General features: G+C 57.5%; 45 protein-coding genes and 1 tRNA gene (2 of these 46 cut by a window edge). 21 read left to right on the top strand and 25 right to left on the bottom strand.

Going from position 1 to position 57,671, the window contains the following annotated elements; translation table 11 throughout:
• Positions 1–383: the 3' end of a polysaccharide deacetylase family protein gene (locus ACR0MO_RS11530; protein ID WP_480891342.1), read on the top strand. It extends 562 nt beyond the left edge of the window; 383 of the gene's 945 nt are visible here — the last part of the coding sequence; its start codon lies beyond the left edge, outside the window; it ends in the stop codon at positions 381–383.
• An 88-nt stretch (positions 384–471) separates the two neighbouring features.
• A complete protein-coding gene (locus tag ACR0MO_RS11535; RefSeq protein ID WP_480584574.1) occupies positions 472–1,650 on the top strand; it encodes a glycosyltransferase family 4 protein in 1,179 nt (392 codons plus the stop codon).
• Between the two features lie 95 nt (positions 1,651–1,745).
• Here the strand turns inward: ACR0MO_RS11535 and ACR0MO_RS11540 are convergent.
• Positions 1,746–1,830 (bottom strand) — tRNA-Leu (locus ACR0MO_RS11540).
• A gap of 752 nt (positions 1,831–2,582) precedes the next feature.
• Between ACR0MO_RS11540 and ACR0MO_RS11545 the strand changes: the two genes are divergently transcribed.
• From ACR0MO_RS11545 to ACR0MO_RS11610, 14 genes are all read left to right on the top strand, one after another.
• On the top strand, positions 2,583–3,005 hold the full coding sequence (locus tag ACR0MO_RS11545) for a hypothetical protein (protein WP_170453747.1): 423 nt from the start codon (positions 2,583–2,585) through the stop codon (positions 3,003–3,005).
• Between the two features lie 3 nt (positions 3,006–3,008).
• Complete coding sequence (locus tag ACR0MO_RS11550; RefSeq protein ID WP_170453748.1) at positions 3,009–5,018, top strand: dynamin family protein; 2,010 nt, start codon at positions 3,009–3,011, stop codon at positions 5,016–5,018.
• Positions 5,019–5,026: 8 nt separating this feature from the next.
• On the top strand, positions 5,027–6,733 hold the full coding sequence (locus tag ACR0MO_RS11555; RefSeq protein ID WP_480891346.1) for a dynamin family protein: 1,707 nt from the start codon (positions 5,027–5,029) through the stop codon (positions 6,731–6,733).
• A gap of 52 nt (positions 6,734–6,785) precedes the next feature.
• Positions 6,786–7,187, top strand: coding sequence for a hypothetical protein (locus tag ACR0MO_RS11560; RefSeq protein WP_480626721.1), 402 nt, complete (start codon positions 6,786–6,788; stop codon positions 7,185–7,187).
• A gap of 23 nt (positions 7,188–7,210) precedes the next feature.
• The gene (locus tag ACR0MO_RS11565; RefSeq protein ID WP_480626720.1) at positions 7,211–8,071 is read left to right on the top strand and encodes a hypothetical protein; all 861 of its coding nucleotides are present in this window, start codon (positions 7,211–7,213) and stop codon (positions 8,069–8,071) included.
• A 64-nt stretch (positions 8,072–8,135) separates the two neighbouring features.
• Entirely contained in the window at positions 8,136–10,175 is a 2,040-nt protein-coding gene (locus ACR0MO_RS11570) for a dynamin family protein (protein ID WP_480891349.1), read from the top strand.
• Positions 10,172–11,458, top strand: a complete 1,287-nt coding sequence (locus tag ACR0MO_RS11575) for a dynamin family protein (RefSeq protein ID WP_480891352.1) — start codon at positions 10,172–10,174, stop codon at positions 11,456–11,458. Before ACR0MO_RS11570 ends, ACR0MO_RS11575 begins: the two co-directional genes overlap by 4 nt.
• A gap of 339 nt (positions 11,459–11,797) precedes the next feature.
• A complete protein-coding gene (locus tag ACR0MO_RS11580; protein ID WP_480891355.1) occupies positions 11,798–13,951 on the top strand; it encodes a serine/threonine-protein kinase in 2,154 nt (717 codons plus the stop codon).
• Positions 13,952–14,159: 208 nt separating this feature from the next.
• A complete protein-coding gene (locus ACR0MO_RS11585) occupies positions 14,160–15,200 on the top strand; it encodes an FHA domain-containing protein (RefSeq protein ID WP_480891358.1) in 1,041 nt (346 codons plus the stop codon).
• Between the two features lie 3 nt (positions 15,201–15,203).
• Positions 15,204–15,989: a PP2C family protein-serine/threonine phosphatase gene (locus ACR0MO_RS11590; protein WP_480891361.1), complete on the top strand. Its 786-nt coding sequence runs from the start codon at positions 15,204–15,206 to the stop codon at positions 15,987–15,989.
• 20 nt (positions 15,990–16,009) lie between these two features.
• The gene (locus ACR0MO_RS11595; protein WP_170522887.1) at positions 16,010–17,272 is read left to right on the top strand and encodes a transporter substrate-binding domain-containing protein; all 1,263 of its coding nucleotides are present in this window, start codon (positions 16,010–16,012) and stop codon (positions 17,270–17,272) included.
• 44 nt (positions 17,273–17,316) lie between these two features.
• Positions 17,317–18,423 carry a transporter substrate-binding domain-containing protein gene (locus tag ACR0MO_RS11600; RefSeq protein WP_170453758.1) on the top strand — a complete coding sequence of 369 codons (1,107 nt, stop codon included), beginning with the start codon at positions 17,317–17,319 and terminating at the stop codon, positions 18,421–18,423.
• Between the two features lie 594 nt (positions 18,424–19,017).
• Complete coding sequence (locus ACR0MO_RS11605; RefSeq protein ID WP_480891365.1) at positions 19,018–19,989, top strand: ATP-grasp domain-containing protein; 972 nt, start codon at positions 19,018–19,020, stop codon at positions 19,987–19,989.
• The gene (locus tag ACR0MO_RS11610) at positions 19,989–20,645 is read left to right on the top strand and encodes an HAD family hydrolase (RefSeq protein WP_170453760.1); all 657 of its coding nucleotides are present in this window, start codon (positions 19,989–19,991) and stop codon (positions 20,643–20,645) included. Before ACR0MO_RS11605 ends, ACR0MO_RS11610 begins: the two co-directional genes overlap by 1 nt.
• Here the strand turns inward: ACR0MO_RS11610 and ACR0MO_RS11615 are convergent.
• The 11 genes from ACR0MO_RS11615 to ACR0MO_RS11665 form a co-directional block, all read right to left on the bottom strand.
• Complete coding sequence (locus tag ACR0MO_RS11615; RefSeq protein ID WP_480891368.1) at positions 20,615–21,727, bottom strand: glycosyltransferase family 4 protein; 1,113 nt, start codon at positions 21,725–21,727, stop codon at positions 20,615–20,617. The genes ACR0MO_RS11610 and ACR0MO_RS11615 overlap by 31 nt on opposite strands.
• Positions 21,728–21,732: 5 nt before the next feature.
• Complete coding sequence (locus tag ACR0MO_RS11620) at positions 21,733–22,755, bottom strand: glycosyltransferase family 2 protein (RefSeq protein WP_170522875.1); 1,023 nt, start codon at positions 22,753–22,755, stop codon at positions 21,733–21,735.
• Positions 22,752–23,714 (bottom strand): NAD-dependent epimerase/dehydratase family protein, encoded by a 963-nt coding sequence (locus ACR0MO_RS11625; protein ID WP_480891370.1) that lies wholly within the window; start codon positions 23,712–23,714, stop codon positions 22,752–22,754. The genes ACR0MO_RS11620 and ACR0MO_RS11625 overlap by 4 nt, the downstream gene beginning before the upstream one ends.
• A 10-nt stretch (positions 23,715–23,724) precedes the next feature.
• A complete protein-coding gene (locus ACR0MO_RS11630) occupies positions 23,725–24,969 on the bottom strand; it encodes a class I SAM-dependent methyltransferase (RefSeq protein ID WP_170453764.1) in 1,245 nt (414 codons plus the stop codon).
• A gap of 233 nt (positions 24,970–25,202) precedes the next feature.
• Positions 25,203–26,321, bottom strand: a complete 1,119-nt coding sequence (locus tag ACR0MO_RS11635; protein WP_170453765.1) for an acyltransferase family protein — start codon at positions 26,319–26,321, stop codon at positions 25,203–25,205.
• Positions 26,318–27,526, bottom strand: coding sequence for a DegT/DnrJ/EryC1/StrS family aminotransferase (locus ACR0MO_RS11640; protein WP_170453766.1), 1,209 nt, complete (start codon positions 27,524–27,526; stop codon positions 26,318–26,320). The genes ACR0MO_RS11635 and ACR0MO_RS11640 overlap by 4 nt, the downstream gene beginning before the upstream one ends.
• 24 nt (positions 27,527–27,550) lie before the next feature.
• Positions 27,551–28,675, bottom strand: coding sequence for a CDP-glucose 4,6-dehydratase (gene rfbG, locus ACR0MO_RS11645; protein WP_480891372.1), 1,125 nt, complete (start codon positions 28,673–28,675; stop codon positions 27,551–27,553).
• Between the two features lie 9 nt (positions 28,676–28,684).
• On the bottom strand, positions 28,685–29,494 hold the full coding sequence (gene rfbF, locus ACR0MO_RS11650; protein ID WP_170453768.1) for a glucose-1-phosphate cytidylyltransferase: 810 nt from the start codon (positions 29,492–29,494) through the stop codon (positions 28,685–28,687).
• A gap of 112 nt (positions 29,495–29,606) precedes the next feature.
• Positions 29,607–31,244, bottom strand: coding sequence for a hypothetical protein (locus ACR0MO_RS11655; protein WP_480891375.1), 1,638 nt, complete (start codon positions 31,242–31,244; stop codon positions 29,607–29,609).
• Positions 31,241–31,621 carry a GtrA family protein gene (locus tag ACR0MO_RS11660; RefSeq protein WP_480584606.1) on the bottom strand — a complete coding sequence of 127 codons (381 nt, stop codon included), beginning with the start codon at positions 31,619–31,621 and terminating at the stop codon, positions 31,241–31,243. Before ACR0MO_RS11660 ends, ACR0MO_RS11655 begins: the two co-directional genes overlap by 4 nt.
• Positions 31,622–31,749: 128 nt before the next feature.
• Positions 31,750–33,861 (bottom strand): polysaccharide biosynthesis protein, encoded by a 2,112-nt coding sequence (locus ACR0MO_RS11665; RefSeq protein ID WP_480584608.1) that lies wholly within the window; start codon positions 33,859–33,861, stop codon positions 31,750–31,752.
• 832 nt (positions 33,862–34,693) lie between these two features.
• On the opposite strand from ACR0MO_RS11665, the gene ACR0MO_RS11670 reads away from it, so the two are divergent.
• From ACR0MO_RS11670 to ACR0MO_RS11680, 3 genes are read left to right on the top strand one after another with little or no spacing between them, the layout of a single operon-like run.
• On the top strand, positions 34,694–35,314 hold the full coding sequence (locus ACR0MO_RS11670) for a sugar transferase (protein ID WP_480584610.1): 621 nt from the start codon (positions 34,694–34,696) through the stop codon (positions 35,312–35,314).
• The gene (locus ACR0MO_RS11675; protein ID WP_170522855.1) at positions 35,311–36,225 is read left to right on the top strand and encodes a formyltransferase family protein; all 915 of its coding nucleotides are present in this window, start codon (positions 35,311–35,313) and stop codon (positions 36,223–36,225) included. The genes ACR0MO_RS11670 and ACR0MO_RS11675 overlap by 4 nt, the downstream gene beginning before the upstream one ends.
• Positions 36,222–36,917: a PIG-L deacetylase family protein gene (locus tag ACR0MO_RS11680; RefSeq protein ID WP_170522852.1), complete on the top strand. Its 696-nt coding sequence runs from the start codon at positions 36,222–36,224 to the stop codon at positions 36,915–36,917. Before ACR0MO_RS11675 ends, ACR0MO_RS11680 begins: the two co-directional genes overlap by 4 nt.
• Here ACR0MO_RS11680 and ACR0MO_RS11685 read toward each other — a convergent pair.
• Positions 36,914–38,095, bottom strand: a complete 1,182-nt coding sequence (locus tag ACR0MO_RS11685; RefSeq protein ID WP_480891379.1) for a DegT/DnrJ/EryC1/StrS family aminotransferase — start codon at positions 38,093–38,095, stop codon at positions 36,914–36,916. The two genes, ACR0MO_RS11680 and ACR0MO_RS11685, sit on opposite strands and share 4 nt — an antisense overlap.
• A gap of 476 nt (positions 38,096–38,571) precedes the next feature.
• Between ACR0MO_RS11685 and ACR0MO_RS11690 the strand changes: the two genes are divergently transcribed.
• Positions 38,572–39,828, top strand: coding sequence for a glycosyltransferase family 4 protein (locus tag ACR0MO_RS11690; RefSeq protein WP_480891381.1), 1,257 nt, complete (start codon positions 38,572–38,574; stop codon positions 39,826–39,828).
• 6 nt (positions 39,829–39,834) lie between these two features.
• Here ACR0MO_RS11690 and ACR0MO_RS11695 read toward each other — a convergent pair whose 3' ends face one another.
• From ACR0MO_RS11695 to ACR0MO_RS11750, 12 genes are all read right to left on the bottom strand, one after another.
• On the bottom strand, positions 39,835–40,704 hold the full coding sequence (locus tag ACR0MO_RS11695; RefSeq protein WP_480626704.1) for a sulfotransferase family protein: 870 nt from the start codon (positions 40,702–40,704) through the stop codon (positions 39,835–39,837).
• A 7-nt stretch (positions 40,705–40,711) separates the two neighbouring features.
• Positions 40,712–41,902 carry a glycosyltransferase family 4 protein gene (locus tag ACR0MO_RS11700; RefSeq protein ID WP_480891383.1) on the bottom strand — a complete coding sequence of 397 codons (1,191 nt, stop codon included), beginning with the start codon at positions 41,900–41,902 and terminating at the stop codon, positions 40,712–40,714.
• A 14-nt stretch (positions 41,903–41,916) separates the two neighbouring features.
• On the bottom strand, positions 41,917–43,131 hold the full coding sequence (locus tag ACR0MO_RS11705; protein WP_480891386.1) for a polysaccharide biosynthesis/export family protein: 1,215 nt from the start codon (positions 43,129–43,131) through the stop codon (positions 41,917–41,919).
• A complete protein-coding gene (locus ACR0MO_RS11710) occupies positions 43,128–44,459 on the bottom strand; it encodes an O-antigen ligase family protein (RefSeq protein ID WP_170453779.1) in 1,332 nt (443 codons plus the stop codon). The genes ACR0MO_RS11705 and ACR0MO_RS11710 overlap by 4 nt, the downstream gene beginning before the upstream one ends.
• Positions 44,449–45,792, bottom strand: a complete 1,344-nt coding sequence (locus ACR0MO_RS11715) for a lipopolysaccharide biosynthesis protein (protein ID WP_170453780.1) — start codon at positions 45,790–45,792, stop codon at positions 44,449–44,451. The genes ACR0MO_RS11710 and ACR0MO_RS11715 overlap by 11 nt, the downstream gene beginning before the upstream one ends.
• Complete coding sequence (locus tag ACR0MO_RS11720; protein WP_480781189.1) at positions 45,789–47,219, bottom strand: pectate lyase family protein; 1,431 nt, start codon at positions 47,217–47,219, stop codon at positions 45,789–45,791. The genes ACR0MO_RS11715 and ACR0MO_RS11720 overlap by 4 nt, the downstream gene beginning before the upstream one ends.
• On the bottom strand, positions 47,170–48,936 hold the full coding sequence (locus ACR0MO_RS11725; RefSeq protein ID WP_170622159.1) for a polysaccharide biosynthesis tyrosine autokinase: 1,767 nt from the start codon (positions 48,934–48,936) through the stop codon (positions 47,170–47,172). Before ACR0MO_RS11725 ends, ACR0MO_RS11720 begins: the two co-directional genes overlap by 50 nt.
• A 206-nt stretch (positions 48,937–49,142) precedes the next feature.
• The gene (locus ACR0MO_RS11730) at positions 49,143–50,309 is read right to left on the bottom strand and encodes a glycosyltransferase (RefSeq protein ID WP_480891391.1); all 1,167 of its coding nucleotides are present in this window, start codon (positions 50,307–50,309) and stop codon (positions 49,143–49,145) included.
• A gap of 266 nt (positions 50,310–50,575) precedes the next feature.
• On the bottom strand, positions 50,576–51,916 hold the full coding sequence (locus ACR0MO_RS11735) for an SGNH/GDSL hydrolase family protein (protein ID WP_480891393.1): 1,341 nt from the start codon (positions 51,914–51,916) through the stop codon (positions 50,576–50,578).
• A 270-nt stretch (positions 51,917–52,186) separates the two neighbouring features.
• Complete coding sequence (locus tag ACR0MO_RS11740; RefSeq protein WP_480891394.1) at positions 52,187–54,400, bottom strand: NADP-dependent isocitrate dehydrogenase; 2,214 nt, start codon at positions 54,398–54,400, stop codon at positions 52,187–52,189.
• Positions 54,401–54,631: 231 nt separating this feature from the next.
• Positions 54,632–55,690: a sn-glycerol-3-phosphate ABC transporter ATP-binding protein UgpC gene (locus ACR0MO_RS11745; RefSeq protein WP_170453786.1), complete on the bottom strand. Its 1,059-nt coding sequence runs from the start codon at positions 55,688–55,690 to the stop codon at positions 54,632–54,634.
• On the bottom strand, positions 55,687–56,493 hold the full coding sequence (locus tag ACR0MO_RS11750) for an IclR family transcriptional regulator (RefSeq protein WP_170632351.1): 807 nt from the start codon (positions 56,491–56,493) through the stop codon (positions 55,687–55,689). The genes ACR0MO_RS11745 and ACR0MO_RS11750 overlap by 4 nt, the downstream gene beginning before the upstream one ends.
• Positions 56,494–56,635: 142 nt before the next feature.
• Here ACR0MO_RS11750 and ACR0MO_RS11755 point away from each other — a divergent pair, with 142 nt between their 5' ends.
• Positions 56,636–57,671 carry the 5' portion of an ABC transporter substrate-binding protein gene (locus ACR0MO_RS11755; protein WP_480626697.1) on the top strand. It continues 224 nt past the right edge of the window, so only the first 1,036 of its 1,260 coding nucleotides appear in the window; its start codon is at positions 56,636–56,638; its stop codon lies beyond the right edge, outside the window.

Genomic DNA, 57,671 nt, shown 5'->3' on the forward strand with positions numbered 1-57,671 from the left:
GTTTGATGCGCCGCGCATCAAGGTTGGCCAACAGCTATGTCCCCAGACCGCACACAACCTCGGTCGATGCAAAGCGCGAGGCTGGTTTGTGCAACGTTCCGGCCAGCCGGTTTTTAAGACCCTATTCAAACAGATTTCCCAGTGCCGCGCGGCTGCAAACCAGCGCAATCCGGCGCGAAATGCGCAGCGCGGCCAAGGGTGGGCAACTGTTCCATCTTTGGTTTCACCCCCACAATTTTGGTGTGAACACCGAAGACAACATCTTAATGCTCAGTCGTATTCTGAGCGAATATGAAGTACTGAAATCCGAGTATGACTGGCCATCTTTGAGGATGGCGGACGCGGCCAATCTTGCCCGGAGAACAGAACCGGTTGCGGGTTGATGGGGCGACAGGAATGCCGGATTTGACACGGAAAATAAGTCAATCATCTGCGATATCCCAGCAGTCCGGGGTCGCGGTTTCGGATCTGATGGATCCGTCCAACGGTCAGAGCCAGTGCCGCAGCGGAAGGCTGCCCAAAGTGATGGTGATTGCCAGCCTGACATCTTCACTGGTCAATTTCCGCTTTGATCTTTTGAAGGAAATGGCCAAGCGTGCGGACGTTCTGGCCTGCGCGCCTGATGATGATCCAGAAACTCAGGCCCGCCTTTCCGAGATTGGGGTCGAGTTTCTGCGCGTTCCGATGGATCGAACGGGCACAAGCCCCGCAAAAGATGTGCAGACATTGCTTGGATTGGTGCGGGCGATGCGCTCGTATTCTCCGGACACTGTGTTTGCCTATACAATGAAGCCGATCATCTACGGTGGTTTGGCCGCGCGCATGGCGGGCGTGAAACAGTTTCTGCCGATGTGTACGGGGTTGGGCTATGTGTTTGTGGATCTGGAACACAAGCTGCACAAGCGGGTTCTGAAAGCCGGGGCCGTGCGTCTGTACCGACATGCGCTGAAACGCGTGCCAGAGGTTCTTGTTTACAACCAGGATGACGCGGCCGAGTTCAGATCCAAACGCTTGGTTGGGCCTGAGACCAAAGTGACCATTGTTCACGGATCCGGCGTCAACCTTTCAAACTTTCCCAGCTCACCTCCGCCGAAAGGACCTCCTGTATTTCTGATGGTCGCAAGGTTGCTTCGCGACAAAGGCGTTTTCGACTATGTCGAGGCCGCCAGACAGCTGCGCGCCATCCATCCAGAAATCCGGTGTCAATTGCTGGGACCCCTTGATGCGAACCCCGCCTCGGTTCAGCCGCAGGATCTTGAGATGTGGCGGTCGGAAGGCATCGTGGAATACCTTGGTGAAACAAACGATGTGAGCCCGTATCTGGCTGCTTGCTCAGTATTTGTGCTGCCCTCCTACCGCGAAGGATTGTCCCGGACGGTGCTGGAAGCCATGGCTACCGGGCGAGCCATCGTAACCTCTGACGCGCCGGGATGCCCCGATCCGGTTGTCGAAGGCGTCACGGGATTTGTCACTCCGGTACGTTCCCCGGATGATCTGGCGCAGGCGATGCTTCGGTTTGTCGAAGATGAAAGCCTTGTCCCCGAGATGGGCGCTGCATCGCGGGCCCGCGTTGAAGACAAATACGACGTGGTCGGTATCGTCAAAATTCTGCTGGGCAAGCTTGGGTTGTCCGAGATTGCCCTGCGCTAGGGCTGCGGCGTCTTGCAGATCCCGTGATGACCCGGCGATTGCATGCACGAAGGCAATTCAGGACGGCCGTATCGGATTGTTGTTTCGGTTTTTGATGGTGCGGGTGGAGGGACTTGAACCCCCACGCCTTGCGGCGCCAGAACCTAAATCTGGTGCGTCTACCAATTTCGCCACACCCGCAACCGGGCACCTGCGTGCCGGACTGAGGCGCTGCATAACAAAGCTTGTGGCCGAGTGCGAGGGGTAAATTTGATCCGATGGCAAGTTTGTCACAAGCGGACTAAACCCCGTTAATCGGCAGGGGTTTTTGCCGCGAAAGACACTGCTTGGCGTTCGATCCCAGCGACGGTTGAGTAAGTTACTCTGGCAGAAAGTCCACGAGTTGGAACGTATCTTGATGTCGATGAGCCGACGGAATTCGGGTGCCACAATTGTTCTGATCGGCGATACAATGGCTCGTCAGTGTTCGCCTTGGGAAAACGCGTTTACGTTGTGTCGGTCAACACTTAGGGTGCAAAACGGAACGTCTTTTCACCCTAAGTCGCGGACAGCCTTCAGCCCAGAGCGGTGTTGCCTGTCAGGGTTTTGGGCGAAGAAAATTCGACATGGCGGAAAATAATATAAGCAAAACAATATTTTAAGGTGGTTGAAACTCCAATCGCATCTTTTCCACCTCACCTTGCGTCAGGTTTGAAAGCAGCGTTCTACTCGGCCGAAAAAATCTTCGGAACCCCGTAATACACTCAAAGGTTGAGGCATTCCTGCGCAAGCCGCATCACATTTGCGCCACATTTCAAGCACCAAAAAATCTTATTCGCGTCAAATTAACACCGCCTTGGCCGGGCTTGTTGAGCGCAGGAGTTAATGAGTCTTTTTCGCCGCCTTGGCACCGTACGAGTTTTCCGCTCAACTCCAGTACAAGGTTCTTTGCCGTGACCAATCTGAACAACTCCGCTGCCGCCGAGCAAGATGCGATCTTTTTTGCTCGTGAAAGTTTTTTGGGTGAACTCAAGACCCTGAACCGCGATCATCCCGATACAGGCTTTGGCATTTCCCTGCGCACCCATTCGGGCGAGCATTACCTGCTGGCCAACGCGCGTATGCCCCTGCCCGCTGCCAAGTCCGACGGGTTCCCGACGGGCCGGCGCGTGGCCTGTCTGGAAAATGGCGACCGCTTTAGCTCCATCGAAGTTCTGGCCGATTCCGTGGCTTATGAAACAATTTCCCCTCGCGCCGAGGCCGAGATTCTGGGGAACGCGCTGGACTTGATCGCCCGTATCGACACCCTGACCAGCCTTCCTGCAGGCCGCATGTCGCATGAGCCGCAGATTGCTGCCACCGGAACCGGAGGCTGACCCATGGCGCGCAATGACCACCTTTTGTCTGTCGGAAACGAAGCCCTTGCGCCGATGACCTCGGCAATGTCGTCTTTGACGGCACAGATCGACCAATTGACAGAGGTGGCCGATGCGCGGTCTTCGGCCCGGCTGGCCACGCTCAAGACGCGGATGGAGAATTTCACCGCCAGCATCACCATGGTTGGGCAGGTCAAGGCGGGTAAGTCCTCGATCGTGAATATTCTGGCAGGCCGCCCTGCGCTGTTGCCTTCGGACGTGAACCCGTGGACCTCGGTGGTGACGACGCTGAATATCAACACGCGCCCCCCCGGTGATACGAAATCCAAGTTCACGTTCTTCGAGCAGGAAGAATGGGACAATCTGATGGTCGGTGGTGGCCGTCTGGGCGAGCTGGCGAACCGGGCCGGTGCCGATGACGAGATGGACGATATCCGCCGTCAGATCGCCGAGATGAAGGCCAAGTCCGAAGATCGTCTGGGCAAGCATTTCGACCTGATTCTGGGTCAAAGCCACCAATACGACTATTTCGACGAAGAACTGATCCAGCGCTATGTCTGTCTGGGCGACGAGGACGATCCGGATATTGACCCGAAAACGGGTCGTTTTGCCGATGTGACAAAATCGGCCGAGCTTTTCATGGATATCCCGCAATATCCGATCTCGCTGAAGCTGTGCGACACGCCCGGTGTGAACGATACCTTCATGGTGCGCGAACAGATCACGCTGCGCAGCCTGCGCGGGTCCGAGGTCTGTGTTGTGGTTCTGGCCGCCAGTCAGGCGCTGACCACAATGGATATGGCGTTGATGCGGATCATCGCGCAGTTCGAGAACCGTCAGATCATTCTGTTCGTCAACCGCATTGATGAACTGTCGGACCCGGTCAGTCAGGTTCCTGAAATCCGGGATCGCATTCAGGACACGCTGAAACAGAACAGCATCGACGCCAATACCAGCGTTGTGTTCGGCAGCGCCCTGTGGGCCGAGGCTGCTTTGACCGGCAACCCGGACATTCTGACCGAAGAATCCCGGCAGACGCTGAACACGTTCTATCTGGCTGCTGGGTTTGGCGATCAGGCTCCCTCGCTGGACAAGATCTGGGCGCTGTCTGGCTTGCCCGACCTGCTGCTGGCGATGAATGAACGCATCGCCGAAGGCGCAGGTGCGCGTTTGCTGGACCGGGTACGCCACCGCGCGCGCAACATCGCCAGCCAGATCCGCGCAACGGCTGTTGCCAAGACCCTGTCGGGCGGCGAAGGCGTTGTTCGCGATTTGGACGGGGCCTCGCCCGAGGACGCCATTGCCACTGTTGCCTCGGAATATGAAAAGAAAGTCGCCGACCTGACCGCCTCGTTGCGCGACAAGGTGCTGGAACGTCTGAACGCGGCTGAGGCCAATTTTGTCAAACGCGCCACCGACTCGTTGATTGCGCATCTTGAGGAGAATGGCGAACAAGGCACCTGGCAGTACGATCCGGCGGGTCTGCGAACGCTGCAAAAGGCGGCCTATTTCAGCTTTGCCCGGTCCATGAAGAAAGAGGCCGGGGCGCTTTATTCCGCGGCCACAGCGGATGTCGAGGCGCTGTATCACAAGCTGCTGGGCAACCATCTGGGCGAGTTCAGTATCGAAGCGCCCATCGTACCCCGCGTGCCGCCCCCATTGGGCATCGGGCGCACCATCGCGCTGGACTTGCAAAGCACCTGGTGGCGCAGGTGGTGGCAACGCCGAAAAGGGTTCGAGGCCTATGCCGCCGACTATACCCGTCTGATCGCGTCCGAGGCGAACTCGATCACCAAGGATATCGAGGAAAACCAGATCGCAGCGGTTCTGGAAAACGTCCGCGCCGGGCTGGCTGATTTCATGCGCGAGCAGAAAGAGACTCTGCTGAATATCTCGGCCTCGGCTGAAAAAGGCGGGCAGACTCCGGCTCTGATGGCGAATCTGCAATTGCAGAAATCGCGGGACGAGATTCTGGGCGACATCCTGAAAGACCTTAGCAACGAAGCGGCATAAGTAGAAAAATGGCAAAAGACACACATAACCGTTTCGTTTCCCCCAAGGCATGGGAGCGTATCGAGCATTGGTCGCGCCGGAAGCCGGTTTTCGCCTTAATGGGCGAATTCAGCGCCGGGAAATCCACCCTGATGAACTTTTTGCTGCGCACGCACACCCTGCCGACGCAGGTGACGGCAACGCAGTTGCCTCCGGTGTGGTTTAGCTGGGGCAATCGTCCGGCCTATGTCAAACGGCATGATGGCAGCACCGAGCAGATCGAACTGGATCAGCTTGAAACCGTCGGCGTCAACGATGCGCAGTTCATTCGCATCTTTCTTGAGGCGGACATTCTTGAGGCGGTCGATCTGATCGACACGCCGGGTATATCAGACCCCAAGATCTCGACCGATGTATGGCAACGTGCGGTGGGTCAGGCCAATGGGGTTTTGTGGTGCACCCATGCCACGCAGGCCTGGCGCGAGACCGAGCGGGCGACCTGGGTGTCCTTGCCTGAACGGTTGCAACATAACTCGCTGCTGCTGGTGACACGGGCAGATGCGCTGAGCGCGAAGGACCGGCAAAAGGTTCTGCGCCGCGTGAACCGCGAGGCCGGGCATCTGTTCAACCGCTCGATTCTGTTTTCCGCACGTGATGCGATTGAAGCGCGCGACAAGACGGGGGATGCCGAGATGTGGTCGCGCAGCGGCGGCGGCAAGATGATCGACAGCTTTCTGGAGATCACCGAGCAGATCATGGACAACCGCGCCGATCAACTGGCGCGCTATCAGATCGACAAAAGCCTGTCCGACGCGCCCAAGGTGCAGCCGCTGCGCCCGTCGAAGACCACCGAAACGGCAGCGCCCGATGCTTCGGCCCCGCTCAAACTTGTGAACCCGTTGACGGATGCGGGCGAAGATGCCTCGGTCGTGACCAGCTTTCCGGTTCGTCCCGCGCGGGTGGAACGTCGCCCCGAAGATGCGGATCGCACACGTATCGACGCAGCCGAGGCCGAGCGTTTGCGCGCCGAAATGGTGCCCGAGTCGACGCCCGAGATTGACGAAAGCAATGAGGACGAGCTGCGCGCCTATTTCCGGGACACGGCCAATGATCCGCTGGACATCGAAGCTGTTCCCGATCCCGAGGCCGATTTGGAAGACTATGATCTTCTGGATGACGCGGAACTGGATGATGAAGTTGAAAACATCCTGGCAGACGACGCATCGGATGGGTCAGCGGATGAGTCCGAGGATCTGCTGTCATCACTGACGAATACGTTGAAGGAAACACCCGAAGCGATTGCAGGCCCTGCGCAAGATCAGGCGCAACCTGATGAGCGCAGCATCGAGGTCTCGGTATCCTCGATCACGGCACTGATGGCCGAACAGCAGGACCAGGGCGCAGAGGAATACGAGCCCGAGCCCGAAACCAGCGGTCTGGTCGAGATCAAGGCATCAGCCGATTTGGTCAATGGTCCCGAAGCCCATGTGGTCGATCTGAATGATCTGACCGAAGTGGCGGTTGGCGCGCCCTTGAGCGCCGCAGCCATGTGGGAGGAAGTGACCAAAAACGAGGATCTGCCCACGGACGCAGAAGTCTTGATCAAGGTCTTTCAGTCCTTTCTGTCCGAGTTCGATCAGATCGCCGTCGAGCATACCGCTAAGCAAGCCAGGGAAACGCTGCGCTCGATCCCGAAAACCAGCGAAAACAGCGGGGCGGAATGGCATGTCTTGTAATCGAAATCGGATTGGGATAACCGCCTATTAGTGAGGTAAAACAGTTAGTTAAATGTCAATTCAGGCTGCCTTGAACACCGCGATCGAAACCATACCCGACTGCATTGCAGCCGGGTATATCGACATGGAAACGGGGATGCTGCTGGGCACCAGCACGCCCGATCCGGACGGCGCGGTTGATCTGGATTCGCTGGCAATCGCCGTGGCGAACCTGTTTCAGGGGCGCGGGGTGGCAGGTTTTGAGGCGCTTTTGCGTCAGGCCGGAACAGAAGACGAGGACAATCCGGGATTTGGGGAAATCGCGGTGTTCTCGAAAGCCCGGCTGAACATCTTTCTGCGGACCCGGGAATATCCCGATCATGTGGTCTGCTACATCTGTCGCAACAGCGCGAATGTCGGGCTGGCGTTGACGAAATCGCATCTAAGCCTGGGGCCGGTTGCGGCCGCAGTATGAACGGGACCAGAGGGGGTCACGGCATGATGGACACGGACATACTCGACATGCTCGAAGATATCGGGCGGTCGTCTGTTGCCCGATTGTCCCCGGCGGTGGTGATCGCGGGGGACACGGCTGCTGCGCGCCGGGCCGAGGTCTTGCGGGTGATCCGTGGCACGATTCTGCCACGCCGTCTGGAGTTCACGGCCGCCAATGGCGACTGTCTGGCAATCGAGGTGAACAGCTCGCGCGTGACCGATGTATTCCGCGTTGTCTCGGGCCCTGTGCCCCATTTTGATACAGCGGCGCGTGACGAATTGATTGAAAACATGGCGCGGCTGGTGACGGATATTGCATCTGCCCCTGCCCCGCTGGAGTTGTTGTCTCTGCAACCCGACAGGGCGCTGGAGGCTGACGATGTCGGCGTCACACTGCGGGAAATCGAAAACGCCTGTGCCAAGATCGATCTTCCGGCGGAACCGATTGTTTCGGTGGTACCCGATGACGCAGAACCTGTTGCCGAACTGCCCGAGCCGCAATCAACCGGCACACTTGCCCAGACGTTTTTTGCGGGCGCAGAACGCTTTGCGTTTGGGTCCGTTCTGGCCTCGGCGCAGGACGGCGATATCTCTCACATGGCCGAAGAGTGCGCCCCCGGCGGGCCGTTGTCTCCGGATCAGGCGCTGCTGGCGCAGTTTGCGGCCGATTTGGCCGGTTGGGACAAGGACACTCAGCCCGCGCTGGATCATCCCCAACTGATCGTCATGCGCCCGTCCGGCGGCAAGGGTGCTGGTTTGGCCGTTGTGAATGACGGTCAGCAGATCGCAATCGCCGTGCATGAAGCCCGAAAACTCGGGGCGGTTGTCAATCTTTGGACTGCGTTGCAGGAGGCGAACGGATGATCGCCTCCAAAACATTCAAATTTTCTAATAATTCAAGTCGTGTAGTTTTATCAGGGTAACGAGTATGAGTGAATCCAATCGTCGCGAGTTAATCCGCATAGCCGAGGACATGAATGAGACGAGCCATGACGAGACCCGTCAGTTCATCTCGCGCATTGTCGGCGATCTGTCCAATCTGAAACCGTCGATTGCCTTTGTCGGGCAGATCAAGGCGGGCAAATCCCGTTTGATCAACGGGTTCACCGGGCAGGCCGAATACCTGCCCTCGGATGTGAACCCGTGGACCACGGTGATCACGGATATGCACTTTGGCCACCCCTCGGGCCGGACCGAAGGGGCCGAGTTTCATTTCTTCGACAATCACCAGTGGCAGTCGCTGATCGCCGAGGGTGAAGAATTGCGCAACATGTTCCCCGATGACGAGGACAGCTATAAGCGCGAGATGATCGAAGAGCAGGTCGAGGCGATGAAAACCCGCGCGCAGCGGCGTCTTGGCGACAGCTACGAACAGCTTTTGGGCCAGCATCACGATCTGGAAGAGCTGACCTCGGACGATCTGGCGCGCTATGTCTGCGCCGGAGATGACCCGACCGAGGATGGCCCGTTGGATCCCGGCAGCGACCGGGGTCTTTACAGCGACATCACCCGCAAGGCCGAGGTTTATTTTGATATCGGTCACTTTCCTTTCCCACTCACGGTGACGGACACGCCGGGGGTCAACGACCCGCTGTTGATCCGCGAAGAAATCTCGCGCCAGTACCTCAAGGAATCCGATTTCTTTGTGGTGGTTCTGTCGGCGCATCAGGCCCTGTCGCGTGCCGATCTGAAACTGTTCCGCCTGATGCAGGCCTTGGAGCTTGGGCAGATCGTGGTCTTTATCAACCGCGTGGATGAACTGAGTGGGGGTGCCGGGGATGCCACCAAGGTCCGTGCCGACGTTCTGGACGGGTTGGAACAGGCGCTTGGAAATTCGAATATCGATGTGCTGATGGGCAGCGCACAATGGGCACACTACGCGCTGACGGGCGATGAAACCGGCGTCAACCATGATGACGTTCTGGCCTGGCTGCGCGCGCACCCCGAGCAGATGCGGCAGTATCTGGACGGGGTAGAAGAGATCAAGCAAGGCCCCGGCCCGATCAGCCGCGAGGCTGTCTTGCGCTTTGCGGCCATGATCGCATCGGGCCTGCCGGACCTGCGCCGTCACGTGACGCAGGCGTTGATTGACGGGCCGCGGGATGAGCAATTGCGCATGGCGTGGCAGCACCTGAACAGCTTTGCGCAGGGTGAGTTTGAACGTTCGCAGGCGCATCTGCGCGCGCTTGAGGACGAAACCGGCGAAGCGACGGCCAGCGCGGATGAAAACGACAAAACTCTTGGCGAACTGCGCGGCCTCATCGCAGAAAAAACACAAGACATTACCCGCGACATGGACGACATCCTGTCGAACTTGCGCGGCGTGATGGATGACACCGTGGCCGAGGCGGTCTCGGTCGTTGTGCGTGGTCCCGAGGGGAAGTCACCCTTGCTGGCCAAAGGCGATACCGAGCTGAACTTTACGCCCCTGCGCGACCGGATGCGGGAACTGGTTCAGGGGGCCTCGCAAGTGGTGCGTCAACGGATGCTCAGCGAGCTTTATGCCATCGACATGCGGTGCAATGCGGCGCTGCGCGCCCTGCCCGGTTGGCAGGAACCGGTCGACAATCGCATGAACACCAGTGCCGTGCGTTGGTTCCGCCCGAACACGACCGCGCTGACCCGTGGCATCACGGTAGAGTTGCGTGTAAACTGGCTGTCGCGCCTGATCTCGCGCAACAGCGTGGTGTCACGGGCCGAGCGGATGATTGTGCAGGAGTTCGAACTGATCGGCGACGATCTGATCGACACCACGCGGGATGATTTGCTGGAACGGCTGAACACCGTTCTGGATCACTACCTGGCCCTGTTGGCCGGGCATCTTGAACACAGAAGCGGCGCAGGCGAAACCAATGCCGTTGCCGAGGCGCAAACAGCCTTTGACCGGGCGCGGCGCATCAGGGATGAGCTGGAGACCATCTTTGGACCCGGCCATGCGGAAGAAAGACAGGCAGAGGCTGCGGAATGATCGACTTTCCCGGAACCGAACAGGAAGTGCGCCAGCTTGGGCGCTTTCTGACCGCGACAGAAAACATGGAGCCCGACGCCGCGCTGGAAGATATGCGCGCGCGCGCCCTAGCCCATGCAGAACGTCTGTCGAACGCGGTCAATATCGGTTTCGCGGGGGAGTTCGGGGCCGGTAAATCCAGCCTTGCCAATATGCTGGCCGGGGCAGATATCCTGCCCACGGGTCCGCAGCACCTGAAGTTGCCACTGGTAATCGTTGCCTATGCGGACGCGCCCGAGACAACCGTTGGATGGTGGGACAGGCAGCCCAAGATCTACTCCGGCATCGCGCTGGAAAAGGCGGCGGCGGATGAGCCTGATTTCATCTCGGTTGGGCTGAACACCCCTGCCTTAAAGGAAATCTCGCTATTTGATCTGCCCGGATCGGGCGCGTTGGACGATACGTACAAGCAGACGCTCGAATTGCTGAAATTCGTGGACTGCGCGATCTGGTGCACCAACGGAACCAACGCCTGGCGCGAGACCGAGCGCCATTTGTGGGCACAGGTTCCCGCCGAGCTGCGCGACAACAGCCTGCTTGCCGTGACCCATGCCGACCTGCCGCCCGTGCGCGACGCGCTGGACCGGGTTTTGGCGCGGTTGAACAAGGACAAGGACGGCCTGTTCCGCGCGGTTGTTCCGATTGGCACCCCGGTCGCGGTCCGCGCCTTGGCGCAGGAGCCCGAGCCGGACTTTGACCTGTGGGAAACCTGTGGTGGTCAGAATCTGGCCGAACAGGTTCTCGAGGCTGCCTCGGACCGACGCAAACACGACCTGAACGCTGCGCGCGACGATCTGAAACGGGACTTCCTGCCTTATCTCGAAGCCCTGCAAGGCCCTGATGCCGAGCCTGAACAGTCAGACGCGCCATCGATGCAAGCGACGCTGGGCTCTGCCCTGCCGCCCTTGAACAATCCGATTCTTGAAGATTGGCTGGCGGCAATTGCCAGCATTTATGAAGACCTGCGCGATTCCTCATCAATCGAACCTGCGGCCTTTCTGCAAAGCTGTCAGGAAATCGTCGAAGATTTCGCCGAACGGTTGGAGCAAGGCGGTGAAATCGACCCCGAGGCTGACTGGATTCCGGCCGAGTTCGAAAAGGCCACGGACCTGCTGCTGTTGCTGCAATTCGAAAGCGGCGATGCGCCGTTGAAAGATGCGATCAGCATTCTGGTGCAGCTGGGCGATAACCTCGCCTGGGCTGGCAGCACGGTTGCTGCGGCGCAGCCAAAAACCGGAACCTGAGCCGTTCTCGCATAGATTGAGCTGCATTGCGGCGATTCGAAAACAGCAAAAACCGATTCTTAATTGTTTCGAAATCGTAGACCAAGCGTCTCAAATCGGGGCGTCAGTTTTCAAGTTTCTTAGCTATAGAGACAACATATTGTGTTAGTGGATGGTGTGGTATCTAAATATAGATATCGCACAAAAACGATCCATAGTGAAGCCATCAGGCGGCCCCAATAAAGTCAAATTTGAAACGTCTAACCGTTCTCAAGTGTCCTGCGGTTGTTTTTGGTTGTGAGTTCGTGGGCGATTTGCCCGGTTATTGTACCGCAAAACGAGTAGAACGGGCGGAATGAAATGAGCCACAACCAGGCGGTCGGTGCATCGCACGACGAACCTCAGATCGAAGGACTTCAACCCGGCGCAAAGCTTTTGCGCGGGCAGTATGAAATCCTGAAATATCTCAGCAATGGTGGATTTGGAATCACCTATCTGGCGCGCGACAGCCTGGAGCGTGACGTGGTGATCAAAGAGTGTTTTCCCGGTGCCCTGTGCCGTCGCGATGGCGATCTGGTTGCACCGAATGACCCGGCGTACAAAGACGACCTGCGCGCCATCATCGACCTGTTCATTCAGGAAGCCCGCAACCACGCGCGGCTTGTGCACCCCAATATCGTCGATGTGCATCAGGTGTTCGAAGACAACGACACCGCCTATATCGCGATGGACCTGATCCGGGGGTGTGACCTGCTGGATTACGTCGAGAACCCCGAAAACGAAAGCGGCCCGGACTTTATCGTTCAGGTGACCGAAAAGATGCTGTCGGCGGTGTCGTTCATTCACCAAAGCGGGATGCTGCACCGGGATATTTCGCCGGACAACATACTGATTGACGAAAATGGCGACCCGGTTCTGATCGACTTTGGCGCTGCACGGGAACAGGCGGCCAACAAGTCCGCGGCGCTGCTGACCTTGCGGGTGATCAAGGACGGATACTCTCCGCACGAGTTCTACGTGCGCGGGGCCGAGCAAGGCCCAAGCAGCGACCTCTATGTTCTGGCCGCGACCTTGTATCACGCGATCAGCGGAGAGCGCCCGATTGATGGCCAATCCCGCCTGAACGCCTTCAACAATGGGCAGGATGATCCCTACGCGCCGCTGGCCGGTCGGTTTGACGGCTACCCCGAAGGGTTCCTTGAGGCCATCGACAAGGCGATGGAGGTTCACGCTACCGACCGCCTGCAAAGCGCGCTGGACTGGTTGCGGATGTTCCGTGGCCCCGGCGTGATGTTCGATACGTTTGCCTACCGCCCGGTTTCGGTCATCGTCGGGATGGATCGCACGGATAAAGAGGCGGAAAAAGCCCGGATCAAGGCCGAGACCGAAAATGCCGAAGCGGTCGTGACGGCGCTGCTGGCTGGAAACGCCGATATTGCGCTGGGGAACGAAGACAAAAAAGACGATGAACGGGCCAAGTTCGCCGCAAAAGAAGACACTCCGGTCGCGGTGGACACCGTGGTTCAGAGCGGGTCTGGCGGCAGCGGCAAGCTGTTGGCCGGTGTGGCTGTGGTTGCATTGGCAGTTGCCGCGGGTGGCTTCTTTGTCTTGTCGGGTGGCGACAAAGCGGATGACACGCAAACTGCGTCGGTGGTTGCCACAGATGCACAGCCAGCAGTGGTTGAGTCTGAACCCGCCGAGGAAACGGTTGTAGAAACACCCGAAGCCGCCTCCGAAACGGTGGCCACACCTGCACCAGAAGAAATTTCAGAGCCGCCTGTCGAGCAGGCAAGTTCCGACGCTGCGGAAGCGGCTGCCACAGAAGCAGCCGCCGCAGAACCGGACGCGGCGGTCAATGATCCGGCCCCCGCCGAGACCGCTGTTGCGGAACCGGCTGGTCCGGTGGATCTGGCCGAGAACCAGATCGCATTCTCGCATTGGGATGTGGATATTCCTTTCTCGATCTCGCGCCGCCGCGCGTCGACCGGGCATACGTTTTCGATAACCGGCGTTGATCAGAATCAGGACATGTCGGTCATCGGTGATTGGGTTCAGCGCGGTTCGACGATCTTTACGCTCAATGGCAGCCCGGTTCGGGGTGATGCGTCCTTTGCAACGCATGTTCTCGACAACCTCAATGTTGACCCGGACGGCTATATCCGTGTTGCGGCCCGGTATCGCCCCTTGGGTGAAACACGGGCGCAGAACGGTTTGTTGGCCCTGCCCGCCATCCGCTCGGTCGGATTGGAGAACGGCTATATGTTCACAATCCGCAGCACGGGTGACGAGAGTTGGCAGACCGTTGTGTCAGACGTTCCGGCCGAGACTGCGGGCGACCTGCAGAAAGGCGATGTTCTGCTGAGCGAGGCGCAGGGTGGTGTCGCACTCAACGGCGCAGAGAGCCTGGACGAGTTGCTGGCCGCGCTTGTTGCCGAAGAAAAATCCCAGGCCCGTTTCACAGTGACACGAAACGGAAGTGAGACGGCCGCTGTGATGCCGCTATCGCAGGAGTGATCTGACCGGTTCGAATGTGATCTGCCAGTGTGTATTTGCTGAGGATGGCCGCCTTTCAGGCCATCCTGACGGGGACCGGCCCGCCGCAGAATGTAAGAGTTTTCCTGGTTTTTCAATATGATGAAAGCCGCTGTGCTGTCTTGCACAGAGGTATGTTGCAGCCCCCGGCACACATGTTGCGTGCCAAAAGATTGAAGGTGTCGACGCCATGTTCAAATACAAAAGCCCTCTTAGCCGGCTTCTCGAAGGCGCCGGCAAAGCCAAAGAAGACGAAGCCTCGGAAACCACGTCGGCAGCGGCCAGCGAAGATCCCATCGAGGAAAAGCAGGAACAGCCCATCGCTGATTTCAACGCCCTGCGCGCGGCGCTGGCAGGCGGGAATATGTCATCCGAATCCTATGAGGAAACGGATGAATTGATGCCGGAAGAAAAGATGCCGGACTTTTCTGAGGAAGATGCCGCAGAGGTTGAGGAGCCGGTTGAGCAGTCGATCTTCGTGGAAGACGAGGCCGAAACAGCTGACATGGGTGCAGAGGAAGAAACGCCCGCACCGGTCGCGGATGAGCAGATCGTGACCCTGCGCCTGACCACCGAAGACGCGGTTGAGCCAATCGAAGAAACACCCTCTGAGCCGGAAGCGATTGCTGAGGAACCGGTGCAGACCCCCGTTGAGGAACCGGTCGCGGAAGAACCAGTGGCAGAGGTCGTTGAAACCCCCGCCCCGGTGGCTGAAGCCGCGCCTGAAGTGACGCAGGAAGTTGAGGCAGCGCCACAGCCCGCCCCCGCGCAGGACCGCCGTTCGCGCGTCAAGACCACGTTCCTTGGGTTCGAGCGTGCCGACACGCATGTTCAGGACCTGATGGAAACCGCTGAGCCGGTCGCTAAAACCGAGGCCGTGCAAGAGACCTTCCCTGTCGGGTGGCTGGTTGTCACCTCGGGGCCCGGACGTGGGGCCAGCATCACCCTGACAGAAGGTCTGATGCAGATTGGCCGCAACGACGATCAGGCGATCCAGCTGGACTTTGGCGATACGGGGATTTCCCGCTCGAACCACGCGGTGATTGCTTATGATCCGGAAGATCGCAAATGCTATCTGGGCCATGGCGGCAAGGCCAATCTTGTGCGCCTGAACGGCAAGCCGGTGCTGAGCACTGTGGCGCTGTCCAGCGGCGACCTGATCCGCATCAGCGAAACCTCGATCCGGTTTGCAGCCTTCTGCGACGACGGCTTTGACTGGCGGGATTCGTAATAGATGCTGGCGACTCCGGCATATGATATTGCGCTGATCCTGAACCAGGGTCAGCGAGACACGCAGGAAGATGCCGTGGCTGCACGGATGTTCGATGCGATCGACGCGGGTTACATCGTGATCGCTGACGGCATGGGCGGTCATGAAGCGGGCGAGGTCGCCTCGGAGCTGGTAATCGCATCCTGGCGCGAGTCGCTGGATGCGGAGCTGAGCGGTGACACCCTGGCCGAACCCGCTGCGGTTGATGCCTTGCCCCTGGCTGCGATGCTGGCCAACACGGCGATTGCAAACCACAACGAAGAAAAAGGCGGCGGCTTCAATATGGGGTCAACGCTTCTGGGCGCGCTTTTCCTCGACCAGCGGATGTACTGGATTTCAATCGGTGACAGCCCGCTCTATCTGTTTCGGGAAGGTGTTCTGACACAGGTCAACGAAGACCATTCGATGGCCCCCGTGATCGATGCGCAAGTGGCCGAAGGCAAACTGACCGAAGCGCAGGCGCAGTCCCATCCGGATCGCAATCAGCTGACCTCGGTTGTCATGGGTGGTGCGATCCCCAAGGTTGACTGCCCTGAAACGCCGCTGACGCTGAGCTCGGGTGATGTTGTGATCCTTGGCAGCGACGGGTTGCAGACCCTCTCGGACAGCGAAATCGAAGCTGTTTTGCGCGAACACAAAACCGCTTTGGCACAGGAAATCGCGGACGCCTTGCTGCGGGCCGTTCTGGCCAAGGCCAATCCAGATCAGGACAACCTGACAATCGCAATCGCGAAACCGACACGACCCTAACAGGCAAAGCAACAGGACCCATGAGAAAGCACCTAATCATATCAAGCCTTGCCCTTGCCGCCGCCACCGGCGCGGCCTCGGCGCAAGAGGCATGTTCGACCTACGAGATTCAGCGCGGCGACAGCCTGCGAGAACTGACGATCCAGGTCTATTCGACCGAGGATTTCCGCATCATTTACGATGCAAACCGCGATGTCATCGGGTCCAACCCCAACATCATCCGTGTCGGTGACGTTCTGACCCTGCCCTGCCTCGAAGAAGTCGGCCGTGCGGTTGCTCCGCCGGAAACCGAGGCGGAACGTCTGGCCGCCGAAATGGCATCGGAATTGGTGAAAGCCGCAGAAGAGCGTGCCGCGAAGGCGATTGCCGATGCCGAAGCCCGCGTTGCAGCGGCCGAGGCCGAAGCCAAGAAAGCCAGCGAAGACGCAGTTTCGGCGGCCAAAGCGTCGGCGGTGGAAGAGATTGAAGCGGCCCGCGCCGAAGGTGCCGCGTTGATCCGAGAGGCCCGGTCGGACGACCGCCCCGAGATCCGCGACAGGCAGATTCTGCTGATCACAGGTGGTAACTACGCGCCGTTCACCGACGAGGAATTGCCGAACCGTGGGCTTTATACCCGTCTGGTCGAAACTGCGATGCTGCGCGCCGCGCCCGAGCAGGCGTATAAAATTCAGTTCGTCAACGACTGGTCCTCGCATCTGGACCTGCTGATGCCAACGCTGGCCTTTGACGGAACCTTCCCATGGTCGCGCCCCAATTGCGAAGAGGCGGCAGCCCTGTCTGAAAGCGACCGTGAACGCTGTGAAACCTACAATTTCTCGAACCCGTTCTACGAAGTTGTGGATACGTTCTTTGCCCTTGAAGGATCGGGCTACGAACAAACGCTGACCTATTCCGATTTCGCGGGCACGACCATCTGCCGCCCCGAAGGCTGGTCGCTATCGCATATGGATGCCGTCAGCCTGTACGAGCCGGTCATCAGCCTGATGCGTCCCGTTTCGCCGGATGACTGTTTTCACGCGGTCATCGAAGGGCGCGCGGATATCGTCGCAATCGAAGCCCATCTGGCGGTCGAGGCAATCTCGCGGCTGGGCTACGAGCATCGCATCATCGAAAACCCCAACCTTGCGGCGATCAAGTCGCTTAACGTCATGACCCACAAAGATAATCCTGATGGGGAAGCGATCCTTGAGACGCTGAATCAGGGTCTGACAATCATGCAGCAATCCGGCGAATGGCGCGACATCGTGTCGTCTGCACTGCGGCATCAAATGGAAAATGGCTAAGGCCCCAAATGGCCTGACAAACGAATAGTCTGGAGGAAGTGGACATGTTTGAATTTAATCTGAAGAAAGTTGTAATGTCGGCCGGCGCCGTTACCGCGCTCAGCGCCGGTGCTGCCGCAGCACAAGAGGCCTGCACCAACTACACCGTTGCAGACGGCGACACGATGGCGACCATCGCGATTGCCGCCTATGGCACCTCGAACTATCAGCCGATCTTCAACGCGAACCGCAACATCATCAACAACCCCAACGCGCTTGAGCCTGGCCTGGTTCTTGCTCTGCCCTGTGAAGATGGCAGCCTGCCAAACGGCCAATCGGCGCAGGAAATCATCGCAGCGGAAGAACAGCGTGCGGCCAGCGTCAAGCGTTCGAACGTCTACGCCCCGCCGATCAAAATGGTTGCCGGTAACGGCTGGGAGCCGTTCACAACCGAGGCGCTGAGCGGCGGCGGCATCATGACCCGTCTGGCAACCACCAGCCTGCAGCGGGCTGGCAACAGCCGCGATTATTCGGTCAGCTTCGTAGACGACTGGAGCTCGCACTTGGAGACCCTGTTGCCGCTTGGGGCATTTGATATCTCGATCGCCTGGACCGTTCCGGATTGCACAAACCGCACATACGAATGGTCGGCTGAAACAACGGCGCGCTGCACCCAGTTTGTTGCGTCGGTTCCGGTCTACGACGTCGTCGGTGGCTTCTTCACTCTGCCTGAAAGCCAGTATGCAAGCGCAACGGATTTCAGCGATCTTGAAGGGTCCACCATTTGCCGGATGGCGGGTTGGAGCATGGTTGTTCTGGAAGAAGTTGGCTTGAACCGTGAGAACACAACCGTCGTTCAGCCCAGCTCTGCGCGTGAATGTCTGGATGCGGTTCTGACCGGCACCGCGGATGTGGCGGCGTTCGAAGTTGATCTGTTTGCATCCACCATGAACGACATGGGCCTGACCTCGGCTGACATCATCGAAAACCCATATGTTTCGACCCTGTCGTCGATGAGCTTCCTGGCGCACCGCACCAACCCGTTCGCGCGCGAATACATCGCGATGATGAACAAGGGTCTGAACGAAATGCGCGAATCCGGCGAATGGTACGCAATCATTTCGGACTCGCTGCGCGAGCAGAACGAAAAACTGAACGCAGCTTCGAACTGATCCCTCGGTTCAGCTGAACTCACTGGGCCGGTCCTGTGACCGGCCCTTTTTTGTTTTGGTATCCCGGTCGTGCCCGCCGATTTCCAGGCCATTCCGATCGTGCAAGTGGATGGTCACAGCCAACCCCAGCGGTCTTGCGTGCCGTCATGCGCAGGCAAGTACACAAAAGCCAGAAATAAGTGTTTTTGGTGCCGGAAAAGCAAATGGCCAGCACCCCAAATGCTGGCCATTCAACGAGTGAGTGATTTAGCCTTGCGGCCTCACCGGTTGTAAAACTTTGTTGTCCTCAAATTACACAGATTAACCCTGCACGAGAATTAGGGGAATCCCGTAGAAACGGTAAAATTCTAGTCAAGTGCTTGTTTATGTGCGCATTTAAGTCGGTTCTTTGGCCGATCTGCACTATGTTTCGCGGTCATCCAAGCCTATTGGCCGGTTCGGTACATGCCGGCGGGGTGGCGGGATGTTTCGACGGTTGATCACAACCGCACGGGGGCAAAATAATTCGCCTCAACGGCGCGATGAGCGTTCACAGAATTACCTTAACCATGTAACTGTAGGTCTGCGTAGTTGTTTGATATTTTATAGGTAAACATGGCTCGTCGCGCCTTGAAACTTCTTCTTTGTTCCGCTGGTCGTCGCGTTGGATTGCTTAACTGCTTTCGTGCGGCCGCTGAACGCCTTGAATGTGATCTCGAAATTCTTGCATGTGATTTGAACCCGGATGAAAGCGCCGCCTGCGCTTTGGCTGATCAGGCGTTTGCAGTGCCAAGAACTGATGATTCCGGTTACATCACTGCTGTTTTACAGATCGTGCGCGATCATGGTGTGGATTTGGTGGTCCCCACAATCGATCCCGAACTGTTGCCCCTGTCCGTGGCGCTGGACGAATTCGCCGCCGCAGGCGCGCATGTCCATGTCTCGCCCCCGAATGTGATCGAGGTTGTTCGGGACAAGCATCAAACCTCTGCCGTTCTGGCAGCGGCCGGAGTGCCCGTTCCGCGCACGTTGGATCACGCGGGAGTTCTTGAAAATCCAGACGGTGTGTCCTGGCCAGCTTTCGCGAAACCAAGCGGCGGCAGCGCCAGCCGCGGGCTTCAGGTTTTCAATTCAATAGACGAAGTTCCTGCCGTTTTCCCCGAACCCATGATCTTTCAGGACAATCTGAGCGGCCCGGAATACACGATTAACATGTTTGTCGATCAGGAAGGCCGCTTGCAAACGGTGATACCGCACAAACGGATCCAAATCAGGGCGGGCGAGGTCGAAAAGGGCCGCACCGAACGCCGCGCTGACCTGCACAAAATTGCCGAGGGAATTGTGAACGCGCTGCCCGACCTGAGGGGGGTGGCGTGCTTTCAGATCATTGACGACCCGAAACTGGGGCCATGCGTCATCGAAATAAACGCGCGTTTTGGGGGTGGATACCCGCTGGCAGACCATGCAGGTGCGCCGTTTGCGCAATGGCTGCTGGAAGAGGTGGCCGGATTGCCATCGTCACCCCATAACGATTGGCGCGACGGGGTGCGCATGATGCGGTATGACAGCGCCGTGTATATCGATTGATGCTGGTTTTTGATCTGGACGATACCCTGTATCTTGAACGCGATTTTGCGTTCAGCGGGTTTGCGCATCTCGAACGTTGGGTCGCAGAACATTACGGCGTTTCAGGATTTGGACCTGCCTGTCAGAATATCTTTATAACCGGAGACAGGCGGAAAATCTTCAATACCGCCTGCGCATTGCTCGGGCTGCCGGATAGTCCGGACTTCATTGATCGACTGGTGCAGGAATACCGGCTGCACGTTCCAAAAATTCAGCTTAGCCCGGACGCGGAACGGTTTCTGAATGCCGCAAGCCATCCGATGGGGTTGATCACCGATGGGCCGGAACGGATGCAGCGCAACAAGATCGCCGCGCTGGGGTTGGAAAAGCACATCGCGCATATTCGCCCCACCGGCGCTTGGCCCGAGGGGTTTGGAAAGCCGCATCCCCGCGCATTTGAAGAAATGGAAAGCCTGGCCCCCGGCGGGTCGAAAATGGTCTATGTCGCGGATAATCCGGCCAAAGACTTCGTGACGCCAAATGCGATGGGATGGCAAACGGTGCAGGTTTTGCGGGCCGGAGCCGTTCACGATCCCAACCCACCGGATCAGGCGCATGCCGCGCAGGTAAGGATCATTGACTTCGATCAGTTGCCGGACGTGATCGAGTTTTCCTGAAACATCGAGTGGCTTGGAACAATTTGATCGATGACCTGATCCCAGTCACTCAGCACCCGAGAGGGTTGCAGCCAGTACCGGTTTTCCACCGCAGATTGCCTCATTTTCGCAAGGCTGTCTTTGTCCGTCAGCAGCCCTGCCACTGCGTTCGCCAACGCCGGGGTGTCCTCCGGAGCAACGAGGATGCCGTTCTCTCCGTCCCGGACAATCTCTCGCGGGCCGTAGGCGCAATCGAAGGCCACAACCGGCAAGCCGGAAACGGTTGCCTCGGCAACCACATTGGGAAACCCTTCGAACCGCGACGGGAACACCAGCACATCTGCGTCCTGCATCCAAGCGCCGGGTCGCGCGCTTGATCCGGGCAATTGAACACGGTCGGTCAGACCCATTCGTTGAACCTGACGCTCAAGCTCATCGCGTTTTGGGCCATCACCAAAAATCGTCAATTTGGCGTCAGGCACCCGGCTGATGATTTCGGGCATGGCATCCAGCAACAGGTCAAACCCCTTTTGCCATTCCAACCGGCCCACGGCGACCATGTTTGCGGCCCCCTCCCCCAACGTGACATCCGAAAAAGGCGCGCAAGGATTGGGAATGACATGTGTGTGGTTCGCCAAAGCGTCAGGTAAATCCTGACGGGCGCGTTCGGTTTGCATCACGATGGCCGTGGCCGAGCGGGCCAGCGTATTGAACCCTTTCAACCAGATCGGATGGGCGTGCTGCGCTTGCGGATTGTTACGCTCTGACACCAAAACGGGGACGTTCAGACCCGTGTTTGCCAACAGGGTCAGCACGTTGATCTTGGTCAGGAACGACATAATCAGATCAGGTTGCACCTGCCGCACAGTCTGCCGGATATGAAGCAACCGCCGAAATTGCACCAGCTTTGAGAATCCGTCGCCGGAGTGAATAACATGCAGGTTCGTCGCCTCGGGGTAGTCGAAATACGAACTGTTGTCGGGGGTTGCCATCCCGACGATATGCACCTCATCCCCAAGGCTCAACCGATGCTCGGCGATCATCGCGATGTTCTTTTCCGCCCCACCTGCACCAAAACCGCCTTGAACCATTAACAACTTCATGGGGGTTACTCGGCCGCGTTGTGCAGACGGCCACTTATTCCGCTATCTGGCAAATCTGCGTGTTGCGATTGGGTGTCCGGGATGGTGTGCAACGGATGGGGCGCGTTCACCTCTTTCTCGATCAACGGACGGTTCAGGTCTTTGGATTGAAGGAAAATCCGGCCGATATACTCGCCCAGGATCCCAAGGAACATGGCGTTCAGGGTCATCGATAACAGCAGCAGGATCGTTGTCGTCGCAAAGCCGCCGGGCCAATCCTGCCCGAAAAACAGCTTCCCGATGATGTAGCCCATCATCAGCAAAAAGGTCATCAGGCCCACGGTCAGGCTGATCATCGAGGCCAATCGCAACGGCAGCAGCGAATGGTTGATCAACCCGTCAATGGCCAGCGACAACATTGCCTTGAACGGAAATTTTGACTCGCCTGCGGTCCGGGCATCGCGATCATATTCGAACCCGACCTGCTGAAATCCCATGCCGCTGATCAATCCGCGCACATAGGGCGAGCGGTCGTCTACAAGGCGCAGCTCGTCCAGAATGCGGCGATCCGTCAGGCGGAACTCACCCGCGTTTCTGGGCAGATCGTCATTGCTGATCATGTCGATCAACGCATAGAAACCCCGCCGGGCCGCGGCCACAATCGGACCGTCGGGCAGGCTGCGGCGAATGCCATAAACGACGTGATTGCCCTGCCGCCACAAGTCCAACATCATCGGGATCAATTCGGGCGGGTCCTGCATGTCGCAATCCAGCTGAATCGAACATGCGCCGTTGGCAGACCGATACGCAGTCAGAACCGACGATTGATACCCCATGTTTCGGGCAAAGCGGATTACACGGACCCGGTGATCCTCGGCTGCGATCTCGGACAGAATGTCAAAGGTGCGGTCCGTCGAATGGTTGTCGGTGAAGATGATCTCGGGCTCGTAATCGGGCAGATTGTCGAAGACGTTGACAACCCGGTCATAGGCCGTTTTGACGTTGTCTTCCTCATTCAAGGCCGGAATTAGAATGGATACCAGTGTCATGCGCGCGCTCCCGCCGTCGCTGATGATGCTTTAAACTGCTTTGCCCATTGAAAAGTGCGTGTCAGGCCGTCCAACAGTGAAATCGCGGGTTGCCAACCATATCGCGCCTTCATCTGGCTTGCGTCGGGCAACAGGACATTTGGCTCATCAACCGGTGCATCGCATTTTAGCATGCTTTCACCGGCTCCGGCCAAAGATCTTAGATGCTGAACCATCTCGGACATTTCGGGCGCATGGCCCGTGCACAGGTTGATGACCGGGCCCGCCTTTTCAGGGGCGTCTGCAATTTCTGTCAGGCCCTGAACGACGTCATCCACATGGATTAGATCCCGCCTGTCATGGGGCCGCCGAAGGTGAACGGGTCTGTTGCTGAGCAGGTTTTCAATAACCTGAGGGATCAGGAAATCTTCGGATTGTCCCGGCCCGTAGGTCAACGCCAGACGTGCGGTCACGGCGACAAAGGGCAATCTGGGTGCCGCCATCTCAAGGTATTTCGTGCCCGCCAGAAGTGATGTTCCGTACGCGTTTACGGGATGTTCCCGCTCTGTTTCTACAAAAGGCAAGGGCACATCACCGTATTCTGCGATGGTACCGGTTCGGACAAAGGCCCGAGGCGGCGACGCGCAGGTCGCAGCCGCCTTGATCAGACGGGTCAAACTCTTGAGGTTTTCGTCGATGCTCTGATCCAGGTCCGAAAGGTCTGGCGCGTTCGAAAACCGGGTTCGTGCCGCTGTGTGAAACACCGTGTCCGGAGCAAAATCCTGAAAGCAATCGCGCAGCGCGTGCTCATCAGAATAGGCGCAGCGATACGTAGCAACATCTGACACAGCAGTCCCGAGACGGCCAAGCGATGATCCCGGCCGTGTCAGGATTGCAACCTCATCCCCCCGGTCCAGACAGGCCCGAGTGAGGTGCGATCCGATGAACCCTGATGCGCCTGTTATGAGGACACGTGCCATCGCCGGATCCTCAGGGAAGGATAACCGGCATTGGCAGCGGGACGATGAATTTTCCGCCCTGGGCTTCGAACTCGGCCATTTGTTCGCGGATCTCGTCAAAGAAGTTCCAGGCCAGCACCAGCAGGTAATCGGGCTTGCGCTCAAAAACCGCTTCGGGCGGCAGAACCGGGATCAGCTTGCCGGGCGAATACAGCCCCTGCTTCAGCGGGTTGCGGTCGACCAGGAAATCAAGCGTCTCAACCCCGATGTCGAAATAGTTCAGCAACGTGTTGCCTTTGGCCGGTGCGCCGTAGCCTGCGACTGTCTTGCCGTCGGCTTTCAGGTCCGCCAGAATTTTCAGCAGGCTGTCGCGCAGCTCGTGCACGCGGTCGGCGAACTCTTCGTAACTGGCGCGGTCGGTCATGCCTGCCGCCGCTTCGTCGGCCAGCATTTCGGCCACGATGGGCGCAGGCGTTTTGTTCAAAGTCGCGCGCTGCATGAACACCCGCATCGAACCGCCGTGGACCGGCAGTTTGGTCACGTCGACAACGTCCAGACCCACCGCTTCCCCAAGCTTGACGATGGACAACAAGCTCAGTTCCGAGACGTGCTCGTGATACACGTTGTCGAATTCATTGGTTTCCAGAATGGCCTTGCCCCAAGGCACCTCGATGATGAACACACCATCGTCGGTCAAAAGATCAAGGACACCGGCGGTGAAACCGTGCAGGTCGTCGATATGGTTAAAGGTATTTGTTGTCGTGATGACGCTTGCAGGGCCTTCCTGTTCGCGCACAGTCTTGGCGGTTTCCGGGTTAAAGAAATCAACATGGACCCGCACGCCACGCTCATTCGCGATTTTGGCAAGGTTTGCCGCCGGATCGATCCCAAGACATTTGCCGCCCAGCCCGTTTGCGTGGGACAGCATAAGCCCGTCGTTACAGCCGATATCCACGATCATACCGCCTTGCGCGCGATCAACCGCCACCTGGGCGAGCCCCGCGAAATGGGTATGCATCGTAGCCGCGCCAGACGGCACGTAGAGGTAATCGGTGAAGAAATCAGCCGGAACCTGGTCGGCGACCTGTATCAGGCCACAGTCCAGACAGGCCTGCGTGTTCAGCGGAAATGCGGGTTGCGGTTCCGACAAGTCCTGCGTTTTGGCGAACATATTGGCCGGAGGGTGATTGCCCATCGGCAATACCAGCATCAGATTTTCTGATTTACAGGCCCGGCACGTTGTGCGGGATGTTGGACGTACACTCTGCATATTCATCACACTACCTTCATTTCAATTCAATATGCGCAAAAAGCGCGACAGCTATCTGTTTTAGGTTGCGTACCGTTTGCGGTTATGTGTCCGGCAACCGGTATCTCAGGAAGTTCTGCGTCACAGAATTGCTTAGCAGATGGTTCAAACACAGCGTTGCCTTGGGGGCGTATTACCAATCTGTGCCTGTGTCTTTTTCCTTTCCTCCTTTTCGGCGAATGCGACCCGATGATTTCGGATCAAAACACCTTTTGCTTGAACACCTTCTGATACAGCCAGGTTTCGACCGTTATGTGCGCCAGATGCGCGACCAGTACGCCCAGCGGAATTGTCACCAGGATAAAAATCGAAACCGACAGCGGAAAGTTCGAACCGAACCACCCCATCTTTTCGAAGACCATGCGCATTGGCAGGTACACGTAGGGGTGTGTCAGGAACATGCTGTAGCTGATCGTGCCCAGATAGAAGATCCATTTGCTGGAAAAAACGCGGCCACTGATGCTGCCCGGTGATATGGCCAGCATGAAATACAAGACCGAGAACACGATGGTCAGTGTCACATTCGGATCGACGAAATCTGACGGGATATAGAGAACCTTGCCAAGTTGCAGGAAATAGACCGCGCCACCAAATGCCAGTATCTCGCCAACCGGAACCAGTTTGCCGGTTGGAAGCATGCCCCGATCTGCAAGCAGCCGGATCATCACGCCGCCAAGGAAGAACAGCGTCGCCGGGAAATAGAGTGTGAAGGCCACCGCAGCCAGTACAGACAGCGCCAGACCGATCTTCGATGGGCGATGGATGGCAAATGCCATGACCAGCCCGGTCAGAAGGTAGAACCACATCTCATAGACAATGCTCCAGGCGTTGGGGGTCAGTTGCCCGGTATTGGTGAAATTGGTCAAGAACGTTAAGGCCAGAAAGATCTTCCACGGGTCCTTCAGTTCCGGCGCCGTGTTGGTGACCGCGTTCAACACGATGAACAACATCGTCATGGCAAAGAACAGCGGATAGATCCGAATCAGACGTCGCGCAGCGAACCCGCCCGGCGAATATTTGATCGAGCTGGGAAGGATAACGAAGCCGCTGATGATAAAGAAGAAAAACACTACATTGGTTCCGAAGTTCCAATAGTGTTCGAGACCCGCGAAAACAGAAGGATCATCTGCATAAGCGTTCAGTGCGGTCCCCCCGGCCAGATGGGCAATGAACACCATCAGCGAGGTTACGCCCCGAAAGGCATGCACCGTCATATTGAACGACGCGGCATGCCCTTTCGGTGCCGCCTGCGCCTTTGCTGAACCCTCAGCAGGCGCGGCGATCTCCGGAGAAACCTGGGTCTCTCTGACGTCGGTCATGCAGGGACCTTCCTTGCGCCATGCGTTTCGGCGAATTTGTTAAAGGTTTCATGCATATAGGCAATCTGCGCGTCGTCCAGACCGTGGTGGCACGCCAGAAGGATACCGCCACGCATCACCGCATCGGCGGCGGGATAGCCGTCGGGGCTGGTTTGGCACGTGACATTCTTCATGGCCGGTTGTCGCAGGATGTTGCCGGTAAAGACGGGGCGGGTCTGGATGTCCGACTTCTCAAGATAAATCTGCAATTCGCGGCGCGTGAACGGCGCGCCTTCGCGCAGGGTCAATGGGAAGGCCAACCAACCGGTCCGCGAACCCGGCAGTTGTTCGGGCAGGATGAACCAGTCTTCATACTGGGCAAAGAACGCCCGATGCGCGGCAAATGCCTTTTCGCGAACCTGAATATTGTTGTCCAGTTTGCCCAGTTGAACCAAGCCAAAGGCGGCGCTGATCTCGGACGGTTCCAGATTGTAGCCGAGGTCTTCAAACAGGAATTTCGCATCATACTCGATACCGTCCAGCATCACGTTGAAGCGGTTCTCGATGGCCTCGGATTCCACAAACAAGGACGACGAACGCCCCCATGAGCGCAGCAACAGCGCTTTGCGGCCCAGATCGTCATCATTGACGCACAGCATGCCGCCATTGCCCGCACCGTTGATGACATGGCTGCCATAGAAGCTGGTGGTTGAGACGTCGGAATAGACACCCGTGCTGGTTCCATCAATTGTCGCGCCCAGCGTATCGGCGCTGTCTTCGATCACTTTCAGACCATGGGCATCGGCCAGTTCGCGGATACGGCGCCAATCGGGCAGGTTGCCAATCAACGATGGGATCATCATGGCCGAGGTTTTCGGCGTGATCATCCGTTCGATGGCATCCACATCGATATTGTAAGTCCCTGGGGCCGCATCGACAAATGCGGGGATCAGGCCCTGTCGGACCAATGGGGCCACGGTTGTCGCAAATGTCAGCGCAGGCGTAATGACCTCACTGCCTTTCGGCAGGTCAAGGATTTCCACGGCGAGGTAGTTGGCCGATGATCCGGAATTGACCATCACACCATGGCGCTTGGCAAACAGGGCCGAGACCTGCTGCTGCATCTCGCGCACTTTGGGGCCCATTTGCGTGGATGTTTTCAGCACCTCGACCACGGCATCGATCTCTTCCTGGCCATGCACTGTTTGCCCGTAATTCACTCTCATTAAAGTCGTCTCCTTAGAAAACTGCTACTGGGCCGCAAGCGGCGGTTGCGCGTACCGCTGCGACGACATCAAATTGCTGTAGTGATCGATCTGCGCATCGGTCAGACGCGCCATATCCTCGCCCGAAAGCTGAGCCTTGTACCATTCAACCGTCATTCGAATGGCTTCGGACAGGGCCAGTTGCGGCCGCCAGCCCAACTGTGACTGGGCCTTGGTGCTGTCCAGCCGAAGCAGCCCGGCTTCGTGCAAATCATCCGGCGGGGTGCCAAAGGTAAACTTGGGCGCGCCGTCCCCCCAGGTCTCGGTCATTATCTGCGACAGGCTACGGACATTCACTGTTCCGGATACATCCGGCCCGAAGTTCCACGCGCCCGCAAAATCCTGACCGGACCCCAGCAGCCGTGCCGCTAGGGCCAGATAGCCTGACAACGGCTCAAGCACATGTTGCCAGGGCCTGATGCTGTTGGGGTTGCGAATATGAACCGGCGTGTTCTCTGCCGCGGCGCGGATGATGTCGGGGATCAAACGATCCTCGCTCCAGTCCCCGCCGCCAAACACATTGCCCGCCCGTACGGTGGCCAGACGCGGGCCGTCTGGGTCGGCAAAGAAGGAATGCGCGTAGGACTGCGCCAACAGCTCGGTACAGCCCTTGGAGGCGCTATACGGGTCTTTGCCGCCCATGGGATCGTTTTCGCGATACCCCCAGACCCATTCCTTGTTGTCATAGCATTTGTCACTGGTGACAACGACAACCGCCTGCAAGGATTTCATCCGCAGCGCGGCGTCCAGAACATGCGCCGTGCCCGAGACGTTGGTGGCAAATGTTTCCGCCGGGCTTCGGTAAGATCGGCGAACCAAAGGTTGCGCGGCCATGTGAATGACCAGATCGGCATCCACATCCGCAAGCGCCTTGTCAACCGCTGCCGCATCGCGAATGTCGGCAAACCGACTGTCGGTGAAACCGTCGACCTTGCACAGGTCAAAGAACCCCGGCCCCGGCTCAGGCGGCAGGGAAAGTCCGACGACGTCTGCCCCCAGCTTTCTGAGCCAGGCACAAATCCACCCGCCCTTGAAACCGGAATGCCCGGTTACAAGAACCCGCCGCCCGGCAAAAGCGGCGTCAAACTGAGGATCGACTTGGTCCGTCATGTTCCGATCTCAAATCGCCAGTGCAGGATAGCTTTCGTCGCCCTCGTCGCTGAAGTTCATCCAGGGCGGCAGTTCATCGTCGCACAAGGCGTTCAGCGTGTTTCGGTCGCGAATGGTGTCCATCGGGTGCCAGAACCCGTCATGGCGGAAGGCCATCAACTCTCCGTCGCGGGCCATCTGGGTCAGCGGCGTCATTTCCAGCGGTTCATTGTCGTCGACCATGTAGTCCAGAACGCCGGGTTCGAAGACAAAGTAGCCGCCATTGATCCAGGTATCGCGCTTGCGCACCTTTTCGGTGAACGCCTCGACCCGGTCGCCTTTGATTTCGATGTTGCCAAAACGCGCCGGAGGTTGAACGGCCGTCACAGTCGCCAGTTTCCCGTGGCTTTTGTGGAAATCGATCAGCGCATTGATGTCGATATTGCCCAGCCCGTCGGAATAGGTGCACATGAACGGCTCATTCGGGTCCAGCCACTCTTTCAGTCGGCGAATTCGACCGCTTGTCATTGTGTGCGCACCCGTGTCGACAACCGACACGTTCCAGCCGCCGGGGGCCGAGGGCACAAGCTTGAGCTCTCCGGTATCCAGAGCGACCGAGATGTTGTTTGCGATAAGATGGTAATTTGCGAAAAACTGTTTCAGCAGCAACGCTTTGTAGCCCGCTGCAACCACAAAATCCTTGTGGCCGAAATGACTGTAAATATCCATGACCCGCGCGATGATAGGACGACCGCCTACCTCGACCATGGGTTTCGGGATCGAAACCGTCTCTTCGGCCAGACGTGAGCCCAGTCCACCAGCCAGAAGCACCGTTTTCATCGTTTTTCCTTCCTTGTTAAAATCAACTCAAAAAATCGAGAACCACCCAGAAGGATGCCCGACGCGTCGGTTACATCGTCACTTCGTGGGAAACGAATCGAGCCTTTCGCGCTCATTGACCCGCCTCCTTCGGCTTCAAGTATACCACACCTTGGCCGTAGCGATTATCAAGACCCGCGATTTCGGCCTTTTGGTACCCATTCGTCAACGCGTACTGCAACAATGATGCTTCCAGCGTTGAATCGTATCCTAAAACGAAAGCGGCAGGCGGGGTTTCATTGAACAAATCTTCAATCTGGTCGTCACCAACAATCTGGTAGTGCTGCGCCAACTCGGTTGGCGTAAATTGCGCGATGCGATACGCAAATGGACCGGTCGCGAATTCAGGATAGACAGGCAGATCCGCTTCCAGCGGGTATAGCGGCACCAATGTTGCCACAGGCCCTTCGGGTTGACCGCTTTGCGCGATGGCTTGTTGCAGGGCGGCTCCGCCTTCAACGAATTTCTGGGGTGTAAATTTGCTTGGGTTTGTGGCCGCGAGCATCCCCAACCCAAGACGCGGCAATCCCAGCACCAGCATCACAAGGATGCCCGCCCTGATCATTGGAACGACTTGCTGACGGCTGGCGGCGGGCAAAAGGCGGTAAATCAGCGCCAACAGGATCGGAATGCACACGATCGGCTGGACATAATATTGCGGAAAGCCCGGCGTCGGTACAAATGCAAACACCGCCGTAAGGCACATGATGGCCAGAACAACAATGGCCTGTCCAATCCCGGAATTTGCCAGCGCCCCCGAGGACACCCTCAGGCTTGCCACCATCAATACCAAAGTTAGCAGCACCAAAGTCAGGACAAGGGATGACCCCGAAAGCCATGCGGAATAGGCAAGTTGAAGCTTGCTTGACAACCCAAGCGCCAATTCCGGCTCGGACGCGGCGTTGGCCTCCCAATACGCGATATGGGGGCCTGTGTGAAACTGCAGGACATGCGCGATGAACAGTTGAGGATCGGACAGCAGGTACCAAAACAACGGCACAGCCCCCAGCAATCCGCCAACCAACAACGGCAGAACAACGCGTTTCAGACGTTCGCTGAACGTGAATCCTGCGGGTAGGAAGAACGCGGCGATTGCGATCGGCGGAATGAACATCACCGCACTGACCTTCATGCCTGCGGCAATCGACAACAGGACACCAGCCAACACCAAGCGCCAGGGTCTGAGTTCGGTTTCCAGCGTCTCGCAGACAAAAAGCCCAATACCCAAAACCGCAAAGGGCAACGGCAGAAGGTTGTTGGTTGCGGCCATCCCGGCCTCGGTCAGGAACGATTCACTAGTGAGCAGAGCAACCAGCGAAAACGTCGCCAGAAATCCTGATCTGGTCAAACGGTAGGTCAGCCATCCCGTGGCGACCAACAGCAACAGCCACGCGGCAAACACCCCGAACCGAGCCGAACCCAAAAGGCCAAACCCTTCGAACAGGGTGTTGAACCCAAGAAAATACCAGGCTGAGTACGGCACATGGTTGTAGAAAAAATCGGAATACAGGCTTTGATCCTGCATCAGGCTGCTTGGGGGGACAAACATCAGCTCGTCCCGGCGCAGCCCGTAGCTCATCAAACGACCAAACACTGAGACCAGCAGAAACACCAAGCCCGAGATCGTCACCAGATTCAGCAGCAGACGCCAAACGTTCAGCCGTGAAGGGGCAACCCTTGCACCTGAGGTCTCGTATTGAAGATCGCTCATGACGGGTCTTCTCCGAAAGCTCGGACCTGCAGCGCCCATGAGATCAAGAGGTAGGACATCACCACAATCGGACCCAACGCGATTGCCTGAGCCAGATAGGCGTCAAGTCCCGCTTGCATCAGCCAGTGCAGCAGCACTGCGTTCACAAAGTATATCAGAACATAAGAAGAGGCATAATAGGGAAGACGTCCATATCCCTGCACACCAAAGACATAGCGTTTGTGAATGCGGAAATTCCACAAGACACACAGGGTGAACTGCAGCAATAGCGCAAGCTGGGCCGGGACGTTCAGAACAACCAGCGCGGCGAACACAAGGTACCCGAACGCTGTGTTTACCACACCGCTTCCCAAGAACCGTATGAGCCTGGATCGCATTTCCGGCGGTGACTCCACTGGACTCAGATAGGATCCTGCAGTTTTGCTACGATCACTAAACAACGTATTCAAACCATTTAACCAATATTCGTCAAAACTATGACGAGAACAAAAAACCGGGCAGCCAATCAGCTGCCCGTAGTAGCAAATTCCCCAGTTTGAGGCAGAGGAGCCTTCCCTTTCATACCAGCGACAGCAGGTGCAACAGATACACGGGCCGGCTTGTTTTTCAGGTCCGAGACGTCAATCGGGCGCAGCCCGTTCACGCCATAACCTGGCACAAGCTCTTTCAGAAGCCGTTTGGCGGTCAGCTCGTCACATTCGATTGCCGCCGCTTCCAGCTTGCGGATCATGGCCCGCAGTCTCGCAGCCGGAACACCTTCCGGGCGCGCCGAACCGACACCCGGAATACCGCTGTCATGGCGCTGTTCGGACGCGTCAAACAGTTCTTCGAACAGTTTTTCACCCGGACGGGCACCGATGAACTTGATGTCGATGTCCTCATACGGCTTCAGGCCTGCCAAACGGATCATCCGCTCGGCCAGATCAACGATTTTTACCGGGCGACCCATATCCAGAACAAAGATCTCGCCATGGCTTGTGTCTTGTTTCAGGCCACTGGCAGCCGCGACCAGAGTCAACTGCACGGCTTCGCGGATGGTCATGAAGTATCTCTCCATGCGCTTGTCCGTGACCGTCAGCGGCCCACCGTTCGAGATTTGCCGCTGGAACAGCGGGATGAGCGAGCCGGACGACCCCAGAACGTTGCCAAAGCGGACCGAGAAGAACCGGGATTGTTCTTCCGTCTCATTGGTAATTCTGTCCTGCGCCTGAACATAGAATTCAGCCACCCGTTTCGTCGCACCCATGACATTGGTCGTGTTGACCGCCTTGTCGGTCGAGACCTGAACCATGGCAATTGCGCCAACATTGCGGGCTGCGTCGGCCACATTGCGCGTGCCGATCACATTCGTCAGAACTCCTTCGCAGGGGTTCAACTCGACCATCGGCACATGTTTCAGAGCCGCGGCGTTGAACACCAGTTCCGGGCGGTGCCGTTCGAAGATTGCGTTCACACGGGTTTTGTCGCGAATGCTGGCGACATACATCCGGCGCGGAACGTCGGCGAAGTTCTGCGACAGATCCATGTCGATCGAGTAGGCGTTGAATTCGCAGTTATCGATCATGACCAGCTCTGCCGGATCAAACGAAGCGATCTGACGGCTGAGTTCGCTGCCAATCGATCCGCCCGCGCCCGTCACCAGAACGCGGCGACCCTTGAACATCTCGCGCAGCATCGACCGTTCGACTTCTTTTTGCGGACGATCCAGGATTTCTTCGGGGTCAACATCCTGACCCTTTCCGGTGTCGTGATCTTCCAGACCGGGAACGCGCGAAACGGAAATCCCGTTGGCTTCGCACCAACGTGTGATCCGACGAATGCCGTCGCTTTCGAAATGCGTCACGGGCTCGGTCAGAAACAGGCGCCGGGGCAGATTGTTCCAGGTTTCGAGTTTCTCGATGACTTTCTCAGAGTCCAGCAAGGTGCCAATGATCTGCACATCGTGGAAATACAGGCCCTGTGTGTTGCGGGCGTCATCGATAATGCCAACCGGCTGGAATTTGGAGTCGGTGTTGCGCAGGGACCGAACAAACAAGTCGCACGCAGCGCCCGTTCCGACCAAAAGAACCGGCACTTTCGTCTGCGCCTGGCAATGGGCCATCAGGCTGGCGTTTTGCCGTGTCAGCTCGCGGCTGCGCGCGACAACCCGCAATGCGCTGAAGCACAGGATCATGACACCAAACTGAATGACGTAAACCGCAAACGGAACGCTTGCCGTGACGGTCAGGATCGACCCGATCGCCGCAAGACAGCACGCTGCCAGCCCCGCGCCACGCATGATCAACACAATATCCCGAAGCGAGGTCGAGCGCGCATGACGACGGTAGACACCGGCCAAGGGGAAAACCACCAAGCCAATAATACATGACAGAATGGCCAACGGTCCGGTTGCCGGAACCAGATTTTCAGCGATGGACCCGCCACCGGCCAGGTTCAGCGCGACAATCACCGCAAATGCGGACGCGACAAGGTCACCGATGACAAGCCGGTGATTTGCTCTTAGCTCGTTGAAGATTTGAGACTGCCAAGACTGGAACCCCGACAGCAATCCCCCACTTTCCTTAAATTTATTTCCCTGAGACCCAGCCCCGGAAGAAACATAATCGAAGTCACTCATACGAACGCTCCCGCGCTGCTACACACCTCTTACTGCTGGCTTGACGGATATTGGTATTGGCGCAATTTTCGCACCGCAGACATAGAACTCAAAAAAAACAACCGACTAAACGCCAGCTGGTCGATTTTATGAATCGTACTGTCTTACCCCCTCCACCTGTGCGCCCTAAAAACCTCGCCCAGGCTTGATTAACCATCTCACTCGCAGCTGCCGACAATCGGCTTACAAACAACCATCTCTGGTTCTAACTATGCCCTGACGTTACCACAGGGCAAGGCGGAACAAAAAGTAATTTTTTCACACAAGGACCCGTGAGGGGGTCTGACCCCGAAAATTTGATGTAAAACACTGGTAAAGAACATTTTTATGTCTGATTTTTGGTCATTCAAAGAGCGTTTTTTGAATATGATTTGCTCAAAAAAGCCGAGAACAGTTTTGATGCTTGGCCGGGTCCGTTTCCTTTCCGGAAACAGGGGTGCCATGTGTCACTTTATTAGGCCACTGGGCGACTCGGCAGCCAAAGGTTTACGGGAATCTCTCGCTGCGGTGACGGTAATTTTGTTTAATCGTGTCAACAACTTAATTGTCTCTTGCGAAAGATGTAATTTCCTCGGGCGAACTCAGTGTCTTTCACGCTGCGCTGGTCAGACTGAAAATTTCCACGCCTTGAATTCACGAGAACCTTGCAAGGCCTTCTACTTTGCGGACAAGGTAACACGCAGTTCGAGTCACTTTGTTGGACGAAACCGCTGTGAAGGTCGACGTTTAAATTAAATTGATCCGTGTGCTAGTTATTTAGGCGTTCCGCCGTAGTGAAACAGTGAGCTTGGTCGTGAATAGAGTTTTCGAAGTCTTCGTTTGCATTCTGGCTGCTTTGCTGGCTGCACCGTTCTTCGTCATTGCCTGCCTGATCGTTATGATGAATCTGGGCTTTCCCTTGTTTTTCAAGCAAACACGCGCCGGTAAGTCGGGCGGGGTTTTTAGCATCTACAAACTCAGGACAATGACAGACGACCGCGACTCGGCAGGTAATCTGCTGCCCGACAGCGAGCGGCAAACCCGTGCGACGGCCATGTTGCGGCGCTTGCGGCTGGATGAGGCGCCGCAGCTGCTGATGATCCTGCGCGGCGATATGGCCCTTGTGGGCCCGCGCCCGTTGCTGCCGGAAACGATCCAAGCCTTTGGCGAAGCCGGGCAGATGCGGTGCACCCAAAGACCGGGGCTGACCGGATGGGCGCAGGTAAGCGGCAATACAACACTGTCCAATCAGGAAAAACTGCAGCTTGATTTGTGGTATGTCGCCCACCGATCTTTTGGTTTGGACCTTCAGATCATGGCCGAAACAATCCGTGTGGCGATCCGGGGCGAACATCGCCGCCCTGATCGAATTCAGGCCGCCGAATCCTGGGTCAACGCCAGTACGTCCTTTGAATTGAAGGAGACGACCGCATGAAAACTGTTTTTGTTGGTGCGGTCGAAGGATCCCACGTCGCCTTGTCAGCAATTTGCGCAACCGGCTTTGTTCCGGAAATGGTGGTGACACTGCCGCGCGAACTGGCGCATCGGCATTCCGATTTCGCGGACCTGACCCCGGTGGCCGAGCGCTATGACATTCCGGTTCACTACACCGCCAAAAGCGATTCTGCCGGAACCCTGAATGCGATCCGCGCGGTGAACCCCGATTTGATTCTGGTGATCGGATGGTCGCAGCTCTGTGGGCCGGAATTTCGCGCTCTGGCCAAGATTGGGTGCGTGGGCTTTCACCCCTCCGCGCTGCCGCGTTTGCGGGGACGGGGTGTCATTCCTTGGACCGTCTTGCTGGGGGAACGCGATGTTGGTGCCTCGCTGTTCTGGTTGGGTGAAGGGGCTGATGATGGCCCGATTGCAGCCCAGGCCCGGTATGCCGTGGACCCGGACACGGTCACCGCGCGCGAGCTCTATGACCGCGCCCTGCAAGCCCTGACAGAGTTGCTGCCAAAGCTGTTGGCTCAAATAGAGGAAGGGGATGTTCCGGCAGCCCCTCAGCCCGAAACAGGGATCAGTATCTGCGCCCGTCGTCGTCCGGAAGATGGCCGGATCGACTGGACCCAACCCGCCGCAGAGATCCATCGTTTGATTCGGGCCGTTGGTCCCCCCTACCCGGGGGCGTTCACGCATGGCTCGGACGATACTGAACTGATCATTACCGAGGCCCGCTTTTCACCCCTTAAAGGGTATTATATCGGCCTGCCCGGGCAGGTTCAGGCTGTCGATGGGCATGTGTTCACCGTCTATTGCGGCGATGGTCAGTGTCTGGACATAACCGGCTGGTCGGGTGCCGAGACACCCCCTGCCCTTCATTCAAAACTTGGATTTAAAGTATGAGTTTCCCCGGATTTTCAACCGCAGACCAAGGGCCCGTTCTGGTCGTTGCCCCCCACCCCGATGACGAGGTGCTGGGCGCGGGCGGCACCATTGCCCGGCTAGCTGATGAAGGCCGCGCCGTTCATGTTGCCATCGTAACCAAGGGCCAACCCCCCCGTTTTAGCGAAGAACAAATCGCTGGCGTGAGGGCCGAGGCGCGCGCCGCCCATAATGTGCTGGGCGTGACCGAGACCCACTGGATGGACTTCCCTGCAGCAGAACTGGCCGAACATCCGCATGGTGCATTGAATGCGGGGCTGGGAGAGCTCATTCGCAATCTCGACCCTTCACTTGTTTTGGCGCCACATCCGGGTGACATTCATCTGGATCACCAACTGACGTTCCTGTCGACCCTGGTTGCAAGTCGCCCGTATCAATCCGCGTATCCGGCGACCATTGCAGCATATGAGACGCTGTCCGAAACCAACTGGAACGCGCCCTACCTGACACCGGCCTTTGTTCCCAACGTTTTTGTGGACATTTCAGACACGCTGGAGCGCAAGCTTGATGCATTCCAGTGCTTTGCCAGTCAGGTCAAACAGCCACCGCATGAGCGTTCCGTGGCCAGTTTGAGAGCATTGGCGACCTTGCGCGGCGCGACCGTACATCGCCACGCCGCCGAAGGTTTTGTTCTGGTTCGGTCCGTGACCTAAGCGTTCACGCTTTGCCGTAACGCCGCATTGCCGATCTTCACCACGGTTTCCGCCAATTGGTGGGTTCGATCCGGCGACCAGGTCGGGTCCACCAGAAACGCCAGACTGGTCTGTCCCAGTTCTTGCGCCACCGGTAGCGGTTTGTCAGGCGTCAAGTTGTATCTTTCGAAAACGCCTTCCCGGTAAATCTCTGAACAGCTTCCGCTGAATATGGGGAACCCGGCCTCTGACACTTCTGCGATTATTCTGTCGCGGCTCCAGCTAGCGCTCAGGGCCTGAGGTTCGACAAACGCATAAAACCGATAGTAGGCATGCGTCAGATCCTCCGGGGGCATCGGCACACGAAACGCCGGACAGGCCGTCAAAGCGTTTGCCAGAATCGTTGCATTCTCCGTCCTCTGCGCGCGCCAGTTGTTCAGTCTTTTTAACTGCACCCGACCTATTGCCGCCGACATTCCGGTCATCCGCAAATTCGTCCCCGGTTCGGCACTATGCAGCCAACGGAAGCCGGGGGGATGGTCCTTGCGATGGACCTGATCATAGCTTTTGCCGTGGTCCTTATAGCTCCAGGCGCGGGACCACAGATCATCGTCATCTGTGACCAGCAGACCGCCTTCACCCCCGGTCGAAATGATCTTGTCCTGACAGAAGGAAAAAGACCCAAACGTGCCGAATGTTCCGACGTGATGGTCCCCGATCATCGCGCCATGCGCCTGCGCGCAATCCTCGATGACCCACAGGTTGTGGGCTTTCGCAAGCGCCATGATTTCGGGCATATCCGCAGGCCAACCAGCAAGGTGGACCAATATGATGCCGCGTGTCTTTTCCGTCAGCACCGCTGCAATCGTCTCGGGCGAGAGGTTCTGAGTGTCGCGGTCCACATCCGCAAAAACCGGTGTGGCCCCGGCCATCAGCACGGTGCTGACCGAGGCGATAAAGCTGCGGGGTGTCACAATGACTTCGTCGCCCGGCTGCAAGTCAAGCACCTGCAAGGCTGCGTCCAACGTCACGGTGCCATTCGCCATGGCAATCGCATGGGCTGAACCGGTGTAGGCGCGATACTCTTGCTCGAAGGCGTTTACATTCGGTCCCGTCCACGCATTGACGCGCCCGGACCGCAGAACCCGTTCAACCGCAGAGATCTGTTCTTCATCAAAAACTGGCCAAATCTGACTCATTACTCTTCCTATGAAACTGAAAGACCCGGGACGACCGAAGGCTTTCCCAACTTCAAACGCCATACGTTACACAACGGCTAATAGAATTGCCTGCGTGCAGCATAAACGCCAAGTCTTAAATCATCCAAGTGGGAATAGCAGGACAATGTTCGCAAATCGGGCGGCACCGTTTCAACAATCCGAAGAAGGCGCGGCGCTGTCTCCGAAGACTTAACAATCGCGTGAACCGTCAAATCGATACTGATCCAAGTTCAGCTGATTTTCGCCTGCTCTGGTCATATTCCCATCGCTCTGTTTTTGAACAAGAAATCGACGCGATCCAAAAGCTTGATGCGGGCTGCGATCTGTTCGTGCGCTGCCTTTTTTCGCGATGTTCGCCTAACTGTGAACTCGGCCCTATACTTGGTTCGCTTGACATGAAAGACAGCCTAAACCAGCATTAAATTAACGTCAGATCTTAGTGTGAACATTTGTTGATGAGTGACTTTTCTAACCTCTCGCCCGGTTCGGGTTGTGATCCGTCAGCGGGCCCGCATTCACATACAAGAAAACCCAAAATCGTGTTCGTCGGCAGCCTGACGACGTCGCTGACCAACTTCCGCTATGACATTCTCAAGGAACTGTCCCAACGCGCAGATGTTATTGCCTGCGGCCCGGAACGGCACCCCAAGACCGAAGCTACCTTGGCCGATTTGGGAATTGAGTTCCGACAATTTCCTTTGTCGCGAGCCGGGTTGAACCCGTTTCAGGATCTGTCGTCGCTTCGGTCCCTGATCCAGATCTGCCGGGACGAACGGCCGGACATGGTGGTCTCGTACACCATGAAACCGATGATCTTTAGCGGGCTTGCCGCGCGGCTGACCGGTGTGCCGCAAAACTATGCGATGTGTACCGGGCTTGGATATGTGTTCTCGGAAGACGATCAATCGTTCTTCCGAAATCTGTTGCGCAAACTGTCCGTCGCCCTGTACCGCATTTCACTGAAAGACGTGGATGAGGTTTTTGTCTACAACTCTGTCGACGCGGCAGAGTTTCGATCCCGACGCCTGATCGCGGCTGACGTGCCCATGCTTCAGATTCCCGGCTCGGGCGTCAATCTGGAACATTACCAGCATTCTGAACCACCCAGCGGCCCGCCCGTCTTTCTAATGGTTGCGCGCCTGCTGCGGTACAAAGGCGTGTTCGAATATGTCGAGGCCGCCCGGATGCTGCGGCAGAAATACCCGAATGCGCGGTGTCAGCTTTTGGGCCCGCTGGACGACAACCCCAATTCGGTCAGTGCCGAGCAATTGTCCCAATGGCAAAAGGACGGCGATATCGAATATCTGGGGGAAACGGATGACGTACGCCCCTATCTGCGGGATTGCTCGGTTTTTGTGCTGCCGACGGCGTATCGCGAAGGCATTCCGCGTTCGATCCTCGAGGCGATGTCAACCGGGCGCGCGATCATAACTACCGATGCGCCGGGTTGCGAAGATGCGGTGTCTGACGGGCAAACGGGCTTCATTGTTCCGATGCGGAACTCTCAGAAACTTGCTGACGCGATGCAGCGCTTTGTCGAAGACCAGAGCCTGATTGCGACTATGGGTCGTGAGGCGCGTCATCGGGCGGAAAATGAGTTCGATGTCGCGCGGGTCAACACGATCCTGTTGCAAAAAATGGGGCTGATGAGCGAACACGAAAGTTTGCCGCCATCAGGACTGTCGATCCAAATGGCAGCAAACGAGGCGTAGAGCCTGTTAAGCAACCGAAGGGTCAGGGGAACCGGAGCGAACCGCTGGCTCGTCGCTTTTCACAAACTCCTGCAGGCTGGTCCATTGCCGCGATATTCCCGGCATATATCCATTCAGCTCATCCGCGTCTTTGGCAAAAAACTCTGCCATTTTCCGGGACAGATCGGCCGGCAATGGGGGGTATTCCACTTTCCGCGCCACAGCATTGCGCACGGCCTGCACCGGCCAGGTATTTCGGACAGGATCCAGCAACGGCCTTATTGGGCCAAGCACCCGGCGCAACCCGCGCGGAACCAACGGGATTTCCTTGTCCTTCACGCGCGTCTGCAGCGGAGGGTTCAGCGTGCCCGCAAATCCGATATGGCCGCTGACCTTGGCCAACTGCTCTTGCGCAGCGGTCCGGACGTCTTCGTAAGCCAGCAGCAAAACGTGATCTGCCGGAAACAGATCGTAAAAGCGCCGCAGGTGGAAGGCATATAGCCCGTCATTCAAAAACCGTTGATCGGCGGCGCGGTCCGGGTCCAGATGAGCGTAGATGTCGTCATTCACCTCACCCCGGCGAAACAGCATGCAATAGTCCGAATAGGCACGTTGCACAGGATCGCGCATCTGAACGATCAGCCGCACACCCGGACAATCGCGTTTGATCCGCTCGGCCGCCTTGGGTGCCGTCATATAAGAGTTCGATTTCTCACCAACCAGCTGAGCTCCGCCAGCGGCCTCAAAATAGCTGCTGTACCAGTCAGGCCCGCGTTCATATTCACGAGAAAAATAGTGCAGTTCCGGATCCGGCATGAAAATTTCCTGCGTCTCCATCAGCGACATCTGCAACCAGGTCGTCGCGCATTTTGCGGCACCGATGATCAGAAAATCCATTTGTCTTTCAAGCGGCATTAATCAGGCCCCTTCGCTTCACAATGCTTTCATAAATTGAACTGACCCGAGCGACATGCACATCGCGGCTCATGCTTTGGTGCACGTTATCTCGTGCCGCCGCCGTCACTGACTTTTTCAGGTCCGGCGACTCCAGAAGCTGTCGTATGGGGTCAACAAATGCGGACGGGTCATAGGGATCCACCAAAAACCCGCTGCGACCGTTTTCGATTGCCTCGGGATTGCCGCCATGGTTGGTCGCCACAACAGGTGTTCCCAGATGCATGGCTTCGATCAATGTCCGGCCAAAGGGTTCGTCCAGTGCCGTGACCAACAGCGCGTCGACACCTGCCATGGCCTCAGCAATGGGCGACCTGTGACCCATCAGGTGGATTTGTTCGGTAATGCCCAAAGTGCGCGCCAAATCCCGGCATGTGTCTGCCAAACCTATATCGGCTGTCTCTTCCTGACCAAACACCACCCCGTGCACGGGGCGGTCCGGAATGGCGGCAGAAATCTCTGCCACTGCGCGGACGAAGTGATCTGGCCGTTTTCTTGTGTTGAGCAGGCCAAAATACCCCAGCAAGACCGCATTCTCGGGCAGGCCCAATTCCGTGCACAAGGCTGCGTGACAGGTCGAATGTTCGGGCGGATCGCTGGAAAAATCGAACGGGCTGCGCACAACTTCGAACCGGTCATCTATTGGCCGGATCGGTTTAATGGGACGGGCAAATTCGGAAACCGAGAGGATCTTGTTGGCAAAGATCGGCGCAATCTTGTTGATGCCCGAGGCATCAGGGCCCTGTCGGTGATACCAAACAAACCGGGTCCCCGCCAAACGCGCCGGAAGCGCCCAGTTGGCATGCATGCGCCCGTCATTTGTGGTGACGATGTCAATGTTAAGCTGTTTCAGAATTCGAACAAAGCGGGGCACCGAGCGGGTTAGATATTTCGGCAGCGAGGCGTCACTGTCCGAGCGGCTGTAAGACGGTGCAATAATGCCGGGCTCGGTGATCAACTGATAATCCAGCCCAAGGGACGAGATATATTCCCCCAGATCACCGGCTTCGCGATGCAAGGCAATGATGGGCTCAAACCGCGCGCGATCAAGGGCCGCCACAAGGCTCAGCGATGAGATATGACTGCCCCCGATCTGATCCCCGCCGACATAGGGGAAAAACACCCGGATGGGATTTGGCATAACAATATTCCTGACTATTCAGTGTTTGGTGATAAAATAACGGTCCGGCTAACGACCAATGTGTCGCCGGGAAGCAATGCGCCAACAGCATCAAACGCGTCGGACAACAGCTTGGATTCTCTGGTGACACTGTATTCAATAACGGTTTCACCCACCGGCTCGGCATCAGTTGCAAGACCCGCCGCGACCACCTCATTATGTAAGGTCTGTGCCGTCGCAAGCCGCGTGCGCAATGTGAGCAATTCTTGTTCAACCTGATTGAGGCGGGTCAGGGCCTGCGATCTGGCCGTATCTACCAGAGCCAATTCGTCCCGTTGCGCGCGATTGAGCTGTTGCTTGGCATTCAGCAGCGCAATCTCCAGATTGAGCCGCTCGGATATGTAGGTGTTAAGCGTATTGTTCAATGCTGTTACTCGGGCGTTGACCGCTAACCCCTTTTCCTTCAACTCATTCACGTTTTTCAGATCCGCCCGCGTAAACTCGATCTGTTCTTCGCGCAGCTTCAGCTGTTCTTCCAGGCTTTTGATCTGCTGCTCCTGAACCTCCTGCAATTCGCGAAGGCTGACCCCCTGCCCGCTGCGGGCCGTCTGGGTGGCTGCAAGGATTTGACCTTCCAGCCCGCCAATCTCGGCGGTTGCATCCTGATCCTCGGAAGAAAGGGCATCGAGATCGGTCGTAAGACGCTTGCGCTCGTTCTCCAAAGCTGCGATTTGCGTGGTCAGCAAACGGATCTCGCCGCCCAGGCTGAGAGTTTGGAAGTCATTCCCGGACCCCAGCTGCAATGGCGGTCGCAAGGGGCCGCCAGCCAGGGCCAAAGCCTGCTGTGCCGTCAAACCGGGCCGGAACGGATAGGCACCGGGGGCCGTGACATCGCCCAGAACATAGACGGGCAGATGGTCGATCACCTCAATCGCGACATGTGGCGGTTCAGCAAGTCCCACCTGCCGCCGCAAACGCGTTTCGATCAGTTTGGACAAGGACTCCAGCGTGTTCCCACTGGCTTGAATCTGTCCCGCCAGCGGCACCATCAGGGTTCCGTCCGGGCCGATTTTGTATTCGCCCGAGACCCCGTCCCATTGAACAAATGACGACACGACAGGATCCCAGCGCATCGCGCGCAGCAACAGGCGGTCATGTTCAAGAAGCTCATAGCTTTCAGCATGCGCAACTGCCGGGACGTAGCCCATCGACATCAGGGCGCAGCACAAAATAAGTCTTATGAATTTCAATGCGTGATCCTCCCGGTACGCGGTGTTGCAGTATTGTTTTGGTGATTGGCCAGACCGGTTCTGAACTCGGCCATGCACGATGCGCTTAGCGATAGTGCAAGGATCAGAGGAACATTCCAGAACCGGGGATAAAAGGCCGGAAACATGTTCAGCATGACGCTGTAGACCATCAGGATGGTCAGTGTGATCGCGGGTACCTTGCGGGACCCGTTGGATGCAAATGCCAGCCATGCAAGATAGATACCTGTCAGGATAAAGCCGACAAGCCCGAGGAGCGAGATCAACCCACCCTCGGTCAACGCAAGAAGATACATGCTGTGAACCGGTGCGCCATGGTCGCTGACGGTACGGTATTGTTCGGCACCCAGCCCCAGGAACAGAGTATCCTGCGCGACATGCAATGCCTCTTGGATCAAGAAATACCGGCCATCGAATGTGCCGGCTTCGCTGATGTCGCCATCAACCAACGCGCCAAGGACCCGGTCCTGAAACACTTCGGGCAGGAAATACTGGCCAAATTCAAGCATCGAGAACAGGGCGATCAGGAACCCGACCAGGGTGATCACAATGCTGCGCCTCGTTCCGCATAGGAAAACGATGATGATGGTGCCAAGCGTGCTGATCAGCAGGCCACTGTTCGATCCGGTCAGAATGACCCCGTAATAGAGCGCCGGCAGACATATGACCAACCAGATGGCCTTGATTTCTTTCAGATAGTACAAGCCCAACGTAAGGATGATCGCGATCGCGGCCAGTGTGGCACATTCGTTTTCACGCTCGATCAGAGATCGCATCCTGCCGTTGTAAGACAGCAGGCGCGGCCCCGCGTCTTCGACGAAGTGAACGATATAGGCGCCGAATACCATCACAAAGGTGATGGACACGATCAGCACCCGCAGCAATGCGATCACCTGCGGGTAGCTTCGTGCCCCCAGCAACAAGGGTAGCAGCATCAGCGAAAAGAAATACTGCGATACCACGGTGACCAGTTCGACCGGATTGCCGTTTACCAGCGAGCTTATAGTCAGCCCCCCGGCGAAAAGGAAAAAGGACAGATACCACATGCCACTGGCGCGGCCAAAGTAGTTGAGAGGCAGACGTTGCTGAGACACCAGAACAATAACGGCGATCACCGCGCAGGCGTCAGAGGCTGTGAAATAGACCGCTTGCAAGCGCAGGTAATTGATGGGTGCCAAAGCAACCACAAGGAACAGAAAGAACCCTTCCAGCCCTGTCAAACCGGCGCGTCTGAAACCGAAGACATCCGGCACCTGAAAACCGCTGTGTTGAGCCGGTTTGACGGGTTGGTGCAAAGCGTCAGCTTTCACGAGGCACCCCCTTGTTGACGGCTGCACTGACAGCCCGTTTCAACACGATACTACACAAAACCAACCAAATGGCGTTACAAATCAAGTGCGACGCCGCAGCCCCGGCTACCCCGAAAGTTGTGACCATCGGGTATATCAGGACAAAAAACAGCCCGGTAATTAGGGCACCGATCCTGACCATCGCGCGGTCCTGTTCCAGGCTCAGCAGCGCGGGGTTGACGATGCAGCCAAACAGATAGAACCCAACGGCCACAGCCTGAATTGCAACAACAGGAACTGCAGGGCCGAATTCCGGCCCGAAGAACGCAAGAATGATCTTATCCAGCTGCCAGATGACCGGTGTCAGCACCAGCACCAGCACCACCGCAAATCCGGCGCTTATGTTGCGCAGGATTTTCCCCAGCTTCGCGACTTGTCCGCGTGCCGAAAGCCGCGTGAATTCCGGGTAGATCGTTTGGCTGAGCGGGCGACCCAGTCGCAATGCCGCATCTCCGCAGCGCCGCGCGATATGGTAGTAGCCAACCGCAGTTGCCGGAACCATTGCGGCAAGAATAATGACGTCCAACCGTTGCGAGGTTTGGCGTAAAATGACCGAGAGGTTGCTGTTCCACATGAACCGCAGGAATCCCGGATTCTCGGCCAGCGTTTCCCGGATACCGCCAAACTGCAACCGATGTCCGCGTTTTCGCATCTGGGTCAGGCCCACCAGATAGGCCAATGTGCCGTCCAACAGACTTATGAGAACGAAAATCGCGGCAAACCCCACAAGACCCAAGTCCAATACCCAGGCCATGATTGCCAGAAACGCCCGAAACGCCGCTGTTGCACTGTCCAGTTTGGCCAGAATGTCAAAGCGGTCATAGATGCGAAGCAGTGAAATACCTGTCGCCCGCAGCGACAGGACACAGGCTGCCGCCCCGACCGGCAACAGCCAGAAATAGGTGTCTTCCAGTCCAAGCAATGGTGCCAAAATGGGCGCGAGAAGAAATGCCACGGTGGCCGCTAGCACTCCGCCAGCCAAGTCCACGAGCACGGACAGGCCGATCAACCGTCCGAAGCGATCCACCTCATCGTTTTCCAGCGCCGTACTGGCATGTCGAATGACGGCCTGCCACGGCTCCAGATGCAGCAATCTGGCCATAATTCGGCTGTAGGCCTCCAGAACAGCAATCAGCCCCAGCCCCGCCGCACCCAATGCGCGCGCGCCAAAGGCAAGATAGACCATTCCAAGCAGAGCAACCGCAACCTGTGCCGAGAAAATCCACTTGAGATTGCGCAGAAGGCGCTTTTTCAACGGCTCATCGCGAAGCCCGGATGACAGGCGCGCAGTCAAGACAGGTCTCCGGCCATGATGGCAAGCCATGTTTCAACATGGCTCAACCCCGTTTGCGGATCCAAAGCCCACGGATCATCAATGCGGTTGGGATCCAGCCCATCGCGGGTTTCTTCCCAAGCATCGGGCAAACCGTCCAGATCGCTGTCGGCGACCGGATTGTCAGACGTAATATCGGGCCAGCCGCCAACTTGCTCGACCTCGTCGATGATCTGACCGGTGCAGTTTTGAACATCCCCGATAATAGCCGCATCCAAACTGTCCGGTTCGCGGTGCCCTTCGATCCGGTCCCCTGACCGGCTCAGCACCGTTTCAAGCGCTTCGGCGGCCGGGAGGGGATCTGTCGTCAACGGCCAGCTTCCGGGAGGAACCTGTTGCTGTATGGCGGTCACGTCCAAAACCTCGAACCGGCGCGCGCGGCAGCCGTCGGGCGTGTCTGCAATGTTGCCCTCGGCCCAAAGAGCAACGGCATAGTCATCCTCCCACTCGAACACCTGAACGGCTTCGGGCGTTTTGCGGATGGTATCGGGGCCGGTCAGGGCGACGTTCCCGATATAGGCGATAGAAGCGTCGCCCAGCAGGTCGTAGAACTCGCCAAACTGGCTGATTGGATTGTAGAAAACGTTGTTGATGACCTCGACCGGGCCAATATCAGTTGCCTTGATGTCCGGCTGCCGGTCGCGGTGATGCGCAAACAGATTTCGGATCAATGAAATCCGCCCGCACGCATTCGTGGGACCTTCGTCCGAGCAGATCAGCGCCCCTTTTGAATGGCGCCCTTTGGGATGGTTCGAACGATCCAGGCTAAGCGCAACAATACTGTCCGCCAGTGTTATGTCCTGCGCGGTCGCGTTCGAGACGTGAATGTTGACCGTCTCGTCCGAGGCGAACGCCAGGGACAGGTTGCCAAGATAGACGCGCTGACCGTTTTCTACCGTTACCGCATCCACAACCGATGACTGTTCATCCGTCACCCCGGGACGCGCCTTCAGAAAGCGCACCACGACATCGTTCACGTTCTTCAATATCAGCGTGCCGACTTTCCCTTCGACAATCCGCAGCTGTATGCCATCCCCGGGCGCAGTCTGTCCGGCGATATAGGTGTTTGGTCCAACCCAAATCGCGTTCGTCAGGTCGATAGTCCCGCTAACCGCAAAGACACATACGCGCGGGGGGCCGTTGCCTTCGGCACATTCCCGAAGCGACCCCGGACCACTGTCGTTTAGGTTGGTCACAGTCAGAACACTGCCGCCCTTCCAGCCGACAGCACCAGCGCCATAGCCTACGGCACCCGGAAAGGCAGACTCTGCCGCGACATCTTGCGCCAAAAACAAAGCAACGCTCAGGGCAATGACGGTCGACGCGCGCGCAATCAGCTTAGTAGTAGCCTGACTTATTGTAGGAATAATAGTCGGCGCCACCGCCATAACCATATCTCCTGTGCTTGCGGGTGTTCACGTCGTTGATAATTGTTCCCGTGACGTCAATTCCGTTACGCTCCAGCTTGTCCACGGTGTCGCGCAGGACGGCCTCGCTGGTATTGCCCCAACGCACAACGATCAGGGTTTTGTCGACAAGGTCGCCCAGCCGGCACGCATCATGCACGATCAGAGTTGGCGGAGTGTCCACGATTACCAGATCGAAATGCTTGCGCAGCTTGGTGTTCAGGCGCTTGAGCGTGCTTTTTGCATTGGCCGGCGACTGATCGTCCAGCATGTGCAGCGACAGAAGGTGGAACGCAGTCTCGCCGTTGACGACAACCGGCTGAGGTACAACTTTATCTGCCAAAACATCCGCGGCGCTTGCGGGTTTGGCATCCGACCCAACAAGCTTGGTCGCGCCTCTTTTGTGGTTGTCCAGATCAAGCACCAGAACTTTCATCTGCTCTTTTGCAGCGGCCGCAGCGATGGAAACGGCGACGGTGGATTTTCCTTCGCCGGGAAGGCCGGATGTGATCATGACGATCTTGCCATCCGTGACCAGATTGAACCAAAGCGTCAGGAACCCGCGCAGCGCCTGAAAGAAGGACGGGGTCGCGTCGCCCTCGAGGAACCAGGACGACGAATTCTCGCGTCCGAAAAATGTGCGTTCCTTGATGCTTGGCAGGAACCCGAAATTTGCAAGGCCGGAGATTCGGGCGGTCTGGCGTTCGCTCCAAAGACGGTAGTTCAGGCCTTCCAGCAACAGCGCTGCGATGAAGGCCAAGGCCAGACCGGCAACACCGCTGACCGCAACCGCAACACGCGGGTTTGGCCAATACGGCTCAACAGGAATGCGCGCGAATGAGACCTGACGCGCGCCTTGACCGGCAAACTCCAACTGTGTCTCAAGCTCATTCAGCTTTTCGATTGAGTTCTGATACCTGAGGCGCAGCAGTTCAATCGACCGCTCCATCCGCATCAAGGCCAGTTCCGAGCGTGTGCGCTCATGCAGTGCGACCTGAATCTCGGCCAGTTCCTTCGCAACACGGTCGGATTCGTCTTTCAGCGCCTCGTCGTCCTTGACGGCATCATAGATCGAAGACAGGCGGTCGTTTTCAGCCCGCAACCTGTCAGGCAGGGTCAAATCATCCAGTTTGTTTTGCCGAATGAACGCCGCCAGTTGCAGTTCGGATTGCGAGAGTTCTTCGCCCAATTCACTGACCCGCGTCCGCAGAAAGGTGATGGAGTCCGAAATCAACTCGGTCCGCTTCAGCTTTGAGCGCAGGATATAGGTCTCGGCAACGGTGTTCGAAAACTTGGCGGCCAGAAGCGGGTCGTTGGATGTTGCGATAATCTCGATGGCCAGGCTTTCGCCCCGGCGAACCACCTTGTACGACCCCAGCGTTTTGTCGATGACCTTTTCTCTGCGATCTGCTGTTGAGCCGGGCGTTCCAGGATCCGCATATGGCACAAAGGTCGGATCATTGAACAATGACATTGCTTCGGCCACATCTGCCGCAAACTCGCGGGACCGCAGAATATCCATCTCGGTTTCGATAACTGCGCGGGTCAGTTCAAAGGTTTCCAGTTCAACCTCGGTCGCGCTGACCCGGGTCTCGAGCATCGTCATGACAACGGTTGAAACTGTGCGGTAGCGTGGCTCGAGCAGGCGAACCGCCAGGAATGTAATCCCGACGACCACCGCAACAATGGCCAGCATCATTGGCATATGTCTTCGCACAATGTGCGAAACGCCATCTAATCCGACGCGACCTTCACTTTGCGACACAACTGTATGTTCAATTCTCTCTTGAACCGTCATATTCAAACCCTTTTACCGCAATAGCGGTACACTCACTCTTAAAACTTCCGGGGCTCGAACGTGCATTTGCCGAATAACCGAGCCCGCCAGCCTGAGTTCACACAAACCTAGGCAGACTTCGACAAACCACTATTGCTCGACGCCTTAACATACATCGCCTTAAGATAGGCATCCTCGTGCAACTGTATATACCTCTCGGCAGAAAATTCCGACTTAATTCTTTCACGGGCCAGTTGGCCCAATTCCGCGCGCTTGCCCGGCCCCGCATCCAGAAGTTGCGCCACGGCCCCGGACTGAGCGTCCGGATCAGCCGGTGGAACGACAAGCCCGGAGTTGCCGACAAGAAAGCCGCTGTCACCCACATCCGTTACGACGCAGGGAACCTGGCATGCCATTGCCTCGGCCACCGCCAGTGGGAAGGCTTCGCCCCAGGCTGAAGACAGCAGAAAAATATCGAGGCCCGGCACCAGTTTTTCCACATCGGGTCGGCCTTCGAATGCGCTGACCCTGTCGCTAATGCCCAAAGCACTGGCCTCGGCCACCGCAGGGCTTGTCGTGGTGCCCTGCCCAAAGATTACCGCATGCACATCGTAGCCCGATTCAAGCAGCTTTGCCGTTGCCCTGACCATCGAAACATGATCCTTCATCGGATGGCTGCGGGCAAAATTGCCGACAAAAAACCGGTCGTCGTTTACGCCGCACAGATCCTCAAGCCGCTTGCGCGCCGCATCGTCCGGGCGAAACACATTGGTGTCGATCGCATTGGGGATAAGCGCCGAATTCGCGCCCGAGAACCCAATAGCCTCGTGCTGTTTGCGCGATACGTCCGAACAATAGGTAATCTGCCCGGCAAAGCCTGACAGTTTGGCCAGCGCGCGTATCAGAATGCGGTTTGAGCGTTTCTCGTTCTGAATGTCCTGCAAGGAATGGTGCACCGCCCAGACAAGGCCGGGTTTCGAAGTGATGCGCCCGGCAATTGCCGCCCAGGATGCCATGCATCCGTGATACATCCATCCATGCACGACGTCCGGAGCGTGTTCCTTGACTGCGCGCCGCAGGTTCACCAGCGAGCCCGGCGTCACCTGCCCTTCCCGCAAATTCAGCGAAGTGACATTGACCCCCAAAGAGCGGATCGGCTCTGCAATAACGCCGTCACCCATCAACGAGACCACCGAATGATCGCGGGCGTCAGATCCCAACGCCGCTAAATATCTTTGCAACATAATTTGGGCACCCCCAACATTGGTGCCCGTAATCACATGAACAACTTTCATTAAAAATACCTGCTACAAATCAAACAACGGAACAATGATGTAGTTCACAATTCTAAAGAATGAGCCTGGGAAGTCTTGGATTGCCACTGGTTTGTGACGGAAAGTGCGGTTTCCAGATTATTGTTGAAGGAATAGCTTCAATCATTTCGAATCTACTTTGATCGTCAGCTTCATCTATTTGAACTTACATCGACTAGAAATTTAAAAATAATTACAAATCCTTACATCGTATGCGCGCTTCCATAAGCAGCACCGTCACCAATGACTCAGTTCATAAACCCCCTTTGCTGCAATCCTTCTGCGATGGCCCCGGCCGCCAGCGACGCCCCGGCCGGGCTGAAATGCGCGTCTGACGCGTACAAATCCTTGGGCCTGGGATGCGCTTCAAACTGATCTGTCAGGTCGATCACCGCCAGCCCAACCTCGTCGGCGGCGCTTTGAACCAAGTCTCTGAGCGGGTCGTGCAGGAAGTCCTGCGAAATCAAACCACTAAAACGGTCGACCGGGGGCACGAAGACGATAACAAGCTCGCCCCCCCATTGTGCCACTATGTCCTCAGCGCGGCTGAGAACATCCTTATACTCGGGTTGCGGCGCGACCGCCTGCGGGTAGTGAAGCCCCAACAGCTTGGCCGTTTTTTGCAAGGCAAGGAAATTTCGAACAACACGTCTGGATTGGAAATAGTGGCTCAGGGACAAGTCCATGCTGCCCCACTGTTGATCAATCTGATCTGTCAGCGTTGCAATCTGTTGATCCGATTTGGCGACAGGCCCAAAATCCACCCCGTCTTCCAGAGCCTGAGCAAGCCACGGCATTGTCAGTTCGCGGTTCAGGTTTCGCCAGTCATTGCCTGCAAAGAACACCATTACCGTCAAGTCTGGCTCAAAGGCCGGGCCATAGCGCCCCAAGACCGCCAGTTCGAACAAGGGCCCGGCGCTGCGGTGCCCCAGATTCAACAAGTTGGGGGAATAGGCGCGCAGCTGGTCCGCAAGGTGTTCACCATCCTGCAGACAGAACCCCTCAACAAACGAGTCCCCCAGCACCAACACTTCAATGTTGCCATCATAGACAGAGTCGGGATTCCGGAACCCTAACCTGTCGGGCTCATACGTGACCGGCTGGCCATCCAGCGAACACAGAAACATCTGGTTCTTGGGCTGCGGTGCCAATACCGCCTTGCTCAACTGTTTCAGTTCCACCGCGTTATTGACGCTTTTCAACGTCGCAGCGGGCGGCAGGTTTTGCAGATACGGCGCCAGATCAACGTCGTCTTTCACAATGCCGACCGACCCCAATTCGCCTTGTAGAGATTTGACACTGATATAGCCTTCGAACAGAAAAAGCGTCGCCAACAAGGTGGACATGCAAATCCCGACCATCAGCCGTGTGTCGCGTCGTGTGAACACTGCAGCAAGCACCAAAAACAGGCCCAATGCAGCCGGAACCAGAACATAGCGCAGCAACCGCGCGGTGCCGGCGGCGTATTCGGCGAAGTTGACCAGCGCGTAAGCCGCCGTGGCAAAAAAGTACAAAGCCGGGATCAAGCACAGAATCCGGCCTAACCGTTCGCCACGCCCAACGCTGTCCAAATGATCGCTCCCGTTCATGTAGAAACTCTGCCCTTGGCCCAGCGACTAAGGCGCATGGGCGTTAAGTCTCTGATAATCTGCACGCATTCCTGAAATGCAAGACAAGTCGTTCAAGCTTTTTCAACGGCCGCGTGAGTGTTGCCAAACTGAACCGTGAGTTGTGCTTTTTCCTTAAACCTTAATTAATTTGGAAACGAAAAACAAAGGGCAGGCCGATAAAGGCCTGCCCCCTTTGGTTTTGGTCGATCAGTGACCGGGCCGAAGCTCGGTTATCCGGTCGGCTTTGGTTTAACCGATGATCGCGTTGAGTGTTGCGCTGGGGCGCATCACCGCAGCGGTTTTCGCCGGATCGGTATGATAGTAACCGCCCAGGTCAGCCGCTGCACCTTGCGCGTTGGCCAATTCGCTAAGGATTTGCTCCTCCTTCGCTGCCAGGTCTGCCGCGACGGGTGCGAACTCTGCCGCCAGTTCCGCATCGTCCGACTGCGCGGACAGTGCTTCGGCCCAGTAGCGCGCGAACCAATAGTGGCTGTCGCGGTTGTCGGGCTGGCCGACCTTGCGGCTGGGCGAGCGGTTGTTGTCCAGAATGCCCTGCGTCGCGGCCTCGGCTGCGGCACCCAGTACACCCGCCTTGGCGTTGCCCTTGTTGTCGGCCAGGAAGTTCAGGGATTCACCCAGCGCGCAGAACTCACCCATCGAATCCCAGCGCAGGTGGTTTTCCTCAACCAGCTGCTGCACGTGTTTCGGGGCCGAACCCCCCGCGCCGGTTTCGAACAGACCGCCGCCATTCATCAGCTTGACGATGGACAGCATCTTGGCCGAGGTGCCCAGTTCCAGGATCGGGAACAGGTCGGTCAGGTAGTCGCGCAGCACGTTGCCGGTGATGGCAATCGAGTCATTGCCTGCCGTGATGGTTTCCAACGACTGGCGGGTCGCCTCGCGCGGGGCCATGATCTGGAACTTGTCCGCTACGCCTGCAGCTTCCAGCACGGGCGTCACGTATTTGATCAGCTCGGCGTCATGGGCGCGGTTGGCGTCCAGCCAGAAAATCGCCTCGGACCCCGTCAGGCGCTGACGATCCATCGCCAGTTGGATCCAGTTCTCGATGGGGGCCTTCTTGACGGTGCAGGACCGCCAGATGTCGCCCTGTTCGACCTCATGCGAATGCAGCGTCTCGCCATTGGCCAGAACGATGCGGATGGTGCCATCAGCAGGGGCCTGGAATGTGGTCGGGTGCGAGCCATATTCCTCGGCCTTCTGTGCCATCAGGCCGACGTTTGCGACCGCACCGGCAGTGGCCGGGTTCAGCGCGCCGTTGGTTTTGAAGAACTTGATGGATTCATCATAAACCGGCGCATAGCAGCGGTCGGGGATCACGCAGTTGGTGTCGCCCTTGGCACCGGTCTCGTCCCAGCCCTTGCCGCCCGCGCGGATTACGGCGGGCATCGAGGCGTCGATGATCACGTCCGAGGGCACGTGCAGGTTGGTGATGCCTTTGTCGCTGTCGACCATATACATCGACGGGCGGTCGCCCTTGATCGCGTCAATGGCGGCCATGATGTCGGCATTGCCCTGAACACGCTCCAGCAGATCACCGAGCCCTGAGTTCGGGTTCACGCCCAGTGCGTCCAGCTCGGCACCGAATTTTTCGAACACCGGGGCCAGCCACGCCTTGACCGCATAGCCAAAGATGATCGGGTCGCTGACCTTCATCATCGTGGCCTTCATGTGCAGCGAGAACATGGTGCCGTCTTTCTTGGTGTCCTCGATCGCGTCCGCCAGGAACGCAGACAGCGCCTTGACCGACATGAACGTCGCGTCGGCCACGGTGCCCTCGGCCAGCGGCCAGCCGTCTTTCAGAACGGTAACGCTGCCATCCTTGCCGACAAATTCGATCTTGGCATCGCCAGCCTGTGCAGCAGTGATCGTCGCCGATTTCTCGTTTGCGTAGAAATCGTTGCCCGGCATGGACGACACTTTGGTTTTGCTGTCCGAGGACCACTCACCCATCGAATGCGGGTTCTTCTGGGCATAGTTCTTCACCGCCCGCGCCGCGCGGCGGTCGCTGTTGCCTTCGCGCAGAACCGGGTTTACGGCCGAGCCTTTGATCGCGTCATAGCGCGCGCGAATCGCCTTTTCCTCGTCGGTCGAGGGTTCTTCGGGGTAGTTCGGAATGTCATAGCCCTGCGATTGCAGTTCCTCGATGGCCGCCACAAGCTGGGGTACCGATGCCGAGATGTTCGGCAGCTTGATCACGTTCGCATCCGGTGTCTTCACCAACTCACCCAGAGCGGCCAAATCATCGGTGATGCGCTGCGCGTCTGTCAGGTCTTCCGGGAAGGTTGCCAGAATACGGCCTGCCAGCGAAATATCCTTAGTGCCAACACTGACACCCGCCGCCGAGGCGAACTTGCGAATGATGGGCAGAAACGACGCGCTGGCCAGTTCGGGCGCTTCGTCTACAATGGTATACAATATGTCGAAGTTCGATTTATCTGCCATATTCTTTTACCTTTTTTAAGCCTTTCGGGGCGTGCGATCCAAGAGTTGGGGCCACATCAGCGTGGCGCGGTAGGGGCAGACCAATGCTATCGCCCCTGGGTGACTCTGTTTTGACAGGGCCTCCCATAAATGAGGTTTGGATTGGAATCAATCACCCATGGGCGCGCGTTTTGCCACGGGTGGCAGGATCAGGTCGCGAAGGATGTAAGATGCAAGCGACGCGCCCGCCGCTTACCGAAACCGCTGACCTGTCTCGGGATCAAACACCATCGCACGTTCGGGCTGGACCGAGATGCCGATGCGCTCGCCCGTTGTGCTGCGTTGGTCGTCGCGTTCCTCGACGATCAGTTTGTCGCCATTGGGTGTCAGCAGATAGGAATATGACACCCCACCCAGCGCTTCGGTCAGATCAACCGTGCAGGTTTCGGCAGAGCGGTCGATCTGGATGTGTTCGGGGCGCATGCCCAAGGTTACCTTCGACAGACCAGCAGGAACCGAGGCTGAAACCGGCAAGGGCTGGCTAAGTGCGGGGTGCGTGACATGGCCGTCGGCATAGTCGCAGTCCAGGAAGTTCATTGCGGGCGAGCCAATGAAACCGGCAACAAAGCGGTTATCAGGATCGCGGTACAGGTCCATGGGGGCACCCACCTGCTCAATCCGGCCATCGCGCAGCACGACGATCTTGTCCGCCATTGTCATCGCCTCGACCTGATCGTGGGTTACGTAGATCATCGTCGCGCCGATTTCCTGATGTAGACGGGCGATTTCGACCCGCATTTCGACCCGCAGTTCGGCGTCGAGGTTCGACAGCGGTTCGTCAAACAGAAACACCTCGGGGCCGCGCACGATCGCACGACCGATGGCAACGCGCTGACGCTGCCCGCCGGACAGGGCCTTGGGCTTGCGTTTCAGGTATTGATCCAGTTTCAGGATGTTCGAGGCTTCCTGAACCTTCTTGTCGATCTCACCCTTGGCCACGCCGTTCATGCGCAGACCAAACCCCATATTCTCGGCGACAGTCATATGCGGATAGAGCGCGTAGGTCTGAAACACCATTGCCACGCCGCGCTTGGCCGGGTCCATATGGGTCACCTCGCGCGCGCCGATATGGATTTGGCCTTCGGATGTTTCCTCAAGCCCAGCGATCATCCGTAACAGCGTGGACTTGCCACAGCCCGAGGGGCCGACGAACACGCAGAATTCGCCATCTTCGATCTGCAGATCAATGCCGTGAATGACCTGAGTTTGGCCATACCGCTTGATCGCCTGGTTCAGAGTTACACCTGTCATGTCCCTTGCATCCTATCGCTATAGGCATCCCGGCGGGTTTCGGGGAACCGCCACGCCTGCGCCTCGGCCCCGATCTGTTCGGCAACGCGCCGAACCCGGGGAACCCAGGCTTCCAATTGCTCAAAATTCATTCGATCTGTTGAACCGGTCACGGAAATCGCGCCCAGCATCCGCCCGCCCGAGGTCAGAATCGGGCAAGCGATACAGATAATGCCGGGCTCGTGTTCTTCGTCATCCACGGCGAAACCGCGCTGGCGGATCAGGTCTAGATCGGCCCGCAGCGCCTGCTCGGACGCAAGCGTTTTGTCCGTGAAACGGTGATAGCTTTGCTGCGACACCGCTTTGTTCAGCGCTTCGTCGTCCAGAAAGGCCATCATCGCCTTGCCGACGCCTGTGCAATAGGCCGGGCCGACCTTGCCAGCCTGCGAATACATCTCGACCGGCTGCGCCGCGTTGCGTTTGTCAACATACAGGACCTGACTGGAATCAAGCTGCGCCAGATGCACCGTCTCACCCGTTTCCTGGCTGAGCGAATCCAGAAAAGGCCGCGCAATCGGGGCCAGAGAGCTTTGGGTCCAGGCCGCATGTGCCAACCGCACCAGTCGCAAACCGGGTGTATACGTCTGACGTTCGGGCTCATAAGACAGCATGCCCTGATTGGTCAAAGTTTGCAGAAACCGATACAGTGTCGCCTTGGGAAAGGTGCTGCGGTCCAGCAATTCCGCAAACCGCACGGGGCGCCCGAACGACGCCACCTGATCCAGCACATCACATGCTTTGCCTATTGTTCCGTCACCAGCCACGGGTGCCTGTTCTCCTCCGTTTGACCGCCGCCATCCTCATCAGGGTCTTGACAAGACTAGCCGAGTCGATGTGTAGTTTTCAATATATAAAACTAGGTTTCAATATTTGGAACTACAAAATGGAAGCTTAAGGGAGGAAACCATGCATTCCATGTTCAAGCGCACTGCGGCTGCTTTGGCGGCCAGTGTGGCACTTGCCGCGCCTGTTGCGGCCGAGTTGACCGGTGAACTGCGAATCTTCCTCGATACATCGAACCCGGCGCCGCGCGCGACGATGGAAGCGATGATCGAGCGGTTCGGAGAGCAGCACCCGGGGCTGGAGATCGAGACCACCGTGATCGACCGCGAAGCCTACAAGACCCAGATCCGCAACTTCCTGACGGCGGATACGCCTGATGTGGCCACCTGGTACGCTGCCAACCGGATGAAACCTTATGTCGAGGCGGGGCTTTTCGAAGATGTGTCCGACCTGTGGGCCGAACCTGAGATTGCCGACAATCTGGCCTCGACCAAGGGCGCGATGACCATCGACGGCAAACAGTGGGGCGTGCCCTATACCTACTACCAGTGGGGCGTTTACTATCGCAAAGACATCTTTGACGAACTGGGCCTGAGCGAGCCAACCACCTGGGAAGAAGAACTGGCCAACTGCCAGAAGATCGTCGATTCTGGTCGTGCCTGCTATACCATCGGCACCAAATTCCTGTGGACCGCCGGTGGCTGGTTCGACTACCTGAACATGCGCACCAACGGCTTCGACTTCCACAACCAGCTCGCCAACGGCGAAATCAGCTGGGAGGACGACCGGGTCAAACAGACCTTCGCCAACTGGAAGCAGCTGATCGACATGGGCGCGTTCATCGACAACCACCAGACCTATAGCTGGCAAGAGGCCCTGCCCTTCATGGTCAATGGCGAAGCCGCTGCTTATCTGATGGGTAACTTCGCCGTGGCTCCGCTGCGCGAGGCAGGTCTGACGGACGATCAACTGGACTTCTACCAGTTTGTTGCCATCAACCCCGATGTCGAACTGGCCGAAGATGCGCCAACCGACACATTCCATATCCCGGCCAACGCCTCGAACAAGGAAGCCGCGCGCGAATTCTTGCGCTTTGTGGTTTCGGCGGATGAACAGACCGAGATCAACAATGGCGCGAACCTTGGTCAGCTTCCCGTGA

Source organism: Ruegeria sp. K5 (assembly GCF_056531805.1).

Coding starts and splice junctions, on each gene's coding strand:
- ACR0MO_RS11535 (WP_480584574.1), top strand. CDS start 472: ATGGATCCGTCCAACGGTCAGAGCCAGTGCCGCAGCGGAAGGCTGCCC.
- ACR0MO_RS11550 (WP_170453748.1), top strand. CDS start 3,009: ATGGCGCGCAATGACCACCTTTTGTCTGTCGGAAACGAAGCCCTTGCG.
- ACR0MO_RS11555 (WP_480891346.1), top strand. CDS start 5,027: ATGGCAAAAGACACACATAACCGTTTCGTTTCCCCCAAGGCATGGGAG.
- ACR0MO_RS11560 (WP_480626721.1), top strand. CDS start 6,786: ATGTCAATTCAGGCTGCCTTGAACACCGCGATCGAAACCATACCCGAC.
- ACR0MO_RS11565 (WP_480626720.1), top strand. CDS start 7,211: ATGATGGACACGGACATACTCGACATGCTCGAAGATATCGGGCGGTCG.
- ACR0MO_RS11570 (WP_480891349.1), top strand. CDS start 8,136: ATGAGTGAATCCAATCGTCGCGAGTTAATCCGCATAGCCGAGGACATG.
- ACR0MO_RS11575 (WP_480891352.1), top strand. CDS start 10,172: ATGATCGACTTTCCCGGAACCGAACAGGAAGTGCGCCAGCTTGGGCGC.
- ACR0MO_RS11580 (WP_480891355.1), top strand. CDS start 11,798: ATGAGCCACAACCAGGCGGTCGGTGCATCGCACGACGAACCTCAGATC.
- ACR0MO_RS11585 (WP_480891358.1), top strand. CDS start 14,160: ATGTTCAAATACAAAAGCCCTCTTAGCCGGCTTCTCGAAGGCGCCGGC.
- ACR0MO_RS11590 (WP_480891361.1), top strand. CDS start 15,204: ATGCTGGCGACTCCGGCATATGATATTGCGCTGATCCTGAACCAGGGT.
- ACR0MO_RS11595 (WP_170522887.1), top strand. CDS start 16,010: ATGAGAAAGCACCTAATCATATCAAGCCTTGCCCTTGCCGCCGCCACC.
- ACR0MO_RS11600 (WP_170453758.1), top strand. CDS start 17,317: ATGTTTGAATTTAATCTGAAGAAAGTTGTAATGTCGGCCGGCGCCGTT.
- ACR0MO_RS11605 (WP_480891365.1), top strand. CDS start 19,018: ATGGCTCGTCGCGCCTTGAAACTTCTTCTTTGTTCCGCTGGTCGTCGC.
- ACR0MO_RS11610 (WP_170453760.1), top strand. CDS start 19,989: ATGCTGGTTTTTGATCTGGACGATACCCTGTATCTTGAACGCGATTTT.
- ACR0MO_RS11615 (WP_480891368.1), bottom strand. CDS start 21,727: ATGAAGTTGTTAATGGTTCAAGGCGGTTTTGGTGCAGGTGGGGCGGAA.
- ACR0MO_RS11620 (WP_170522875.1), bottom strand. CDS start 22,755: ATGACACTGGTATCCATTCTAATTCCGGCCTTGAATGAGGAAGACAAC.
- ACR0MO_RS11625 (WP_480891370.1), bottom strand. CDS start 23,714: ATGGCACGTGTCCTCATAACAGGCGCATCAGGGTTCATCGGATCGCAC.
- ACR0MO_RS11630 (WP_170453764.1), bottom strand. CDS start 24,969: ATGAATATGCAGAGTGTACGTCCAACATCCCGCACAACGTGCCGGGCC.
- ACR0MO_RS11635 (WP_170453765.1), bottom strand. CDS start 26,321: ATGACCGACGTCAGAGAGACCCAGGTTTCTCCGGAGATCGCCGCGCCT.
- ACR0MO_RS11640 (WP_170453766.1), bottom strand. CDS start 27,526: ATGAGAGTGAATTACGGGCAAACAGTGCATGGCCAGGAAGAGATCGAT.
- rfbG (WP_480891372.1), bottom strand. CDS start 28,675: ATGACGGACCAAGTCGATCCTCAGTTTGACGCCGCTTTTGCCGGGCGG.
- rfbF (WP_170453768.1), bottom strand. CDS start 29,494: ATGAAAACGGTGCTTCTGGCTGGTGGACTGGGCTCACGTCTGGCCGAA.
- ACR0MO_RS11655 (WP_480891375.1), bottom strand. CDS start 31,244: ATGAGCGATCTTCAATACGAGACCTCAGGTGCAAGGGTTGCCCCTTCA.
- ACR0MO_RS11660 (WP_480584606.1), bottom strand. CDS start 31,621: ATGCGATCCAGGCTCATACGGTTCTTGGGAAGCGGTGTGGTAAACACA.
- ACR0MO_RS11665 (WP_480584608.1), bottom strand. CDS start 33,861: ATGAGTGACTTCGATTATGTTTCTTCCGGGGCTGGGTCTCAGGGAAAT.
- ACR0MO_RS11675 (WP_170522855.1), top strand. CDS start 35,311: ATGAAAACTGTTTTTGTTGGTGCGGTCGAAGGATCCCACGTCGCCTTG.
- ACR0MO_RS11680 (WP_170522852.1), top strand. CDS start 36,222: ATGAGTTTCCCCGGATTTTCAACCGCAGACCAAGGGCCCGTTCTGGTC.
- ACR0MO_RS11685 (WP_480891379.1), bottom strand. CDS start 38,095: ATGAGTCAGATTTGGCCAGTTTTTGATGAAGAACAGATCTCTGCGGTT.
- ACR0MO_RS11690 (WP_480891381.1), top strand. CDS start 38,572: ATGAGTGACTTTTCTAACCTCTCGCCCGGTTCGGGTTGTGATCCGTCA.
- ACR0MO_RS11695 (WP_480626704.1), bottom strand. CDS start 40,704: ATGGATTTTCTGATCATCGGTGCCGCAAAATGCGCGACGACCTGGTTG.
- ACR0MO_RS11700 (WP_480891383.1), bottom strand. CDS start 41,902: ATGCCAAATCCCATCCGGGTGTTTTTCCCCTATGTCGGCGGGGATCAG.
- ACR0MO_RS11720 (WP_480781189.1), bottom strand. CDS start 47,219: ATGGCGGTGGCGCCGACTATTATTCCTACAATAAGTCAGGCTACTACT.
- ACR0MO_RS11725 (WP_170622159.1), bottom strand. CDS start 48,936: ATGATGCTGGCCATTGTTGCGGTGGTCGTCGGGATTACATTCCTGGCG.
- ACR0MO_RS11730 (WP_480891391.1), bottom strand. CDS start 50,309: ATGAAAGTTGTTCATGTGATTACGGGCACCAATGTTGGGGGTGCCCAA.
- ACR0MO_RS11735 (WP_480891393.1), bottom strand. CDS start 51,916: ATGAACGGGAGCGATCATTTGGACAGCGTTGGGCGTGGCGAACGGTTA.
- ACR0MO_RS11740 (WP_480891394.1), bottom strand. CDS start 54,400: ATGGCAGATAAATCGAACTTCGACATATTGTATACCATTGTAGACGAA.
- ACR0MO_RS11745 (WP_170453786.1), bottom strand. CDS start 55,690: ATGACAGGTGTAACTCTGAACCAGGCGATCAAGCGGTATGGCCAAACT.